Origin of the sequence: Pedobacter hiemivivus (assembly GCF_004331685.1) — a bacterium.
GTDB lineage: Bacteria > Bacteroidota > Bacteroidia > Sphingobacteriales > Sphingobacteriaceae > Pedobacter > Pedobacter hiemivivus.
In genome coordinates, this window is record NZ_SJSM01000007.1 from 57,672 (window position 1) to 115,342 (window position 57,671).

At 40.6% G+C, this 57,671-nt stretch carries 37 protein-coding genes and 5 tRNA genes (2 of these 42 cut by a window edge); 32 read left to right on the top strand and 10 right to left on the bottom strand.

Going from position 1 to position 57,671, the window contains the following annotated elements:
* The 4 genes from EZ444_RS13380 to EZ444_RS13395 form a co-directional block, all read right to left on the bottom strand.
* Positions 1–497, bottom strand: partial view of a helix-turn-helix transcriptional regulator gene (locus EZ444_RS13380; protein WP_131609618.1) — the 5' portion only. 292 nt of this gene lie to the left of the window's left edge; 497 of the gene's 789 nt are visible here — the first part of the coding sequence; the start codon lies at positions 495–497; its stop codon lies beyond the left edge, outside the window.
* Positions 498–594: 97 nt separating this feature from the next.
* Complete coding sequence (locus tag EZ444_RS13385; RefSeq protein WP_131609620.1) at positions 595–1,191, bottom strand: NAD(P)H-dependent oxidoreductase; 597 nt, start codon at positions 1,189–1,191, stop codon at positions 595–597.
* 64 nt (positions 1,192–1,255) lie between these two features.
* Positions 1,256–1,822 (bottom strand): Crp/Fnr family transcriptional regulator, encoded by a 567-nt coding sequence (locus EZ444_RS13390; protein ID WP_131609622.1) that lies wholly within the window; start codon positions 1,820–1,822, stop codon positions 1,256–1,258.
* Positions 1,819–2,532: a DUF92 domain-containing protein gene (locus EZ444_RS13395; RefSeq protein WP_131609624.1), complete on the bottom strand. Its 714-nt coding sequence runs from the start codon at positions 2,530–2,532 to the stop codon at positions 1,819–1,821. The genes EZ444_RS13390 and EZ444_RS13395 overlap by 4 nt, the downstream gene beginning before the upstream one ends.
* 597 nt (positions 2,533–3,129) lie before the next feature.
* Between EZ444_RS13395 and EZ444_RS13400 the strand changes: the two genes are divergently transcribed.
* The 19 genes from EZ444_RS13400 (at position 3,130) to EZ444_RS13490 (ending at position 39,898) form a co-directional block, all read left to right on the top strand.
* Positions 3,130–7,659 carry a beta strand repeat-containing protein gene (locus EZ444_RS13400; RefSeq protein WP_131609627.1) on the top strand — a complete coding sequence of 1,510 codons (4,530 nt, stop codon included), beginning with the start codon at positions 3,130–3,132 and terminating at the stop codon, positions 7,657–7,659.
* A 1-nt stretch (position 7,660) separates the two neighbouring features.
* Positions 7,661–11,383 (top strand): tail fiber domain-containing protein, encoded by a 3,723-nt coding sequence (locus tag EZ444_RS13405; protein WP_131609629.1) that lies wholly within the window; start codon positions 7,661–7,663, stop codon positions 11,381–11,383.
* Positions 11,384–11,424: 41 nt separating this feature from the next.
* The gene (locus EZ444_RS13410; protein WP_131609631.1) at positions 11,425–12,864 is read left to right on the top strand and encodes a TlpA family protein disulfide reductase; all 1,440 of its coding nucleotides are present in this window, start codon (positions 11,425–11,427) and stop codon (positions 12,862–12,864) included.
* A gap of 9 nt (positions 12,865–12,873) precedes the next feature.
* Positions 12,874–13,653 carry a gliding motility-associated C-terminal domain-containing protein gene (locus EZ444_RS13415; RefSeq protein ID WP_131609633.1) on the top strand — a complete coding sequence of 260 codons (780 nt, stop codon included), beginning with the start codon at positions 12,874–12,876 and terminating at the stop codon, positions 13,651–13,653.
* Between the two features lie 19 nt (positions 13,654–13,672).
* Positions 13,673–14,575: a PorP/SprF family type IX secretion system membrane protein gene (locus EZ444_RS13420; RefSeq protein WP_131609635.1), complete on the top strand. Its 903-nt coding sequence runs from the start codon at positions 13,673–13,675 to the stop codon at positions 14,573–14,575.
* Between the two features lie 2 nt (positions 14,576–14,577).
* Positions 14,578–26,361 (top strand): fibrobacter succinogenes major paralogous domain-containing protein, encoded by an 11,784-nt coding sequence (locus EZ444_RS13425; RefSeq protein WP_131609637.1) that lies wholly within the window; start codon positions 14,578–14,580, stop codon positions 26,359–26,361.
* Positions 26,362–26,392: 31 nt separating this feature from the next.
* A complete protein-coding gene (locus EZ444_RS13430; RefSeq protein WP_131609639.1) occupies positions 26,393–27,229 on the top strand; it encodes an alpha/beta hydrolase in 837 nt (278 codons plus the stop codon).
* A 96-nt stretch (positions 27,230–27,325) separates the two neighbouring features.
* Positions 27,326–29,566: a heavy metal translocating P-type ATPase gene (locus tag EZ444_RS13435; protein WP_131609641.1), complete on the top strand. Its 2,241-nt coding sequence runs from the start codon at positions 27,326–27,328 to the stop codon at positions 29,564–29,566.
* 114 nt (positions 29,567–29,680) lie between these two features.
* A complete protein-coding gene (locus EZ444_RS13440; protein ID WP_131609643.1) occupies positions 29,681–29,893 on the top strand; it encodes a heavy-metal-associated domain-containing protein in 213 nt (70 codons plus the stop codon).
* Positions 29,894–29,969: 76 nt separating this feature from the next.
* Positions 29,970–30,368 (top strand): HYC_CC_PP family protein, encoded by a 399-nt coding sequence (locus EZ444_RS13445; RefSeq protein WP_131609645.1) that lies wholly within the window; start codon positions 29,970–29,972, stop codon positions 30,366–30,368.
* 131 nt (positions 30,369–30,499) lie between these two features.
* Complete coding sequence (locus tag EZ444_RS13450; RefSeq protein WP_131609647.1) at positions 30,500–30,850, top strand: heavy-metal-associated domain-containing protein; 351 nt, start codon at positions 30,500–30,502, stop codon at positions 30,848–30,850.
* 31 nt (positions 30,851–30,881) lie between these two features.
* The gene (locus tag EZ444_RS27760) at positions 30,882–32,180 is read left to right on the top strand and encodes an efflux RND transporter permease subunit (protein ID WP_131609649.1); all 1,299 of its coding nucleotides are present in this window, start codon (positions 30,882–30,884) and stop codon (positions 32,178–32,180) included.
* Positions 32,177–34,114, top strand: a complete 1,938-nt coding sequence (locus EZ444_RS27765) for an efflux RND transporter permease subunit (RefSeq protein WP_131609651.1) — start codon at positions 32,177–32,179, stop codon at positions 34,112–34,114. The genes EZ444_RS27760 and EZ444_RS27765 overlap by 4 nt, the downstream gene beginning before the upstream one ends.
* Positions 34,101–35,354, top strand: coding sequence for a TolC family protein (locus tag EZ444_RS13465; RefSeq protein WP_131609653.1), 1,254 nt, complete (start codon positions 34,101–34,103; stop codon positions 35,352–35,354). The genes EZ444_RS27765 and EZ444_RS13465 overlap by 14 nt, the downstream gene beginning before the upstream one ends.
* A complete protein-coding gene (locus tag EZ444_RS13470) occupies positions 35,332–36,546 on the top strand; it encodes an efflux RND transporter periplasmic adaptor subunit (protein WP_131609655.1) in 1,215 nt (404 codons plus the stop codon). Before EZ444_RS13465 ends, EZ444_RS13470 begins: the two co-directional genes overlap by 23 nt.
* 23 nt (positions 36,547–36,569) lie before the next feature.
* Positions 36,570–37,787, top strand: coding sequence for an efflux RND transporter periplasmic adaptor subunit (locus EZ444_RS13475; protein WP_131609657.1), 1,218 nt, complete (start codon positions 36,570–36,572; stop codon positions 37,785–37,787).
* Positions 37,788–37,821: 34 nt separating this feature from the next.
* Entirely contained in the window at positions 37,822–38,385 is a 564-nt protein-coding gene (locus EZ444_RS13480) for a DUF3347 domain-containing protein (protein WP_131609659.1), read from the top strand.
* A gap of 64 nt (positions 38,386–38,449) precedes the next feature.
* Positions 38,450–38,881, top strand: coding sequence for a DUF2147 domain-containing protein (locus EZ444_RS13485; protein ID WP_131609661.1), 432 nt, complete (start codon positions 38,450–38,452; stop codon positions 38,879–38,881).
* Positions 38,882–39,898 carry a WD40/YVTN/BNR-like repeat-containing protein gene (locus EZ444_RS13490; protein ID WP_131609663.1) on the top strand — a complete coding sequence of 339 codons (1,017 nt, stop codon included), beginning with the start codon at positions 38,882–38,884 and terminating at the stop codon, positions 39,896–39,898.
* A 274-nt stretch (positions 39,899–40,172) separates the two neighbouring features.
* On the opposite strand, the gene EZ444_RS13495 is transcribed toward EZ444_RS13490, so the two are convergent.
* From EZ444_RS13495 to EZ444_RS13505, 3 genes are all read right to left on the bottom strand, one after another.
* The gene (locus EZ444_RS13495; protein ID WP_131609665.1) at positions 40,173–40,493 is read right to left on the bottom strand and encodes a hypothetical protein; all 321 of its coding nucleotides are present in this window, start codon (positions 40,491–40,493) and stop codon (positions 40,173–40,175) included.
* Between the two features lie 185 nt (positions 40,494–40,678).
* Complete coding sequence (locus EZ444_RS13500; RefSeq protein ID WP_131609667.1) at positions 40,679–40,948, bottom strand: hypothetical protein; 270 nt, start codon at positions 40,946–40,948, stop codon at positions 40,679–40,681.
* A gap of 179 nt (positions 40,949–41,127) precedes the next feature.
* Positions 41,128–42,000 (bottom strand): alpha/beta fold hydrolase, encoded by an 873-nt coding sequence (locus EZ444_RS13505; protein ID WP_131609668.1) that lies wholly within the window; start codon positions 41,998–42,000, stop codon positions 41,128–41,130.
* Positions 42,001–42,095: 95 nt separating this feature from the next.
* Here EZ444_RS13505 and EZ444_RS13510 point away from each other — a divergent pair, with 95 nt between their 5' ends.
* Positions 42,096–42,524, top strand: coding sequence for an ABC transporter permease (locus EZ444_RS13510; RefSeq protein WP_131609669.1), 429 nt, complete (start codon positions 42,096–42,098; stop codon positions 42,522–42,524).
* 1 nt (position 42,525) lies between these two features.
* On the opposite strand, the gene EZ444_RS13515 is transcribed toward EZ444_RS13510, so the two are convergent.
* Positions 42,526–42,918 (bottom strand): VOC family protein, encoded by a 393-nt coding sequence (locus tag EZ444_RS13515; RefSeq protein WP_131609670.1) that lies wholly within the window; start codon positions 42,916–42,918, stop codon positions 42,526–42,528.
* A gap of 60 nt (positions 42,919–42,978) precedes the next feature.
* Between EZ444_RS13515 and gloA2 the strand changes: the two genes are divergently transcribed.
* Positions 42,979–43,362 carry an SMU1112c/YaeR family gloxylase I-like metalloprotein gene (gene gloA2 / locus EZ444_RS13520; protein WP_131609671.1) on the top strand — a complete coding sequence of 128 codons (384 nt, stop codon included), beginning with the start codon at positions 42,979–42,981 and terminating at the stop codon, positions 43,360–43,362.
* Between the two features lie 84 nt (positions 43,363–43,446).
* On the opposite strand, the gene EZ444_RS13525 is transcribed toward gloA2, so the two are convergent.
* A tRNA-Cys gene (locus tag EZ444_RS13525) sits at positions 43,447–43,520 on the bottom strand.
* Positions 43,521–43,819: 299 nt separating this feature from the next.
* Here EZ444_RS13525 and EZ444_RS13530 point away from each other — a divergent pair.
* The 10 genes from EZ444_RS13530 to EZ444_RS13575 all read left to right on the top strand — a co-directional run bounded on the left by EZ444_RS13530 (position 43,820) and on the right by EZ444_RS13575 (position 54,561).
* A complete protein-coding gene (locus EZ444_RS13530; protein ID WP_225874728.1) occupies positions 43,820–44,338 on the top strand; it encodes a DinB family protein in 519 nt (172 codons plus the stop codon).
* A gap of 132 nt (positions 44,339–44,470) precedes the next feature.
* Positions 44,471–47,554 carry an AsmA family protein gene (locus EZ444_RS13535; RefSeq protein ID WP_165503610.1) on the top strand — a complete coding sequence of 1,028 codons (3,084 nt, stop codon included), beginning with the start codon at positions 44,471–44,473 and terminating at the stop codon, positions 47,552–47,554.
* A gap of 28 nt (positions 47,555–47,582) precedes the next feature.
* Complete coding sequence (locus EZ444_RS13540; RefSeq protein WP_131609797.1) at positions 47,583–48,074, top strand: regulatory protein RecX; 492 nt, start codon at positions 47,583–47,585, stop codon at positions 48,072–48,074.
* Positions 48,075–48,202: 128 nt separating this feature from the next.
* Positions 48,203–48,275: transfer RNA gene (locus EZ444_RS13545), tRNA-Gly, on the top strand.
* Between the two features lie 69 nt (positions 48,276–48,344).
* Positions 48,345–48,429, top strand: a tRNA-Leu gene (locus EZ444_RS13550).
* Between the two features lie 41 nt (positions 48,430–48,470).
* Positions 48,471–48,543: transfer RNA gene (locus EZ444_RS13555), tRNA-Gly, on the top strand.
* 64 nt (positions 48,544–48,607) lie between these two features.
* Positions 48,608–48,692: transfer RNA gene (locus EZ444_RS13560), tRNA-Leu, on the top strand.
* A 224-nt stretch (positions 48,693–48,916) separates the two neighbouring features.
* A complete protein-coding gene (locus EZ444_RS13565; RefSeq protein ID WP_131609674.1) occupies positions 48,917–49,765 on the top strand; it encodes a glycoside hydrolase family 16 protein in 849 nt (282 codons plus the stop codon).
* A gap of 74 nt (positions 49,766–49,839) precedes the next feature.
* On the top strand, positions 49,840–52,920 hold the full coding sequence (locus EZ444_RS13570; protein WP_131609676.1) for a SusC/RagA family TonB-linked outer membrane protein: 3,081 nt from the start codon (positions 49,840–49,842) through the stop codon (positions 52,918–52,920).
* A gap of 18 nt (positions 52,921–52,938) precedes the next feature.
* On the top strand, positions 52,939–54,561 hold the full coding sequence (locus EZ444_RS13575) for a RagB/SusD family nutrient uptake outer membrane protein (protein WP_131609678.1): 1,623 nt from the start codon (positions 52,939–52,941) through the stop codon (positions 54,559–54,561).
* Positions 54,562–54,708: 147 nt separating this feature from the next.
* Here the strand turns inward: EZ444_RS13575 and EZ444_RS13580 are convergent, their stop codons facing one another.
* Entirely contained in the window at positions 54,709–55,722 is a 1,014-nt protein-coding gene (locus EZ444_RS13580) for a LacI family DNA-binding transcriptional regulator (RefSeq protein ID WP_131609680.1), read from the bottom strand.
* 213 nt (positions 55,723–55,935) lie between these two features.
* On the opposite strand from EZ444_RS13580, the gene EZ444_RS13585 reads away from it, so the two are divergent.
* On the top strand, positions 55,936–57,671 hold the 5' portion of the coding sequence (locus EZ444_RS13585) for a glycoside hydrolase family 97 protein (protein WP_131609682.1). 127 nt of this gene lie beyond the right edge of the window; the window shows 1,736 of its 1,863 coding nt (coding positions 1–1,736); the start codon lies at positions 55,936–55,938; its stop codon lies beyond the right edge, outside the window.

The following is a 57,671-nucleotide window of genomic DNA, read 5'->3' on the forward strand; positions in this document are numbered from 1 at the left end:
GATACATTACCAGCGCTGTGGCTAATGTATTCGCTTAGCTTATTTATGAATTCTTCGGATGGTTTAACTGCAGTTTTCTGCTGAATAAGAAAATGCTCCAGACTGCTTATAGCATCTATAAGGCTTTTACTGGCGATATGTTCTTCTAATGTTCGTCCTTTTGAACCTATCAAATCTTCAAGTGCAATGGTTTTATCCTTCATCTCGCTCGCCGGGATATTAAAAAGTCGGGGTAGTGCAGCCGGATGAAGAACAACAATGAGCATTTTTACACTGCTTACCTGTAGATTTAGGTAGTTAGAAATTTGCCCGTATACAAAGCTGGAAGGTTGTGCCTGATCTCCTAATGAATTACTGATGTAAATAGGGTCGCCTAAGCGGAAAACTATTCCTGGATTACCATCGGAAAAGAAACGGTAAAAGAGGTGTTCACTACTTTCAATAATCAAGTAGTGTTTTACAATATTAGACAATATAGGACTGCAGGGTATTTGCACATCTTTCGTATTTTACATACAAACCTAGCCATTATTAAATCAAAAAGATGCGAGCTAGGTCATGACAGTGTTTAATTCGGCAATAATTCTGTGGAGATTATATTTGTTTTTGACCTAATTTACTAACCTTGTTTAGCCATGAAGCTCTTTTCGCGGGGTCTGATGTTTTGATGATGCCAATAGCGGTAACCTTCACTGGTTTTATTCCGCAAAATTCCAGCGTGCTTTTTTTCAGTTGATTGATGCTTGGGTTGCCATAAATCCATCGGTAATACCAAGCGGGCTGGTCAATGGTGGTAATGATTCTTGCTGTTTTTCCGGTTAGGAGTTTGTCCCACCACAAAGAATTGTCCTTGTATTTGTAAGCTAATCCAGGAAGAAATAACCGATCAATAAAACCTTTCATAATGGCCGGAAATCCACCCCACCAAACGGGATGTACCCATACCAGATGATCGGCCTGGTTGATTTTTTCCAGGCTGTACAACAGATCAGGTTCCAGTTCAATACGACTGGTATAACCATATTGTAAGTTGGGGTTAAAGTTTAGATCGGCAATATTTAGCTCTGTTACCAATGCTCCAGATTGAATGGCTGCTTCTTTGTAGGCTTTGGCTAAAGCATAATTGAAGCTGTCCTTGTTGGGATGCCCATTGATAATTAATATGTTTTTCTTGTTCACTAGGTTTTGCATCTTGTCCTGATTTGCTATCGGGACAAAGGTATAGCCTACTTATTGGGAGCGACAGGACATTTGTCTATAAATTTATCTCTTTTCTTAAGCGACTTAAGTGACGTGGGGTGATTCCCAGGTAAGAGGCAAGATACTGAAGGGGGATTTGCAGCACGTAGTTAGCCTGGTTTTCCAATAAATCGATATATCTTTTTTTTGCCTTTTCTTTTTGGAATAGGAAGAGTCTTTTTTCCAGCTCCAGGTATTGTTGTTCAGCGATAATCTTAAAAAATCGAACCCAGTTTGGGCTAGTTTCGAGTAATTTATCTACATCATGTTTTTGAATAACGAGTAACTCTGAATCCGCTACAGCTTGTATGTTTTCTACGGTAGGTAGTCCAGTGATGAATGCGGAATAGGCAGCCATTAATGTGTTGGGGAAGGAAATACAGTAGGTAATTTCTTCTCCGGATTCGGGCGAAAAAAAGGATCTGAGTATACCAGTATTAATAAAAGCCACTTCTGTGCTGAGTTTTCCTTCGTTGATAAAAAAGCTTCCCTTTTTCAGATGCCTTTTGATCAGAAGGCTTTCAAACTGATCAATCTCAGTAGGGCTTAATACATTAAATGAGGTTAGGAATGCTTTAATCATCGGTTATTATATATGACCATCGCCACCAATGCGGCAAAAAGTGTATTTAAAAAATTTACTGTGTTGTTTCCTATTTGATGTTTTCGTTCAAGAGTCGCACCTAAAATAGAATCCGTTAGGTTTCCAAGTGTACCGGCAAATACCACTATTAATGCCATTTTGTCTAAACCAGCATATATTAAGGCTATAATACATGCACCAACAGTACCGATCAACAAACCTTCAAGGCTAACTACTCCATCTAAACCATTTGCTTCCTTTTTAAGCGTTATGATATTATAGAAGCGGCGCCCATATACCATCCCCAGTTCCGAAGATAAGGTGTCGGCAAGGGCCGAAGCCAGGCTGGCAGCCATCATGATGAGGTATGTTTCAATATGCGAGGGATCAATGATCGCTAGAATTGCAGTTAATCCGGCCACACCACCGTTGGCAAATACCTGTCCTGCGGTTCTACCCATGTTAGCTAAATTGTCGACATGAAGTTTTGCTTTTATCGCCTTCTTATGAGCCGTTGCCCAAACACTAAGTAAGAAAAAGGTCAGCAACATGAGCACGCCTTTTACTTGCGCAGCTTGTAATACGAGCAGACCTATTCCAGTTGCAGAAAGGGCCGCGGGTATGGTTAGCTTTTTTGCTTTTACACTAATAAGCATTACTATCGCAAGTGATAAGAATAAATAGGGAAGGTAGCTTGTATAAATAGCCATTGAATGACAATATTGTATTTTTAATGGTTTAGGAACTAAATACAAATATAGTCAGATACCTATTGAATTGAACGGTGTAAAAACAGAGATTGAAAAATGTCATAACTCTTTCGCGCTCTTCGCTTTCACAATAGATTCTTAAAGTAGTATTTCATTTAATTTTGATCAATTATTTTTGGTTTAAATTACTGTATGTTAATTGATTATGGTAGTTAGTTACATTTGTTCACAATTATTTTACTTTCTATTCAAGAATATTCCATTATCGAATGGTAGCTTTGTAGCAAGTTTTATGATTTTTTGCGCAAAATGGCTTGCCTATGGGCCTAATAAAGCAAATGATCTACCCCCTTATTGTTTAAAATAATGTTTTCAAAAATGAAAGATCATCTACGACGCTACGCATATAGGCCAAATTCACCATCTGCAACAATATACAGGGTATTTCCAGGTTGAAATACGTCCGAACTGTTTCATTTTTAGTTTTTTATCTAGCTTTTTAGTTGGACGATTATTCGTTTGATTTTAAGGTAGATTCAAGATTTTTCAGTTTTTCATTATAAGAATAAAATTACCCCACCACATTAGAATAATTTCATGAATAAAACAGCTAAGCATTTTGCCATAATTATTGGATTGCTATTTGCATTTGGCGCAAAAGCTCAAGTAGGAATAGGTACAAGTACTCCAGATGCGAGTGCTCAACTAGAAATACTTTCTACATCTAAAGGTTTGCTTATCCCAAGAATGTCATTAGTACAACGTAATGATATCAACAGTCCTGCTAATGGTTTATTGATCTATCAAACAAATGACTCTCCTGGGTTTTATTTTTATAGCAATGGACAATGGCAAAAGCTAGCCAATAAAAGTGACATTACTTCAGGAGGCGGTGGCACAGGTGGAAATACGATATTAAGCGGTAATGGTGCACCTTCGGCCGGACTTGGAAATAATGGAGATTTTTATCTGGATCTAACAAAGACCACTTTATTCGGGCCAAAGGTATCAGGCAACTGGCCTTCATCTGGAACCGTATTAGTAGGACCAAAAGGAGATTCAGCTACAGCTGGAGATTTAAGTCTGAGTTTTGATGCAGCATATAATTTAGGTATTAAAGGTGGAAACTCGGTAAGCCTTAGTGATCTTAACCAGTCTTTGAGTCTTGCGGGAACAATATTATCTATTTCAGGACCAAGAAACAGTCATGTCGACCTTTCCGGATTACTTGGTGGCGGCGGTGGAACCGGTGGACTTACCAGCGTTCAACGTGATGCTACTTTAAAAGGTAACGGTACAATTTCAAGTCCATTAGGACTTTCAACTACAGGCGTAATTCCTGGAAGATATACTGCTGCAGATATTACTGTGGATGCAAACGGACGAATTACAGATGTAACAAATGGGACACCTGGTGGAGGTGGAACAGGTAACGGAACTGTAACTTCCTTAAGTGTTAAACCATTAAATGGATTTACAGGCACAGTTGCCAATCCAACAACCACGCCGGAAATTACATTAGGTACTCCACTTTTGGGCATTTTAAAAGGAGAGGCGGGGGCACTAAAAGTGGCTACAACAACAGGTACAGGTGATATTGTGCTATCTGATGGTCCTACGCTAAATAATCCTATCCTGACAGGTACAGCTCAGGGAAATATTTCCGGTACTGCAGCTAATGTTACCGGGATTGTTGCCGTTGCAAATGGTGGTACCGGAGCTAATAATGCTACAGATGCTAAAATAAATTTAGGTCTGGGTAGTGTTGATAACACAAGAGATGCTGATAAGCCAGTAAGTACAGCTACTCAAACGGCATTAGATGCTAAAGAAGATAAAGCGAATAAAAGTACCGATCTAGTTTTAGATGCAACTTCAAATGTAAAATATCCAACTGTAAATGCAGTTAAAACATATATTGATTCGAAGGCGGGTATTGTAGACGCAACAACCGCGATTAAAGGAAGAATCATGCTATCTGGGGATCTCGCTGGTACAGCGGATGCTCCAACTGTGAAGACAGTCGGCGGGGCAATTGCAAGTGCTATTAAAACGGGGGTAGACTTGGCTAATGCGGCGACTGCTCAAAACCTAACGGGCACGATTGTGAAGAGAGACGGGCTTGGCAACATAGAAGTGGGTACAGTAACCGGTAATTTAAACGGAAATGCGACTACAGCAACCACAGCCGGTTCTGTTAGTGGAACTGTGATGGTACCTAATGGTGGAACAGGAATTACTTCCTACACGCCTGGAAATTTCATTAATGCCTTAGATGCGACTACACTACAGGAAAGAACACCTTTACAAGTAAAAGAAGCTTTAGGCCTGGATCTGGTTGATAATACTTCTGATGCTGCAAAGCCTGTAAGTACGGCAACGCAGACTGCTTTAAATTTAAAAGAGGATAAGGTTAATAAAATCACAGATGGTACGTTCTCTGCAAATTCGGATACGAACTATCCCTCGGAAAAAGCGACAAAAACTTACGTAGATAAAAAAGTAAATGATGCTGTTATAGGAGCGGGTGGTGTACCTGATGCCACAACAACTATCATTGGTAAAATACAGCTTGCCGGAGATCTATCGGGTGTTGCTTCAGCTCCAACTGTACCTGGATTGGCTTTAAAAGAGCCGTTAATCACAAATCTGCAAGCTGTAAGAGGTGGTACAGGTATTACCAGTTATACAGCAGGAAACTATATTAGTGCAGCAACAAGTACTACTTTGCAGCAAAGGACACCAACCCAGGTAAAGGTAGATTTGGGCTTGGATAATGTAAGTAATGTTAGTGATTTGTTAAAACCAATCAGTACTGCAACGCAGACCGAGTTAAACAAGAAGATAGATCTTACTGAAAAAGCAGCAGTGAATGGAGTTGCGACATTAGATGGCTCGGGGAAGATTCCCGTAGCACAAATTCCAGCGCTGTCCTTCGCTTCTGTTAATGTTTTTAGTACCGAAGCAGCTATGTTGGCCTTAAGTGGTGCGCAGGTTGGTAGTACAGTTATCAGGACTGACATTAGTAAAAGTTTTGTTTTGGGTGCTACCCCGGCTTCTGTACTGGCTAACTGGAAAGAAATATTAACACCAACGGGTACGGGAGTACAAACGGTGAACGGAGTGGTTGGGCCTGATGTGGTTTTGACCAAGACAAATTTAGGTTTGCCGAATGTTGACAATACCAGTGATATGGGTAAACCTGTCAGCACGGCTACACAGACGGCTTTAAATCTGAAAGAGGATAAATTAAATAAAAGCTTAGACATCAGTACTGATGGTGCTTCAGATACCAAATACCCTTCTGTAAAAGCGGTTAAGACTTATGTCGATGCTGTATCTGCGGCAGGTTCACCTGACGCGACTACTACAGGAAAAGGTATTGTAAAATTGGCCGGAGATCTGGGCGGAACTGCTGCTTTACCTACGGTATTGTTGGTTGGCGGTTCTACCTCAACTGCAATTAATGCAGGGGTAATCCTTGCGAATAACGCTACTGCTATAAATACACCGAATACTATTGTAAAAAGAGATGGCTCAGGTAACTTTGCTGCCGGAACCATTACAGGTAACCTGATCGGAAATGCATCAACTGCAACTTCCTTAAGTGGAACAGTTGGTGTGGCGAATGGTGGTACAGGACTGAACTCTTTAACTCCCGGAAGTTATTTATATGCTGCAACAGCAACTTCAATTGGACAAAAAACAGCTGCAGAGCTAAAAACTGACCTGGCCCTTAATAATGTAAATAATACAAGTGACGCATTGAAGCCAATCAGTACGGCCACACAAACTGCATTGGATTTAAAGCAGAATATTTCGAATATCAGTAATAACATTGCTGGTGATGCGAGTTCTACAACAAAGTACCCTTCTGTAAAGGCTATGAAAGACTATGCTGATGGCATGGTGTCGGGAGGTGGCTCGCCTGCTACTACAACTACAAAAGGTATTGTAATGCTTGCCGGAGATTTAAGTAATACTGCTGATGTACCTATGGTAGCGACAGTAGGTGGTTCCGCGGCGGCTGCTATTAATACGGCAACGGTGGCAGCTAACCTTGCAACAAGCTCGCCAACAGCTAATACGATTGTTAAAAGAGATGCATCGGGTAATTTCTCAGCGATGGCTATTACTGCCGGAACTTTTAATGGTGCTTTAACCGGTAACGTAACAGGTACTGCTACTGGTCTTGCAGGTGTTTCTGCAAATGGAATTTTAGTCCGGACCTCAGCTACTGCGACTACATCACGTAGTATTGCTGGTACAGCAAATGAGATTACAGTAACGAATGGAGACGGTGTTACAGCTAACCCTACTTTATCATTGGCTAGTACAGGTGTAACCGCAGGAAGTTATACCTCAGCTAACGTAACGGTTGATGCGAAGGGAAGAATTACAGCCGTTGCTAATGGATCAGGCGGAGGCGGTGGTGCTGTGGCAAGTGATTTAGGATATACGTCTTCTGCGACTAACGGTGTGATCACTTCTAAAGCGGGGGCATTGATTGGAACTGCGGCTACTATTCCTGGAGCTACAACAAGTGTGGCGGGAGTAATGATTGCGACTGATAAGGCTAAGCTAGATCAATATCCGGTGGTTATTGCAGCTGACGCTACAAAGGTCTTAACTGCTAATGCTGATGGAACTGCTAAATGGGTTGCTCCCGCAGTCGGTGGTGGCGGCGCTGTTAGTAAAGCTTATAATCCATCTGGAAATTCTCGTGTGCTGGTAATTGCAACAGGCGACGGAATAACGGTTGCAATGAGTAACGGACCTGTTTTGGGAACAACGAAATTTACATTTACTATACCTGCGGGAGTGACTATTCTAAAAGCGAAGCTTAATTTAGATAATGCGCTTTTTGGCAAAACACCGTCAGACCCTGCTCCTGTTATATATTACGAGATACAAGATGAAAATATTGCTGATCCATCAGATTTCCTTCAATATCCTATGCCGAACTTTTTAATCATCAACAAGACAAATTCGCTGCCATATAGCTATGCTGCTACGGGCACGTCGGCAAATCCTGTGGCGATGGATGTGCTACCAAGTAATAAAATTATAAGTTGGAAGGTTACGCCTAATGCAGCTAAAACCTATACAATAGTGATAAATTTCTAAGATGGGAAAAAACGGGTATATTTTTGTCATTGTTCTGCTATGGTTAATTCCTTTTGTTGGTAAAGGGCAGTCCCTTAATGGGAGATTCTATATCACCGGGGCATCGGAGGTCGCATCAACTCCAAACTCAAATTATTCTATTGAGGGAGTTTTTACAGATCCTCGATATATTAATAGCGCTGCAGATATTTTACCAGGGGATATGATTGCAGATGTTCTTGGATTGACTTTTAGGATTGATAAAATCACTCATCTCAATGGGTCGTCGATTACAGTAGATGCTACCTACCTTAGAGGTGCACTAGACGTTTACGACACCTATCCAACTTCCTATAACACAGGAACTCTTTTTAGGCCTACACCTAATGGTTACCCGCAGTTAACGAATGATCAGGAATATGTAAATGAAGGGCTGAAGATTGCGGTTATTAACTCTGCTATTCAGGATATCGATAAAGACATCAGAGGTTTTAAATCCGGAACCGAAGCTGATCTTCCTGCTACGCCAAAGGCCGGCGATCTTTTTTATAATGTTACCGAGAAAAAACTATACGCCTACACAGCCGATGGCTGGGTACCTGTTGGTGGAGGAGTAATAGCAAGCGGTACAACTGCTGAATTCCCGAACCCTGCAAAGAGCGGAGAGATGTTCCTGAATAAAGATGACAATAAAACTTATATTTATAACGGCGCTTTATGGCTTGAGCTTTCGACGAATGGATCCACCCCAAGTGCCAATATTAATCCTGATCCGACTAAGGTAAGTGTTAAGGAAGGCGACCTTTTCTATAATATATCAGACCACAAATTATATGTTTATAATGGTACGGTCTGGATGCCGATCAACAATCTCTTGCGTAACGGTCAGATCTTCGTTGGTAATGCTTCCAATACACCTGTGTCTGTTGCTTTAACGGGAGATGCAACCATCACCAATATTGGTAAGCTGACCATTCAGCCGCTTGCTATTACTGATGAGAAACTAGATAAGACAAAAATTCCTTTGAGTGGCTTTGGCATTCCCCTAGACAATGTATCGATGGGAGATGCCACTACAAATTTTAAAATCATTAACCTTGCCAACCCCTCTACCAATTCAGATGCGGCAACAAAAGGTTATGTAGACGCATTGGTGTCTGCTCCGGGCTCTATGGTTTTAGCTAATAATAACTTTCTGGTTGGTAACAGTTCCAACAAGGCGATAGGGGTATTGAAGAGTCTCATTCCAATTAGTGGTTTCGATAAAGCTGGAGCTAACGTGTCAATGGGAGGGGGTACACCAGTGACCAATTTCAAGATCACCAATATGGCTGATCCTACTGCAGCACAGGACGCTGCAACTAAGGCTTATGTTGACGGCAGACAAGTTAATGCTGCAAATATTCTATTGCCAACAGGAAATTTCCTGGTAGGTGACATCGCAGGAAAAGCTGTGGCTACGCTAAAAAATACGGTATCATTAACCGGTTTCGCTGCACCTACGGCGGATATTGCTGCAGGTGGTTTTAAGATTACTGGTCTTGCAAATCCCGTGGATGCTCAAGATGCTGTTACCAAAGGTTATATCGATACCAAAACATTTGATCCCGCTAGAATTAACCTGGCTAAAGACCTTTTTATGATTGGTGATGTAAATGGGAAAGCCACGGGGATTGAAAAAAATACCATTCCATTGAGTGGTTTCAAAGATCCTGCTACTGACATTTCACTTGCAGGTTTTTTATTAACAAATATAGGTACGCCATTAGCGGAAACAGATGCTACGAATAAAAAGTATGTTGATGACCTTTTTAGTACACCTTCATCCATACTTGCTCTGCCTTCTGGAAACCTCTTTGTGGGGAACAGTACAGGGAAAGCAACTGCCACACCGAAAATTCAGGTGCCATTGAGCGGTTTTGGTAAAGCTACGGAGAATGTGAATATGGGGGATGCTGTAAATCAATTCAATATTAGTTTTTTAAAGGACCCGGTTTTTGAACAGGACGCAGCCACGAAGAATTATGTAGACAGCAAGCTATCTACGCCCGGAGTAATAACCTTATCAACAGATCATATTTTTGTCGGCGATGCCTCTAATAAAGCAAATGGTGTGCTTAAAAACACTGTGCCTGTAAGTGATTTCGGTGCTGCAATAGCAGATGTGGTAATGGGAGATGGAACAACTAATTTTAAAATTACAAGTCTTGCAGATCCTACTACCGATCAGGATGCTGCAACGAAAAAATATGTGGATTCAAAAACTTCAGAGACACCAACAGGCCCAACAGCACCAACTGGAGCAAAGGCAGGTGATACTTATTATAATACTGTAGAAGGTCGTTTGTATGTTTATAATGGTACTACTTGGGTACCTGTTGATAATAAACTTTCTGACGGTCACTTGTTTGTTGGAAGTCCAGCAGGTATAGCAGTGTCAACACCTAAAAATGTGGTTCCTTTAAGTGGCTTTGGTTCTGCCCAGGGAGATGTAGCAATGGGTAATTTTAAATTAATTAACCTTGCCGAGCCAACCCTAGATCAGGATGCTGCTACTAAAAAATATGTAGATGCAAAAACAGTGAAGATGCCTACGGGACCGACAGCCCCAGCTAATCCAGTTGTAGGTGATACTTATTATAATACTGCTGAAAACCGTTTATATGTGTACAACGGTACGGGATGGGTAGCGGTAGACAATAAGCTCGCAACAGGCGAACTTTATGTAGGTAATGCTGCAGGTATCGCAGAATCAACCACTAAAGATAAAGTGCTAATCAGTGGCTTTGGTATAGCAAAAGCAGATGTTGCTTTGGGTGATGGAACAGCCAATTTTAAGATTACAAATCTGGCAAATCCCGCTGCAGATCAGGATGCGGCTACTAAAAAATATGTAGACGATAAAACAGGTAAAACACCTATAGGGCCTACAGCACCAACTAATCCACTCGTAGGTGATACTTATTATAATACTGCTGAAAATCGCTTTTATGTATACAATGGTACAGGGTGGGTAGCCGTAGACAATAAGCTCGCAACAGGAGAGCTTTATGTAGGTAATGCTGCTGGTATTGCAGAATCAACCACTAAAGATAAAGTGCTCATCAGTGGATTTGGTGCAGCAAAAGCAGACCTTGTTTTGGGTGATGGAATAGCTGCAAATTTTAAAGTTACGAATATGGCAGATCCTATCGCAGATCAGGATGCCGCAACTAAGAAATACGTAGATGCTGGAATTACTAACGCAACAGCTGCAGGTAGAGATAACTTGGGTAACCATCTAGCTACGGAGAGTATTAAACTTTCGGCATTCTCGATCAGCAATGACGGTGGAACCGGCAAAGGCTTGACTTTCGATACTCAAGGAAATGCAATATTGGCTCAAGATTTAACCATAAACGGAAATTTATACACCCCATCGGATAGAAATTTGAAATCAAACATCGAAACCTTAACTACAGTTCTGCAAAAGATTAATCAGATCAGAGGTGTGAGTTTTGAATATAAAGATCAAACTAAATACGCAACAGGTGTAAAAATAGGAGTGATAGCTCAAGAGCTTCAAAAGGTGTACCCAGAGATGGTGACGAAAGGTAAAGATGGCTTTTTAAAAGTAGACTATACTCAACTAACGGGTATGCTGATCCAGGCGGTAAAGGAACAGCAAGAGGAGATTGATGGATTGAAGATCCGTATGGATAAACAACAAGAACAGATCAATAACATTCTTAAAAATATGCAATAACTATTGATAAAAAGAGACCACTATTTTGAAGCTATATAGAGATGATAGGTAAACGATTAAAGCATACACTTGTCCCCACAGTTTTTGTAGGGTTATTATGTTTAAATGCAAGTGGGCAGACTAAAGACATTAGCTTGAAAATACATTTGTCTGGTGTAGCGAAAAGCAAGATTTCTTTGCTTTCCCTTGCTGGTGCATCTATAAAAACAATTGTAGAAAATCCAGCTATAAATAATGGCGGAACCTCAGTGTTGAATATCCCTAAAGATCAATTACCGGGAGAGTTTGTTTTGCGTTTTGACTATCAGGAAAAAGAGAGTAGTAATCCTTACCCTGCTGAAAAACGCATTTTTGTAAACAATCAAAATCTGGAACTTTGGGCCCGTCCTAAAGCATTGAATCATCCCGATAGTACTTATTTCCAAAAAGGAGAAATAGAAAATACGGTGATCACAGCTTTTGCTGCGGACAATGGGAAAAGAAGAGAACAGCTAGGATTGTTACAGAATTTTCTGATGAATTATGACCGTCCGGAATCGAAGTTTTTTGCATTGGGAACGGAAGAATATGAAGGAAGACGTTTGACTTACAATAAATGGATTGAAGCACAAACCTTGCAACACAAGAATACTTTTGTGAGCAATAGTTTTGTATTTCAACATATCGCGCCAATCCTTTGGAAAGGAACAGAAAAAGACAGAGTGAACAGTGTGATCGAACATTATTTAGATGGCATGGACTTTAAAAATCCAATGATCATCAAAACAACCGAGATCAAAGAGTGGATGAATAAGTATGTAAATATTTATGGCGCCATGTCAACCACTATTGAACTCCGAGATTCTCTGTTTACCCTTGCCGGAAAACGCGCCATAGAGAAAGCCCGTTTGGGTCATCCTTTAGTTTACGGATGGATGGTAGATTATTTCTACAATGGATTTGAAAGTTTTAACATGACTGCAGGCATAAAAATGTTGGAACCTTACCTGAACGATCCACTTTGCTTAACGAGCCGTAGAAAAGCAATCGAGCAGAGATTGAAAGGTCTGGAAACCTTAGTTGTAGGTTCCGTAACGCCTGATTTTGACTGGAAACTGGCTTCAGGTAATACGGTTAAGTTTCATCAATTTAAAACTGAAGCCAAATATAAACTGGTATTGTTTTGGTCGGCCGATTGTCAGCACTGTAAAGAGTTGGTAGAAAAATTACATCCCTGGTACCAGGACGCTTCAAAAAGAGAAATGATGGATGTCTTCGCCATCAGTTTAGATGAAACAGAAACGGAGATTCCAGCATGGGAAAAAGCCAAAGTAGGCTTGCCTGCATTTAAACATAAGCGAGGAGAACAAGGAATAAGAAGTCCTGAAGCTGCGGCATACTTTGTCTTGTCAACACCAACAATGGTATTGGTAGATGCGAAGAGCAATAAAATTGTGGCTTTACCTGAGACTGTTGCTCAGTTGGAAGCAGAAATGAAATAATCAGTATTGATGAAAAATATATTATTAGGAAAAATGAAAAGACTTATCGCATCTATTGCCATTGGATTTTTGCTGTTTATCTGTCCTGATGTAAAGGCTCAGCTGAAGGTAGGATCAGAAGGAATCTTTGTCCAACCAGGAACTGTATTCTATACCGAGGGCTTAACACTGGTTCCAGCTACGGAATGGGGAATGAACAACCTGATGATTACTAAACAAATGCAAACGGTGATCTGGCCAAAGTTCAATAGCATCCAACGAATATACAGGTTTAGCAGACCAGCAACTTTTGATGGGGAGCTTGCCCTGAATTATGAGGATGTTGAACTCAATGGAAACGAAGGCAAAAGCTTGGTGTTGGCTTATTCAAAAGCACCAAGTAACAACTATAAAGATTTTACGCTGGTTAAGGAAAGTGTGGCTAATCCGACCGAGCGATACGTTGGTCAGCTGTTTGGGGATAAGATTACTTTTTCTGATTTAACGGCAGTAACCATGGAATCAGGCAAAGAAGCTTATTCAGATTTGATTGCTAACAACATGATTACGCCAAATGGTGATGGTGTAAATGATACCTGGATTGTTAAAAACATCCATCTATATCCTAACAACGAGTTGAAGATTTACGACCGCGAAGGAAGGCTAGTTTTCAATATGATAGGTTATGACAACACCTGGGGAGGTACGTTTAATGGAAGTGCGCTACCCGAAGATAGTTATTACTATGTCCTGTATTTCGATTCAGGAAAAGCAAAAAGATCAGGATTTATCTCTGTAGTAAGGGAATAATAAAATGAAAGAATTGAGCATGAAAAATAGAGTTAATAAGGCGTTATTTGCTGCATTGGGAGTTTTAGCTGGATTGGTAATCGCATTCCCTGCATCGGCACAAATCAGACCCTTAGGTACCCAGTATTATGAAAATCAATACATCAGTAATCCTGCATTTGCAGGGATGGAAAAGGGATTAAATGTGAACCTTAGTTACCGCAATCAATGGCGGAGCATCGAAGGTTCGCCAGTTACGATGGCTGTGAGTGGAGATTATCAGCGCGATAAAGTAGGGATGGGCCTAATCATATATAATGACAAAGCCGGACTGATTGGGCGTACCCGCATCATGGCGAGTTATGCTTATCACTTGCCATTAAATGGAGACAACAAAAACTTGCACTTTGGTCTTTCTCTCGGTGCGATGAAAGAAAGTCTGGACAATAACAAGATTATTGCTGAACCCGATGATATTTTGGCGCAACGTTTTAACGAACGCAAGCCTTATATTGATGGAGATTTTGGTATTGCATATACCAATGAGCGGTTCACAATACAAGGAGCATTGCCTAACCTGTCTAAATTTTTGCAGAAGGATCCGCTGGTTACGATAGATGGACATACTTATTTTGCTGCCATGTCTTACAAAATCGGATCTGCTTTGGATATCGTGTCTATAGAACCTAAAATCAGTTTCAGAGGAGCTAAAGACATTGAAAGCATTTGGGATGTGGGTACAAACCTGAAGCTTGAAAACAACATTCTTAATTTCATGGGAATGTTCCGTAGCGACAAAAGTTCTGTTTTTGGTGTAGGCGTAAATTACGATAAGTACTTTATACAATGCTTTTATACCAGTCAATTGGCTGGAGATCGTATGCGTACTGGTGGAGATTTTGAGGTCAATTTAAAAATTAATCTGTTTAAGGAGCCGAAGTAAAATTGAAAAAATTTCATGGTATCCTATTACTATTTTTACTGTTTACAAGTAATTTAGTCCATGCACAGCATCCATTCAGCGTTATAAATGATATCCCTCATCTTGCATTGAGGGATCCTGCGACAATTACGGCCCCAGAAATGGGGATGATTGTTTACAGTACAGTCGAGGAGCAGCCATTAATTTATACGGGTACAGACTGGGAAACCTTATGTACCACCAAGATTTGGAACGTAACAGCTGAAGATCACTTTACGGTTAAAGGCGGTATTTCTTATTTGCCGGTTTTAGCAGCTGATCCAGCTAACAATAATAAAGCGGGTACCATTTATTATTCGTCGGCTAATCATTCGACCATGATTAATAATGGGACCAGCTGGATTAAAATACGGGATTTAGGGGGCAGTACTTTTACAGAGAGTAAAAGCTTTGCTGCCGGTGTTGATGTGAAAACATTCAAGCTACCTGTCTTGCAAAACAATCCCTCAACCCCTGGTTTAAAAAAGGGCGCATTTTATATCAATGCCTTATCTCGAAGCATCCGTTATTACGATGGAGTAGTCTGGCGAGATTTAAAGTGCATTGACCTGCCAACCATCACCACACTACCTGTCACCGATATTACCAGTATGACTGCTTTAAGTGGCGGTGATATTACTGATGATGGTGGCAGCCCGGTAACAGCCCGTGGGATAAGGTGGAGTGTTAATGGTGACCCCATTGACGACCCTTCTGCTACTATGACCAATGATGGTTCTGGGGTAGGTGTGTTTCCAAGTTCTTTGGTAGGACTGCTTAGCAATACCACTTATTATGTGAGAGCTTATGCAGTGAACAGTCAGGGAACCGTATATGGTAACCTGATACAATTTACTACCGCCCCGCCAGTGCTACCGGTACTCAGCTTTGCGACGGTAAGCATTACAAACATCACTGAAAAATCAGCCCAAGGGACTTTGAATATCCTCAACAATGGAGGTGCCCTGGTCACTGACCGTGGATTTGCATGGAGCACAGACCGGATCAATTGGACGTATGGTTCATCTACCGCGATAGACAGATCAGATGTAGGCATATTTATCAGTAACCTGGTTGACTTATTGCCTGGGACAACTTATTATGCGAAGGGTTATGCCACCAACAGTGTGGGTACAATCTATACCAGTGAAACTAGCTTTGTAACCAGTTCTGCGCCATTTATTGTAACAATAAAACCAACAAGGATTACAGGGATTGATGCCTTTAGCGGGGGACACATTAGTAACAATGGAGGTTCTACGGTAACCCTTCGTGGAATTTGCTGGAGTACTGAGGAATTACCAACAATAGCCTTGATTACCAAAACAGAGGAACCAATAGTTGGTGATGGAGTAGGTAGTTTTAGCAGCATGCTTTCAGGATTGACTCCTGGAGTAAAATATTATGTACGTGCTTATGCAGTAAATGATGCTGGATTAGCCTATGGTAAGCAGGAAACATTTAGTACACCAAATTATGCTACGGTAGCTACTTTGTCTGCCTCTTCATTCTTTAACAATACGGCTACTGGGGGTGGACAGGTGCTTGCCGATGGTGGAGCAGAGGTGACTTCCCGCGGCGTATGCTGGAGTTTAGTTGAAAACCCTACCATTGATCGTTCGCATACCCTCAATGGCACTGGTCTTGGTATTTTTAGTAGTAAGCTAACCGATTTATTGCCAAATAAGACCTATCACATGAGGGCCTATGCCACTAATGTTGTAGGTACGGTTTATGGAGCGGATAAAACGTTTGTCATTATTCCTGAAATCCCTAGTGTGGAAACGCTGGCGCCAATAGCCATTACAAACATCTCGGCAACAGCCGGAGGAAATATAACCAGCAATGGGGGGGCAGATATTACTTTTAGGGGCGTAAAATGGAGTGTAAAAGGTGATCCTGTTGATGATGCTGCTGCGGTCACAACTACTGATGGTGCGGATATTGGTACTTACCAGAGTTTACTCACATCCTTAATGGGAAATACGACCTATTATGTTCGTGCTTATGCTACAAATAGAAATGGTACTGCCTATGGTGAGCTGCTGGAGTTTACAACTTTAGCGCCTCAAATACCTGTATTGGCTGGGGCAGCACTTACCCTCAGCAATATGACCTTCACGGAAATAACGGGAAGTATTCATATACTTAACAACGGTGGCGCAAGCGTAGTTTCTAGAGGTGTGATGTATAGTACGGATAGAATTAACTACCAAACTCATGAATCTCTTACTCAAAACCCGACCGATTTAGGTGTTTTTGTGAGCAACATTACGGGCTTATTACCAGGAACAGTGTATTACGCTAAAGGCTTTGCTAATAATAGCGCGGGGACTGCATATACCAAAGAGGTTAGTTTTACCACTCCTTTATACCTAAGTTTAACAACGACTCCGGTTAGCATGGTGACCAACAATTCTGCAGAGAGTGGAGGCCGAATTATAGGAACAATTACTTCTGGGGTAACGTTTACTGGGATTTGTTGGGGTACGTCACCTAACCCAACTATAGGGGATGACTATATCAGTGGGGCTGTCTCAGATACCTTCGTCAGCAAAATTGGCGGATTGATGGGCAGTACCAAATACTATGTGCGCGCTTATGCGGGTAACAATTCAACAATTGTTTATGGTAATGAGGAAAGCTTTGTTACTGCGACTTCGGGCTTAGCTACGGTTACCACTGTAGAAATAGTGAATGCTACCGCTACAACTGGATTGATTAAGGGAAATGTTTCCGATAATGGAGGGAGCTTATTAACAACAAGAGGAATATGCTGGAATACTACAGGTGATCCAACTACTGCGGATCAATACGCAGCAGACGGCAATGACTTGGGCGACTTCCTTGTTGGTATTAATGGTTTGGCTCCATTAACTAAATATTATGTTCGTGCCTATGCCGTAAATGGTGTGGGAACTGCTTATGGTGATGAATTGACTTTTACTACGGCGGCGATTCCAACTCCAGCCACAGTAACTAGTTTACCTGCATCTGGAATTACTGGTTTTTCTGCAAATAGTGGTGGCGATATTACCAGCGATGGTGGATCGACGGTAACTCAAAGTGGAATATGCTGGAGTACTTCGGCACTGCCAACTACCGCAGACCAACATGCAAATGGTAGTGTTGCCATTGGTCATTTTACACATGCACTTACCGGATTAAAAGCGAATACCATCTATTACATCAGGGCTTATGCGATAAATGAAGTAGGAATAGCTTATGGTCAGATAGAACAGTTTACGACTGCTCCAGCGGTTTTGGCGACTTTGACTACTAAAGCTGCCCAAAGTGGAGCGCAAGGAGTTACTGGTGACAGTGGTGGTACGATCATCAATAATGGCGGCGCATTGATTACAGAACAGGGCTTGGTTTGGAGTACAACTGCTGGTTTCAATCCTGATACGGTTTCTACAAATCGGATTAGCGCATCAGGAGCTGATAGTTTTAACACAACAATCACTGGTTTAAAACCAGGAACAACTTACTACATAAGAGCCTTTGCAACCAATAGTGTGGGTACTGCTTATGCGGCCAATGAAGTGCAATTTAAAACCTTCGCCTTGCCGTTAGTGACTACCAGCTCAATTGAACCTGCGACGATAACAAGTATGGCTGCAATGGCAGGTGGAAATATTTCTGATAATGGTGGAACAGCAGTTTCTGTCAGTGGCGTATGCTGGAGTACCAGCAGAAACCCAGTTTTAACTGATGGTCATGCTTCAGGTACTGTTGGTATGGGGAGTTTTACCAACAAAATCGACAAATTACTGGCCAGCACGACTTACTATGTACGTGCTTATGCAACCAATAGTGTAGGTACAGCTTATGGAGAAGAGCTTAGTTTCACTACGCTTCCTGCAATCCTTGCCAGTATAACTACTACGGCAGCAATAACCACTTCAGCAACAGCTGCCAGCAGTGGTGGCCGTATCGAAAACAATGGCGGTGCTATTGTGACCACTCGTGGACTATACTGGAGTACACAACCTAATTTTAATCCGGATACAGTAACTGTTCATAAAACGGTAGAGCATGGTGCTTTTATGGGCAGCTTTACTGCTCAGCTTAGCGGATTAAAGGAGTATACAGTTTATTATGTACTTGCGTATGCGACCAACAGTGTAGGAACGGCTTATGGTAACCTGGTTAGCTTTGTAACCCCTCAGCTGGCTACACTAACAACCTTATATACCACAGCTATTGGAAGTACTTCGGCCATTAGTGGGGGAGATATTTCTGATGAAGGGGGCTCGGCTGTATATGCACGTGGTGTAGTGTGGAGTGGTCATGCTGATTTCAATCCGGATACCGTTGTGGTTAACCGAACTAGCAATGGAAGTAGAGATGGGGTATTTACTAGTCCACTTAAAAAATTGAAACCTAATACCACTTATTATGTGAGGGCTTACGCCACAAATATTGCTGGAACCAGTTATGGGAATTTATTGAGTTTTATCACTAACCCTCCGGTATTGGCTAGCTTAACGACTAAGGATGCGATTGGAATTACCGGATCAACAGCACAAACTGGAGGTATCATAACAGATAATGGCGGTGTAGAAGTTACTACCCGTGGATTGGTTTGGAGCACTTCTCCAGGATTCAGACCAGATACCGTAGTTAACAATAAAACTACGCATGCTGGTGTTGGTATTGGAAGCTTTAACAGTACGATTACTAATTTGTTGCCAGGAGTGACTTACTATATAAGAGCGTATACCATCAATAGCGTAGGTATTGCTTATGGAAATGAATTGAGCTTTACTACACTTACTGTTCCAACATTGACCACAAATGATGTTTCAGCTTCTTCACTGGGTATAACGGCTATCGGTGGTGGTACCATTATTAGTGACGGTGCTGCAGCGATAACCGATCAGGGCGTAGTATGGAGCACAAGTACAAATCCCTTATTAGGTTCGGCTATGCAAACCAGCAATGATCCTGTTACTGGAAATACTTTTAGAAGTATCCTGAAAAGCCTGGAACCTGTTACCGTTTATTATGTGAAGGCTTATGCGATAAACAGCCTGGGAACAGGATATGGGAATGAGCTGACTTTTACAACGCCTCCGGTGTTGCCCACACTTACTACATCATATATTACCGCTAATTCTAACTCAAGCGCCATCACAGGTGGAGAGATCAGCAAAGATGGTGGAGCAGCCATCACCGCACGTGGGGTGATTTGGAGTACGGACCGTAATTTTAATCCGGCTACCGTAACTGTTTCTAAAACACAGAACGGAACGGGAATGGGAATATTTACGAGTGAAGTCACCAATTTGGCCTTGAGTACAGCTTACTATGTTCGAGCTTATGCGACTAACAGTGTAGGTACAGCATATGGAAATCAGGTTACAGTAACCTTGTTCGCTACGGCTCCGAGGATCAAAACTACTGAAGTTACCGATCTGGGTGGATTTAGTGCCAATGCTGGTGGAGAGATGACCAGTGATGGCGGTTCGGACATTACCCTTAAGGGATTGTGTTGGAGCACCCTTTCCAATCCAACTATAAACGACAGCAAAAGTTCAAATGGCTCTGGGATGGATGCTTTTACGGCTACTATGACCAATTTGACACCGAACACCTTGTATTATGTACGTGCTTATGCGGTTAATAAGATCGGTGTGGCGTACGGTATCGAGCGTACCTTCATTACCAATGCTTTCCCTACATTAACGATCACAACACCGGTAACGAATATCCGTGCTACCATAGCGACTAGTGGTGGGGAGATTACAAATGATGGTAGATCACCAATCCTGGCAAGAGGGGTAACCTGGAATACGACAGGCAACCCAACCATTGCTTTGGCTGCCAAAACGGTAGACAACACGACTACAGGAATAGGTAGTTTTGTGGCGCAGTTAACGGGCTTAACAGAAAACACAACTTATTACGTACGTGCTTATGCAACCAATGCGGTAGGCACAACTTATGGTAGCCAGGTATTGTTTACCTCAGTAGAGGTGACACTTCCATTGCTTTCTACCCATACGCCATCTTTAATCGGCAGCAGGTTTGCGACCAGTGGTGGTGAAGTTACTTATGATGGAGGTATGCCAGTTACCCAACGCGGTATATGTTGGAGCACGCGCCCGGAACCTACTATTGACTCATTAACTAAAATTAATCACGCTACAGGTGGGGAAGGGACTTTTGGTATTCCTTTCACTGGTCTGGCGCCGGGTACAAAATATTACCTGCGTGCTTATGCGACTAACATCAAAGGCACTGCTTATGGACAGGAAGAAGTTTTCAGTACACCAGCAGAACTTCCAGTGCTTAGCCAAGTTAGAATTTCCGAAATCACCAAAGTTTCTGTAAAGGCGACTGCTGCGGTTAGTTTTGATGGTGGATCTACCGTAACAACCAGAGGCCTGGTTTGGAATATGACAGGAAATCCAACACTTGAAAATGGGACACTAATACCTATTGGAGCAGGGAATGGATCTTTTTATGATACCATAACGGGACTGAATGAAGAGTTTACTTATTACGTTCGTGCTTATGCGACTAACGAAGTAGGAACAGGATATAGTCCTATAGAAACCAGCTTTAGCACTAAAATTTGTCCGCCAACATTTATCGTCACACATATAGAAGGTTATAATGGGGCGCCGGTAACTAAAGTGGTGACCTATAACACCGTAAGGACTATTCTTTCGGGAGAACCGAGGTGCTGGATTACTCAAAATCTAGGTGCAGATCATGAGGCTACTGCTGTAACTGATGCTACCGAGGCATCAGCGGGTTGGTACTGGCAGTTTAATAAATTGCAAGCTTATAAAATGGATGGAACGTCACGTCAACCAAATACTGCATTTGCCCGGACGATTAGTGAGAATAGCGACTGGGTACCTGATAATGATCCTTGTTTGCAAATGCTTGGTGGGGGCTGGAGATTGCCTACGGGTACAGAATTAACAAATGTGAGCGGTGCTCCACAAAACTGGACAAACTATAACGCGGCGTATAATTCTGTATTAAAATTACATAATGCCGGACTCTTTAGCTATACCGGGGAGTTTATTCGTCGTGGAACGGAAGGTTATTATTGGTCAAGCACACAAACAGACGCGACTCAAGCATCGGCGATGTATTTCACTGCTGGAGCTAGCGCAGTAATTCCTTTTGAGAAATCTTATGGTTGGTCTGTACGTTGTATAGGTGATCAGCTTGTAAAAATGGCCCCTTTTGTAAGTGATGTTGTGGTTCCTGCTGCTACAATGACACTTAACAGTGCCGAAGCTCAAGCTACAGTTACACATGATGGTGGTACAGCAGTTACCGCGAAAGGATTGGTATGGAATACAACAGGTAACCCAACAATGGCTGATCATGTGATCCCATTTGGATCTGGTATAGGCGCAATTGCAGGTACTTTAACAGGATTAGAAGAAGGACCTACTTATTATGTTCGTGCTTTTGCGACAAATGAGATAGGAACAACCTATAGTAGTGTAGAGAATAGTTTTAAAATCTGTCCGCCTACATTTACTGTAAGTCACACACTGGGCTTTAATGGAGCTCCGGTTACTAAAACGGTAACCTATAAATCTGTAAGTACCAATATTTCGGGAGCGGCAAGATGCTGGATTACGCAGAATCTAGGTGCAGATCAGCAAGGTACTTCAGCTTATGATGCTACAGAAACTTCCGCAGGTTGGTTCTGGCAGTTTAATAGATTGCAAGGCTATAAAGCAGAAGGAGCTACGACCATACCTGCTACCGGATGGAATACGAGTATTAATGAAAATAAAGATTGGGAAGCTGACAATGATCCTTGTGTACGGTTGTTAGGTGGGGGCTGGAGATTGCCTACTACAACAGAATGGACCAATGCAAGAGACATTCCGCAGAATTGGACAAATATGAATATGGCGTATAATTCCGTGTTAAAAATACATGCCGCCGGGATATTGGATGCCAGGACTGGTGCACTTATTCGTCGCGGAACAGAAGCTTATTTCTGGTCGGGCACACAGGGTAGTGTTAACCTTGGAGGGAATTTATACTTTACCGCTGGGGTTGGCTCAATGGCTGCTTTCGATAAAACTTATGGTTCTTCGATACGCTGTTTAAGAGATCAGGTTGTTAAAAGTCTCCCATCTGTAAGTACTGTAACGGTTCCTGCTGCTACACTGAAAAGTGATCGTGCTGAGGTTCTGTCGACAGTTACACGTGATGGTGGTAGTCCGGTTACAGCGAAAGGTTTGGTATGGAATACTACAGGTAATCCAACATTGGCTGATCAGGTGATCCAATCTGGATCTGGTATTGGCGCAATTACGGGTACACTAATGGGACTGAGTGAAGACCTTACTTATTATGTTCGTGCTTATGCGACGAATGAAATAGGAACAGGATATAGTCCTATAGAAACCAGCTTTACTACTAAACTTTGTCCGCCAACATTTATCATATCGCATATTGCTGGTGTTAACGGTTCGCCAGTTACAAAAATGGTTAGCTATAAAACGGCAATTACGAGTCTTTCGGGAGCGCCAAAATGCTGGATCACTCAGAATCTAGGTGCAGATCATCAGGCAACTTTTGCGAATGACGATACCGAAGCCTCGGCAGGATGGTTCTGGCAGTTTAATAAATTGCAAGGCTATAAAGCCGAAGGAACTATCATTACAGGTACAGGATGGATAGGAGCTATTAATGAAAATAGCGATTGGGCCCCTGCTAATGATCCATGTGCGCAGATGCTTGGCGGGGGATGGAGATTACCTACTGCCACAGAGTGGACCAATACCTTAGGTGCTCCGCAAAATTGGGCAAATGTGATGAATGCCTATAATTCAGCATTAAAAATACATGGAGCAGGTTTCTTAAGCTATCAAGGCCCGCTTTATCGTCGTGGGACGGATATTATGCTTTGGTCAAGCAAACAAGCAAACCTTACCCAAGGAACGATGTCTTTTTTCACGAATACGAGTAGTGGGGTAGGTGCTTATGAAAAAGCCTATGGCGCTTCTGTACGTTGTATCAGTGATCAGCTTAAAATAGCACCTGTGATAAGTGATGTTATCGTTCCTGCTGCTACATTAAAGGGAGGCAATGCCGAGGCTCAAGCCACGATTACCTATGATGGTAGTGTGGACATTACAGCGAAAGGATTGGTATGGAATACTACCGGTAATCCAACACTGGCTGATAATGTGGTCCCATTAGGATCTGGTATAGGTGCAATTGTAGGTGCTTTGACAGGACTTAATGAAGAGCATACCTATTATGTAAAGGCTTTTGCTACAAATAGTGTAGGCACGGGATATAGTGCTAATGAAGCCAGTTTTAAAGTTTGTCCGGAGGCTTTTACTGTTAATCACCTACAAGGTTTTAGTGGTGCTCCAGTTACAAAAACGGTAACTTATAATTCCATAAATAGCAGTGTTTCGGGTGCAGCAAGATGCTGGGTTACCCAAAATCTTGGTGCGGACCGTCAAGCAACGTCAGCTAATGATGCGACCGAAGCCTCTGCAGGATGGTACTGGCAGTTTAATAGATTGCAAGGTTATAAAATGGATGTTACCCGTACACCAGGTGCAACATGGATCGGGGCTATTAATGAAAATAGTGATTGGGTTCCTGCCAACGACCCTTGTGTTCAGATGTTAAGCGGAGGATGGAGATTACCTACTGGTACAGAATTGACTAATGCGAGGGCTGCTCCACAAAACTGGACCAACGTTAATGCTGGATATAATTCAGTACTGAAATTACATGCTGCTGGTTTCTTTAGCTATACCAGTGCCTTTGCTCGTCGTGGAACGGAAGGTTATTATTGGTCAAGCTCACAGACAAGTACTGGTATGGCAACGATGTTGTATTTCACTGGTTCGGCTAGCGCGGCAATTCCTCTTGAGAAGACCTACGGCTGGTCTGTACGTTGTTTAAGAGATCAGATTATTAAAACAGCACCTGTGGTAGGCGATGTTGTAGTGCCTGCTATTACTATAAAAGATGGCAATGCCGAAGGTCAAGCTGCAGTTCTAAATGCTGGAGGCGCTCCGGTCACAGTAAAAGGATTGGTATGGAATACTACAGGCAATCCAACATTGGCAGATCAGGTGATTTCATCAGGATCTGGTATTGGGGCAATTATAGGCACTTTGACGGGGCTGAGTGAAGAACTTACTTATTACGTAAGGGCTTTTGCTACAAATAGCGCAGGTACAGGCTACAGTGCAACGGCAACCAGAGTTAGCACTAAGGTTTGTCCGCCAACATTTACTGTATCACATATTGCAGGTGTTAATGGGGCCGCGGCTACTAAAACGGTAACCTATAAAACTGCAATTACCAGTGTTTCGGGAGCACCAAAATGCTGGATCACTCAAAACCTTGGTGCAGATCGGCAGGCAACTTCTGCTACTGATGCTACCGAAGCCTCAGCAGGCTGGTACTATCAGTTCAATAAACTTCAAGGCTATAAAGTGGATGATGCACTAACGCGAACACCAACAGCATGGAATGGAAGTGTTAATGAGAATAGCGACTGGGCTCCTGCCAACGATCCTTGTATTCAGTTATTGGGTGGAGGATGGAGGTTACCCACGGCTACAGAATTGACGAACACGCTCGGCGCTCCACAAAACTGGGCAGGTATTAATGATGCCTATAATTCCGGGCTAAAATTACATGCTGCAGGTTTAGTTAGTTACGATGGTACTTTTCATTATCGTGGACAGTATGGTTTTTTCTGGTCAAATAAAAAAACAAGTAATACGCTCGCTTCGGTTTTGTGTTTCAGTACGTTTACGTCAATGTACTCCTACGAGAAAGGTTATGCCTGGGCTGTACGTTGTTTAAGTGATGAGATTAAAACAACTCCATACGTTAGTGCTGTTGTTGTGCCTGCTGCTACAATGACACTTAACAGTGCCGAAGCTCAAGCTACAGTTACACATGATGGTGGTGTTTCGGTTACTGCGAAAGGATTGGTATGGAATACCACCGGTAACCCGACATTGGCAGACAACGTTATTCCATCTGGGGTGGGTATAGGTGCAATTGCAGTTACTTTAACTGGACTAAGTGAAGAATTTATTTATTATGTAAAAGCCTTCGCTACAAATAGCGAAGGGACCAGTTACAGTGCTGTCGCTAACTTTAGTACTAAAGTCTGTCCACCAACATTTACAGTAGTACACGTTGCAGGAGTTAATGGTGCACCGGTTTCTAAAACGGTAACCTATAAAACTGTAGTTAGCAGTATTTCTGGAGCGCCAAAATGCTGGATTACTCAAAATCTTGGGGCCGATCAGCAGGCTATTTCAGCCACAGATGCTACTGAGGCCTCAGCAGGTTGGTATTGGCAGTTTAATAAATTGCAGGGGTATAAAGCGGATGCAGCAGGTACACGTGCACCAGCTACAGTATGGATAGGGAGTATTAATGAGAATAGTGACTGGGCGCCTGTCAATGACCCTTGTACTCAGATGCTAGGGGGAGGATGGAGATTGCCTACTGGTACAGAATTGACAAAGGTATGGACTACGCCAAAAAGTTGGACAGGTAGCGCGGATGGATATAATTCAGTACTGAAAATACATGGTGCCGGTTATTTAAGCAATACAGGTGCCCTTTTTCGTCGTGGATCGGAAGGTTATTTATATTCCAGCTCACAGGTAAATAATACTTCAGCGACGATGTTGTATTTCACAGGTACTGCTAGTGAAGTAATTCCCTTTAGTAAAGTTTATGCCTGGTCTGCACGTTGTATAAATGATAAGACTGCTAATTAATATTGATTTTTTAAGATAAAGGTGACAAACAATGAAAACTAAAATACTGATTTTCTTATGCTCCATCTTCACTTTGAGTGCTATTGCGCAAGTTAAAAACAAACCAAAAGAATTTGTTTTAGGGTATGTCGATAGTCTTCATTCTGAAATCTTAAAAGAAGACCGGATCATTAATATTTACCTACCTGAAGGTTATGATAAAGACACAAAGTATCCGGTCATCTATTTGCTGGACGGCTCGGCAGATGAAGATTTTATCCATGTGGTTGGGATTGTGCAGTACAATACCTTTTCCTGGATAAACAGGATACCAAAATCTATAGTCATTGGCATAGCTAATAAAAATCGTAAACGTGATTTTACTTCTCCTGCTACGCAAGCCAGTGATCGTAAATTTATACCAAACAATGGAGGTTCTGCTAATTTTATCGCTTTTCTGGAAAAGGAGCTACAGCCTTATGTAGAGAAAAAGTACAAAACGGATGGTTTTAAAACAATTATCGGACAGTCCTTGGGCGGCTTATTGGCAACCGAGATTTTATTTAAAAAGCCAAGACTTTTTAACAATTATATCATCATGAGTCCTAGTCTTTGGTGGAATGATGGCGCTTTGTTAAAGGCGAAGCCGGAAGTACTGGAAAAGAATTATAATAACCCTACTAATATTTATATTGGTGTAGGAAAAGAAGGCTCATTTGACGGCAAGCGTATCATGGAAGATGATGCCAAATTGTTATATGAGAAAATCAAACTAGGTCAGTCTAGAAATGTAAAAGTACATTTCGATTATTTACCGGAAGAGGATCATGCTACGGTTACCCACCAGGCTATCTTTAACGCTTTTCGCATTTTATATCCCAAGAAATAGTTCTTTACAAAATTCTATAAACTTATCTCTGAATCCTGTAAATTAATCAGACCGTTGTCAACTTACCTTTGTATTGTTAATTAAACAAAGCAAGTTATGAACAACAATATAGAAACAATTTCGATGCCGGTGCTGGGTATGACCTGTGCAGCCTGTGCCGTGAGCGTTGAATCTATAATAGGCGCCCAATCAGGAGTTGATAAAGCAGAGGTCAACTATGCTACTCAATCTGTAAAGGTAATTTACCATCCCGATGCAGTACAACCTGAAGCTTTACAGAAAGCAGTTCAATCTATTGGCTATGACTTGATCGTTGAACAGGAAGGCGCTAAAGAATTGCAGGAAGAAGCACAGAGAAATAATTATGAGGCTTTAAAAAAGCGGATGATCTATTCGTCAATATTAACTATCCCAGTAGTCATTATTGGAATGTTCTTTATGGATATGCCTAATGGTAATTACTACATGATGGCTTTAACCACTCCGATATTGTTCTTTTTTGGCAAGAGCTTTTTTATCAATGCGTGGAAACAAGCCAAATTTGGAAAAGCCAATATGGATACGCTGGTAGCTTTAAGTACGGGTATCGCTTATCTTTTTAGTGTTTTCAATACCTTTAATCCAGAGTTTTGGCACAGTAGAGGATTACATCCACATGTATATTTTGAAGCAGCTGCGGTAGTTATTGTTTTCATCATGCTGGGTAAATTGTTGGAAGAAAAAGCTAAATCTAATACTTCTTCAGCGATCAAAAAACTGGTAGGCTTACAGCCAAAAACAGTAATGCTGATTACTGAGCATGGTGAAAAAGAAATTCCTGTTGCTGATGTAAGGCTCAATGATCAATTGTTGGTACGCTCCGGTGAGAAGATTCCGGTAGATGGTGAGGTGTATGAAGGAAGCTCATTTGTAGATGAAAGTATGATTACTGGTGAACCTGTAGCTGTAGCTAAACAAGCGGGCGATAAGGTTTTTGCCGGAACGATTAACCAAAAAGGAAGCTTTAAATTTAAAGCAGAAAAGGTAGGTGGGGAGACCATGCTTGCCCAGATCATTAAGCTGGTGCAGGATGCGCAGGGCTCTAAAGCTCCAGTGCAGAAATTGGTAGATAAAATTGCCGGCATATTTGTACCCATAGTTATTTTAATTGCCATTATCAGTTTAGGAGTATGGCTGCTGTTTGGTGGAGAACATGCATTTACTCAAGGGATGCTTGCCATGGTTACTGTACTGGTGATTGCCTGCCCTTGTGCGTTGGGTTTGGCAACGCCTACAGCAATCATGGTAGGTATTGGCAAAGGTGCAGAAAATGGTATTTTAATTAAAGATGCAGAAGCACTGGAATTGGGTTATAAAGTAAATGCAGTGATTTTAGATAAAACAGGCACAATTACAGAAGGGAAACCGGAAGTGACTCACGTGGAGTGGGCTACTGAACTGCCGAAAGATAAACTGCAATTGCAGGAAATATTAGTTGCTTTGGAACAAGCTTCAGAGCATCCATTGGCAGAAGCCATCGTGCGTAACTTGAAAAAAGGAGGCGTAAAAGGTGCTACGGTGACTGGTTTTGAAAGTCTGACCGGTAAAGGAGTAATGGCCGAGTTTGAAGGCGAAAAGTATTGGGCAGGAAGTCATAAGATCCTTACGGAGTTAAATGTACAGGTCTCTGAAGCTTTACAAAATAGGGTGGTAGAACTTCAGCAATTGGCGCAAACGGTGATTTACTTTACCAATGCAACGCAAGTATTGGCAATTGTATCTATAGCAGATCAGATTAAAGCGGGTTCAGCCAAAGCAGTTGCCGCATTAAGAAATGCGGGTATTGAGGTATATATGCTTACCGGAGATAATCAGCAGACTGCGGCTTCGGTAGCTAAACAGGCTGGGATCGATCATTTTCAGGCAGAGGTATTGCCTTCTGATAAATCAGACTTTGTGAAGCAATTGCAGGCACAAGGAAAAGTGGTAGCGATGATTGGCGATGGGATTAATGACAGTCAGGCCCTAGCACAAGCTGATGTTTCGATTGCCATGGGCAAAGGGTCGGATATTGCCATTGATGTAGCAAAAATTACACTGGTATCTTCTGATTTACAACAAGTGCCAAAAGCATTGCGTTTATCAAAGCTTACGGTTAAAACCATTCGTCAGAATTTGTTCTGGGCCTTTATTTATAACCTGATAGGGATTCCAATTGCTGCAGGGTTATTGTATCCGTTTAACGGGTTCTTGTTGAATCCAATGATTGCAGGAGCTGCAATGGCATTAAGTTCTGTATCAGTAGTGAGTAACAGTTTGCGTTTGAAATTCGCAAAGCTAGGCTCCACGTCATCCTGAATTTATTTCAGGACCCCTCACCTGCAAAGCCGCCTTTCTCTTGCGAGGTCCTGAGATAAACTCAGGATGACGATCGAACTAAAGAAAAAATAACATTAACAAATAAATAATATCATGGAAACACTAAAATTCAAAACAAATATCAAATGTTCAGGTTGCATCGCAACGGTAACTCCTTTTCTAAACGATTTACCACAAATCTCTAAATGGGAAGTAGATACTAACAATCCAGAAAAGATACTTACGGTAGAAGCTAATGATCAACTAGATGCAGAAACAGTGGTAAATACGCTTCAAAAAGCTGGCTATATCGCTACAGAATTGTAATAATCTCAACACGCTATAAAAAAAGAACGGAATTATATAAAAATATCTCCGTTCTTTTTTCAATCTTTGAATCATAATGAAAAGGACATTACTTACCATACTTGCCATTTTTTACCTAGGGATTTCCAGTGGGGCAACTATGCACTTTCATTATTGCATGGGAGAGTTGGTAAGTTGGAGTCTGGAAAAGGAATCTAAAGACGCATGTGATTTCTGCGGAATGCCAAAATCCGTTTCTAAAAAGAAATCATGCTGCAAGGATGTTCAACAAGAGGTTAAATCTGAGAAGTCTCATAAAGCCAGTCAAACGGCTTATAAATTTGAGCAACTTTCTCAAGCCATCATACAGCCTGAATTATACGTTAATTATCAGGCACCTATACCGGTAAGAATTACCAGGGAAGCATTGAGCAATGCACCCCCTGATGGACAGCATGTGCCTGTCTACCTAAAAAACTGTACTTACAGAATATAATACCCTCTTTCTTTTAATTTGTTGCATCTCTGTGCAACATGAAGCTGCCGTTACGCTGATTTTGTCAGTATCCTAAGGCGTATAGCTTCCAATCCAATTTATTTAACAATTTTCTTTAAAAACGAATTAAGATGAAATCATTAAGAATTCTTTCGGTAGTCGCATTGACTTTCCTTGGTAGTGCTGTATTTGCACAATCTAAAACAGAAAAAATCAAAGTATTAGGTAATTGCGGAATGTGCAAGAAGACGATCGAAACTTCACTTAAAGTTCCTGGAGTAACTTCAGCAAATTGGGATAAAGTAACTAAGGTATTGACCGTGAGTTACGATTCTACTAAAATCACCAATGATCAGGTACAGCAAAAAGTTGCCGCATCAGGTTACGATACTGAAAAGGTAAAAGCTACAGAAGCTGCTTATGGTAAATTACCTGACTGCTGCCAGTACGACCGTTCAGGTAAAGCAAGTAAAGCGCACTAATAAAATAATAAAAGAAAGAGGGTTATTATAAATGGTACATAAAATTATAGAATGGTCGATGCGCAATAGGTTTATTGTGCTGATACTTTCTGCCGGTTTATTTGTATGGGGCGTATTTTCCGTACAAAAGAATCCGATAGATGCAATTCCTGATCTTTCAGAAAACCAGGTGATTGTATTTACAGAATGGATGGGTAGATCACCACAATTAATAGAGGATCAGGTTACCTATCCATTGGTCACTAACCTGCAGGGGATTCCTAAAATCAAGTATGTAAGGGGCTCATCCATGTTCGGTATGAGTTTCATTTACGTAATCTTTGAAGATGATGTAGATGTATACTGGGCGCGTGAGCGGGTAATGGAACGGATTAGTACCATATCCAAAACCTTACCCGAAGGAGTAGCTCCACAACTAGGGCCTGATGGAACGGGTGTCGGCCACGTACTTTGGTATACGCTCGATGCCCCGAATATGGATCTGGGCGAGCAACGTGCCATACAAGATTGGTATGTGAAGTTTGCCTTGCAAAATGTGCCGGGTGTAAGTGAGATTGCTTCTTTTGGTGGTTTCCAAAAACAATACCAGATCAACATAGATCCCAATAAATTGCTGTATTATAAGCTCAGCGTGCCACAGGTAATTGCTGCGGTTAGGAGCAACAACAACGAATCGGGCGGACGAAAGTTCGAAATGAGTGATATGGGTTATATCATTAAGACTTCTGGTTACCTTAAATCATTAGAAGAGATTTCCAATATTCCTGTTAAAAATCAGAATGGTACGCCGATAAAGATATCAGACCTGGCGACGGTGCAAATGACCGGAGAAACCCGCTTGGGGATATTTGATCAGGATGGTGAAGGCGAACGTGCCGGTGGTATTGTAGTGATGCGTTACGGCGAGAATGCTGCCGAGGTGATAGATCGGGTAAAAGCCAAAATGGTGGAGGTATCGAAAGGACTGCCTAAAGGGGTGAAGTTTGATATTGTGTACGACAGGGGCGAGTTGATTAAAGAATCGATAGACTCCATAAAAAACACGCTGATTGAAGAGATGATCGTGGTATCACTCATTGTATTTGTCTTCCTGTTTCATTGGCGCAGTGCACTGAGCATCATTATACAAATACCGATTACCATTGCGGCCAGTTTTATTCTGCTCAATGCTTTTGGTATCTCGTCTAACATTATGTCGCTAACCGGTATTGCACTGGCTATCGGGGTAATTGTGGATAATGGGATTATCATGAGTGAAAATGCTTATAAACACCTGTCAGAGCGATACGAATTGTGGGAAAAGGATCAAAATAAAACGACAACATCATGATCAAGTGGTTTAAAAATATATTTAAAAAATCTCCGGATTGGATTAGTGAAGAAGATCGCCTTGCGGTGATCACCAAATCCAGTAAGCAGGTTTCAAGAGGGGTGTTCTTCGCAACAGTCATCATCATTACTTCGTTTTTACCGGTATTTATGTTAACCGGACAAGAGGGTAAATTGTTCCACCCGCTAGCCTACACCAAGACATTCATCATGATTGTAGATGCTTTGTTGGTCATTACGCTGGCTCCGGTATTGATCTCTTTCTTTATGAAAGGGAAGTTTAAACCGGACAATGCGAACCCAGTAAATAGGGTGTTGGAAAAGGTTTATGAGCCGGTGATCAGAACGGTATTGAAATGGAGAAAAACAACGATTGCGATTAATGTAATTGCCTTGTTGATTACCATTCCATTACTTAAAAATTTGGGTACAGAGTTTATACCACCACTGGATGAGCAAAGTATTTTGTTTATGCCAGTAACGCTTCCCGATGTATCTAATGCAGAAGCAAAACGGATTTTACAGGTGCAGGACAAGATTATTAAGTCGGTACCTGAAGTAGATAAGGTTTTAGGAAAAGCGGGTAGGGCCAATACGGCGACTGATAACTCGCCGATCAGTATGATCGAGACAATCATTACCCTAAAGCCGAAAAGCGAATGGCGTAAAGGCATCACCAAAAAGGACATTGTAAATGAACTGGATGCTAAATTACAGATTCCGGGTGTGGTAAATGGTTGGACACAACCGATCATCAACCGGATCAATATGTTGGCTACCGGAATCCGTACCGATGTGGGGATAAAGGTATTTGGCCAGAATCTGGATACCATTGCTGCGGTATCTGAAAAGGTTAAAGCAGCACTAGAAGGTACACCAGGGGTAAGCGACTTATTTGTGGAGCCGATTACTGGTGGAAAATACCTTTCTATTGATGTGAAAAGAGCAGAATTGGCACGTTATGGCTTAAATGTAGATGATGTAAATCAGGTGGTAGAAAGCGCCCTGGGGGGAGCTACCATTGGGAACACCATTGAGGGTAGACAACGTTTTTCTATCAGTGTACGTTTGGCTCAGGAATATCGCAATAGTGTAGAACGCATTCAACGTATTCCTATCCAGTCGGCCACCTTTGGCGAAGTGCCTTTATCGGCAGTAGCTGATGTGAAATTTGAAGATGGTCCGCCAATGATCAGTTCTGACAATGCTATTTTGCGTGGTGCAGTGATGTTTAATGTGCGCGACAGGGATTTAGGTAGCACCGTGAAGGATGCGATGGAGAAGTTGAATAAAGAAAAGGGCGTACTTCCTGAAGGTTACTTCCTGGAATGGAGCGGTCAGTACGAAAATCTGATCCGTGGTAAACAAACGCTGATGTGGATTGCGCCAGTAGTTTTAGTGATCATTTTCTTCTCTTTATATTTCGCTTTCCACTCTGTTAGAGAGGCGTTTTTAAGTCTGATTACAGTTCCTTTTGCTTTAATCGGTGGTGCTTACATGATTTATTTCTGGGGTGTAAACCTCTCCGTTGGTGTAGCCGTAGGCTTTATTGCCCTGTTTGGGATTGCCGTAGAGACGGGTATTGTGATGGTGATTTATCTAAATGATGCCATGCAGCAGTTGATTAAGCTGAAAGGAAATTCGAGTGAGACCATCACAAAAGAGGATTTGAGAGAATATGTAGTTCATGGTGCAGCGAAAAGATTAAGACCAAAATTGATGACCGTTTGTGTGTCGCTATTTGGATTGGTACCCATATTATGGGCCTCGGGAGTAGGGGTGGATGTAATGCAGCCGATTATACTGCCAATGATTGGTGGTGTGCTGACTTCGTCTACACACATTCTGTTGGTTACCCCATTGATCTTTTTAATGTCGAAAGAATATGAATTGAGGAAATATGGAAAATTGGAGGTGCACGATGTACAACATTAAGAGAATATTAGCTGTACTGCTGTTGTTGCCATTTGCAGCTTCGGCACAGCAAAAAAGTCCGGTGCTTACACTGGATACCGTTTTGCAAAGAATAGATAAAAATAACATTTTGCTACAATCGTATGGTTTAAAGGCGGAGAGTTATAAGCATACCGCTAAAGCGGCGACGGCTTGGATGGCGCCAATGGTAGGGGTAGGTACTTTTATGACTCCCTATCCTGGTCAGATGGTTATGGATGAAAGTGATAAAGGATCTATAATGGTGCAACTGGAACAAGATATCCCTAATCCGGTGAAGCTAAACGCGAATAAGCGATTTATCGAATCGAAAGGTAAGGTTGAAAACGAAACGCGTGGTGTGACTTTAAACGAATATAAAGCACAGGCGAAGCGCTTGTATTTTGGCTGGTTGGTTGCACAGCAAAAGATCGGCATACTGGAGAAAAACCAGAAGATCATGGAGACCATGAAAAAGATTGAAGAGATCAGGTATCCTTACAACCAGTCGAAATTGGGTAGTGTTTACAAAACGGCTGCCAAGCTGGAAGAGAACCGCAACATGATCACCATGCAGGAGGGGGATATTGCCAGAGCGCGTGCCTGGTTAAGCAGTTTGATGAATATGAAGGGAAATTCAGCCTTTGCTATTGATACGACTTATAGACCCACTTTTGTGCCAGCTCCTTCTATTGATACAGCAAGTTTGGCCATGGCTAGAAACGACATCAAGAAAATGGATTATAGTATCCAATCTATGCAGCTGAATATTGAGGCCATGAAAAAACAAAGCAGACCGGATTTTAAATTGAGGTTTGATCACATGTCGCCCTTAACTAAAATGATGCCTAAAGCTTATAGCATTATGGGAATGGTCAGTATCCCAATCGCGCCATGGTCTTCGAAAATGTATAAATCGGAAGTGAAAGGCATGCAGTACGAAGTGGAGGCTATGGGCAAAGAGAAAGCGGCTATGTTGCAGGAAACGCAGGGTATGTTGTACGGTATGCAGTTCGAAATTCAGTCTATGCAAAAACGGATTGATGCGATGGAAGATAAAATTATTCCTAGTCTGCAAAAAACACTGGATGTTAACTTTTTAAGCTACAGGGAGAATAAGATGGAGCTGCCAGAAGTTATTGACTCCTGGGAAGCATTGACCATGATGCAGAGTAATGTATTGGACGAGAAATTGAAACTTTATTTAATGATTGCCGATTATGAGAAAGAACTATATCGTTAAGGCTGCGGCGCTGATGATCGGTGTACTGGTGATGAGTGCTTGTACTGGGCGTAAAAAAGATCAGAACACTGCGCACGAAGATCCGGGAGTGGTGAAGATTGACAGTAACCTTTCTCATTTGCTAAAACCTTCAAATGAGCAGGTGGTGTCTACATTACCAGTAATTAAGGCCGATTACGGTACTAAAATATTTACGGAAGAGGCACAGGGGGTTATCAATTATGATACCCGTAATCAAAATAGTGTAGCTAGTCGGGTAAGCGGAAGGATAGAGCGTTTGTTTATCAAATACAATTATCAGCCGGTTAAAAAGGGACAGTTAATTATGGAAGTTTATTCTCCGGATTTAGCTGCTGCGCAACAGGAATTACTTTTTTTGAAGAGATCAGAGACTGATCTTACTTTATTGGACAGAGCAAAACAGCGTTTAATGCTATTGGGGATGAGTGCATCTGGTATTAATCAAGTGTTAAAAACAGGGAAGGTAAATTATCGGATTCCTGTATATAGCAATGCGGACGGGTACATCCTAGAAAAATCTGCCGCTGCTACACCTAGTGCTGCTCCTTCGGCTGCTGCACCTGCTGCTGGTGGAGATGGTATGAGCGGGATGGGGGCGTCATCTGGAGCTTCAGCCGCGCTTGCAGCTGCTGCAGCTCCGGTAAATATACCGGTGATGTTGCGCGAAGGTCAATATGTGAGTGCTGGTCAGTCGCTTTTTACCATTTATAATGCTGATAAGCTGGTTGCTGAATTTTCATTTAAGCCATCTTTGGCATCATTGGTTAAGCAAGGTGATAAGTTTTCGTTTTACAAAACGGCTGATAAAAGTACTATCCAGACTGCCACGATTGGCATGATTCAGCCTATTTTTAAGGATGGGGAAAACTTTACCATCGCCAGAATATATCTTAACAAACCTAATTTTAGAGTAGGTGAGCTACTTACCGCTAGAATCCCGGTGTTGCTTGCTGCGTCATGGTGGTTGCCCGAATCTGCTGTATTATCCTTAGGGAATAAGACGGTAGTTTTTAAAAAGGAAGGTAATGTGGTGCTTCCGAAGTCGGTAAAGGCTGGAATAACCATAGCCGGAATGGTGCAAATTAAAGAGGATATCAGCAATTGGGAGATCAGCCAAAATGCAGCTTACCTGGTAGATAGTGAAAGCTTCATCAAAGCGCAATTAAAATGATTGTAAACGGTTAGATTAAAGAAATGGAACGGAAATTATTTATAAAAAGAATGGCTTTAATGGCCATACTTCCATCAGTATTTATTGCTGCCTGCAGTAACGAGAAAAAGCCGGAAGCTGGAGCCGTTAAAGCTAAACAGCAGACTTTTACCTGTCCGATGCACCCACAAATCATTAAACATGAGATGGGTACTTGTCCCATTTGCGGGATGGATTTGGTGCCTTTCGAAAAGAATAGCGACGATAAAGCCCTTAAAGTAGACACGAAACGTCAGGCGTTGGCAAATATAACCACCATTATGATTGGCGAAAATATCTTGTCGGGGGGTAAGGAGCTTAATGGAAGGTTGACCGTTAATCCGGAACAAAGCAGCTATATCTCTAGCCGTATTGCAGGTAGGATTGAGCAATTGTATGTTCGTGAGACTGGCGTAAAGGTGAACAAGGGACAACCTTTGTATAAGTTATATTCTGAGCAATTGGCGACTTTGCAACAGGAGTATCTGATGGCAGTAGCTCAGGAAAAACAGTTTCAAGGGGATAAAATAGAACGCCAGATTGTAGCTTCTGCGAAGCAAAAGTTATTGCTGTACGGACAATCTGAAAGTCAGGTGCAACAATTGGTAAAGACGCAGAAGAAAGATCCTTATGTTGTGTTTTATGCAGCTGAAAGTGGTGTGGTAGCCGAATTATCGGTGACACAAGGACAATATGTAACGGAGGGTAACCCCATATTAAGGTTGGAAGGTTATGGACAACTATGGGTTGAAGCGGATGTTTATTCAAGCGAAGCGGCTAAAATTAAGCAGGGTCAGAAGGTAAGGGTTGTTGTGGCAGGTTGGGAAGATCAACCGCAGGAAATGACCATTAGCTTTATTACCCCTTCTTTGCAGTCGGGTACCCAGCTTACACAAATTAGGGGTAGTATTCCTAATCCTGGAAATCAATGGCAACCCGGTCTGCAAGCTAACGTTTTTCTTCCTTTAGGAAATAAAAGCAAGATGCTGACACTACCTGTAGATGCCGTGATTAGAGACGGAAAAGGAATGCATGTATGGATTAAAACTGGAAAAGACAGCTTTGAACCACGATTGGTGAAAACTGGAACAGAAAACGATAATCAGGTAGAAATTTCGGAAGGCTTGACAAATGGAGATCAGGTAGTGGTAACCGGAGCATACCTTTTGTATAGCGAATACATTCTTAAAAAAGGGAAAAACCCTGTTGAAGGGCTTAAATAGAAATCTTAAATATTAATCATAAAAAAACAGAAAGATGAGAACAGTAACCAATTTCGTAATTACTATAGCTGCTGTAACGCTATTTGCTGCATGTGGAAATACACAAAAATCTGCTGAATCAGATCCTCATGCTGGACACAATCATGCGCCGGGCGAAGGTCATGGTGTAGCAGTTGAAAAAACGGTAGCTAGAGTGAGCTTAAAAGACGATAAATTGAATGCGGTATATCAACATTATACTCATTTGACTGTTGCGCTTGTAAATGGTGATATGGCTGAGGCAAAAGTTGCAGCGAATGCTATTGAATTGGGCTCAAAAGAATTGAGTAATGGTAGTGGGTTGACTGCATTGGCGGCTAAAATAGGTGCTGCTGCAGATATTGAGGTGCAAAGAACGGTATTTTCGGATCTAAGCAATGATTTTATAGCCAAGGTAAAAAACTCTGGTTTAACTTCAGGTGAGCTCTATGTGGAGTATTGCCCAATGGCTTTAAATGACAAAGGTGCATCTTGGTTAAGTAATCAAAAAGACATCAAAAATCCTTATTTCGGAGATAGTATGTTAACCTGCGGTGAGGTAAAAGAAACGATCAAATAATTTTTTTTGATTAATATGCTTCATAGGTATATTTAGTATCTTTAATTAAATACTAATTATACCTATGAAGCATTTAACATTTATATTGCTCTTTACAGCAATTTCCTTAATGGGCTTTGCCCAGGCCAAAGATGCCGTTGTCGGAACATGGACTAACTCATTAGGTGAGGCACATATCGATATTACCAAAAAGGGTGATAAGTACTTCGGTAAGATTGTCTGGCTAAAAGACCCTAAAACTGAAAAGGGGGAGACTAAAACAGACGTGAAAAATCCGGAAGAGAATTTAAGATCTAAACCTATTATAGGTTTGGAGATTTTAAAGAACTTCAGCTTCGATGATGGAAAATGGACCGGTGGGGCCATTTATGATCCCAAATCTGGTAAGACCTATAAGTGTAACATGGCCCTGAAGGGTAATAATGAGTTACATATGAGAGGTTATATTGGCTTCTCTTTGATTGGTAGAACGGAAGTTTGGAAAAGATTTAAATAAATGAAATATCTAATTTACTGGCTTGCTTTTTTACCATTTATCAGTTTTGCACAAACTTATAAATTGATACCCTTAACAACGGGCACGAATACGAGCATAAGAGGAATGTCTGTCGTTTCGGGAGAGGTGGCATGGGTAAGTGGAAGCAATGGGCATATCGGTAAAACTATTGATGGGGGTAAAACCTGGCAATGGACACAACCTATGGGCTATGAAAAATTAGATTTCAGAGATATTGAGGCTTTTGATGAACAGAAAGCAATCGTTGTAAATGCGGGTTCGCCAGCCTATGTTTTGTTGACCATCGATGGTGGTAAAACATGGACGGAACGTTATAAAAACCTGGATTCGGCCATATTTTTAGATGGAATGGATTTCTGGGATGCAAAAAATGGGATCATCTTTGGTGATCCCATTTTGCATAAAATGCAATTGTTGCGGACAAAGGATGGTGGACAGAGCTGGAATGATATTTCGGCTAATCTGACATTGGATATGACTGTAGGTGAAGCTGGGTTTGCTGCGAGTGGAACAACAATTAAGACTTTGCCAGCTGGTAGAACCTGGGTTGCTACTGGTGGTGCGGTGGCTAATATTTATTTTTCTGATAACTATGCTTATACCTGGAAACGGTTTCCTTGTCCGATTGTCCAGGGGGAATCTAGCACCGGAACTTTCTCTATGGCATTTTATAACAAAAACAAAGGTGTAGTTGTTGGTGGGAATTATCTGAAAGATAAGGATAACTCCAATAATGTTTTACTGACCAGCGATGCTGGGAGGACCTGGAAAAAGCCGATTACACCTGTTAGTGGTTACCGCTCCGGTGTAGCTTATCTAAATGCTAAAGTTTTACTGGCAACAGGCAGTTCTGGGACTGATATTTCGCAGGATGGCGGGTTGAAATGGTACAATATTTCTGATCTGGGCTTTAATGTGGTGCAAAAATCTAAAAAAGGCAATTTGGTATTGCTAGCCGGCAATAAAGGCTTTATCTATAAAGTCGTTTCTCAGTAGTTTAAATCAACTTTTATTGTGATTATGGTAACCCAGATTTTATCTGGGCTAGGATAGCGTTTGCTCAATCGGCCGCTAATACCCGGGTATTAACCAGTAGTTAAACGGACACTACTCGGCCCAACCCGCGTAGTGTCCGGGTAACGTCCGGGTAATGTCCGAGTAATGTCCGGGTAAATAGGGGTAGCAGCAAGGTGGCTGTTCGATGTTGGACTGTTACTATTTGTTACTTTAATTAATCTTTTTGTTGATTTATTTCTTATTTGTTGGTTTTTTATTGTCTATTAACGATACCTGTTGCAGGCGTATTTTGTTGTTTTTTGGCTTCTATTTCTTTACGTATATTTCTTACAAATGATATGGACACATTGGCAATGTTTGCCGTCTGCTTATTGGTTAAACCTAATTGTGAAATTAGATTTTCGACAACTTCGTGGCTCTTTTTTTCTAGCCCCTCATGTACCCCTTCTTCATGACTAATCATTTTTATAGCTTCTATAATACCCATAGTGACTTTTCCTCCTGTTAATTTTCTAAGTTCTTGTTGAAATTTATTATTTAATTGTTGGTTTTGAATTGGAATAAGTTTATCCATGAAATACAGAAACTTGCAAATGGGCTTTCCATATTAAGCAGTTCATCTTCGCTATGATCAGAGATTTGATAGGTTTTGTATTTAAAAGTTAACTCTGTTCCTAGTAGATTGGTTTTATGCTCATTGAGTTGTAGCTGATCTTTTAAACCAGTAATAATGCCAAAGACGCAATTGGCATTTCATATTTATCGGATAAACGATAATTGTACTGCCTCGCGACTGCCGCCTTTTCTGCTTAATTGTGGGTGGATTTCATGTAGCCCCTTATTTAGGCTTTCAAAGCCTCTCGCCATATCAAATCTTTCATCTGCATCTTCATAAAAAAAGCGAAGCGCATCTGCAAAGTGATCTTCTATCGCACTCTTTAATAAGATGTCATTCTTTTTCCTGTGTTTTAAATCTGCCTTCTTTTTCCCTTTAAGAGCAGGTATTGCCTCATTGGTTTCTTCTTGCATACTATAAATTAGTAAGGCAAAGATCTATAGGTTTATTTAATATAAAAAATAAAATTACAGCAATTAAAAGTGCTTAATATTCTTTATTGTTAATTATATGTTTAATGTATTAATTATATTCGAAGTAGAGTGCCCGATTTAATAATAAACATATGTAAGAGATACAAAAATTGATGAAATTAAAGTTGGATCTCGAAAGCTGAATTTACTGCCTCAACTACATCTTCAATAACTACAGTTGATTTCAATATCTTTTCGTGACCAACATCTTCATAATTGTGCGCTTTGACAGATGGATGGTTATCTAAGAACGCTTTCAGATATAGGTAAGGAGAGATCTGATCGTTTGAATCGTACATTAAACGATGATTTAACTGCAGTCCAGCGTCATGCCAATTACCAAGTGAAAAGTAAGATGCCGGAACATTGAACATTTTTGTTAAACTCTCAAAAAATGCTATTTTACTGGTCTGAGCAATATTTACAGCATCCATGCTAGCGTCAAAATTCTCTTTTAATTTTATAAGTGGTGTAAGACTAATTAGCAGGGTTGGCGATATTTGCATTTCTCGCAATGCAATAACATTAGCCATAGCACCCAGTGAGTGCCCAACCAGTACATCTGGTTTACCATATTGTTGAACAACTGCTTTGACCGCTTGCACATATAATGGTAAACTTGATAGGTCTCCTTCGGAACTACCATTACCTGGAGCATCAAAAGCAATGATCTCAAGGTTATCTATTTTATTTAAGGCTGTAATAAATTCACTAAAATCGGCGGCTTTCGATCCCCATCCATGGGTAAGCAACAATTTACGGGTTCCCTTTCCCCATCTAAAAGTATGGAATGTTAGTTCTTCCTGTCCAAAGTATTCATTATTGACTTTCAGGCTAATTTTTTCGGCACTTTGAAGCAATTGTTCCTGTCCAAGTCGTAACGGCATTTTAGGTGAATAGAAGAGGTACTGCCAAAGTAAGTCGTCTGGTTTACCTAATGCATCCGTAGAAATAGATTGAAGTTGAGTGATGATTTGTTTAAGCTTTTTCATTAGGAAGAAAATTAGTATGCCGTTTCAAAGTTACCGATTACTGTGTATGCTGTTTGTCAACTTATTTCAAAAAGTAATTTAGCCATAGGATATGGATGTTGGCAGTAAAGAATGTCGTATTTACGTTGGGACTATTGGTGGCCCGATTAATTTATGGTATTGTTCCTGTGGGTAATTTGCTGGTTTTGTACTGCTTTGCATCTATTTTTCTGCTGGCTATTTTGGGGTTTGGCTTGCTGATCTCTACTTTTTGCGATACCCAGCAGCAAGCCATGTTTGTGATGTTTTTCTTTATGATGATTTTTATTTTGATGGGTGGTTTGTTTACGGCTATCGATAGTATGCCTGATTGGGCAAAGTTCATCACAAAGTTTAATCCTGTCAGCTACCTAATCGAAGTAATGCGCATGGTTATCCTTAAAGGAAGTGGCTTTAAAGATATACTGCCCCAGATGGGGATCATGGCGATATTCGCATTAGTGTTCAATACCTGGGCAGTATTGAATTATAAAAAAAGGAGTTGACCTAGGTCATGGAAAACAATCCGAAATGATTGCCTTCTGTATCTACGCATATGGAGATAAACCCAAATTCACCAATAGAGAATTTGGACTTGTCGACCTGTCCGCCTGCATCAGCTATACGGCTTTCTTCAACACTACAATCTTCACATGGAAAATAGACCATGGTGTTGACACATGCGCCATCCCCATCCTTTGTCCCGGCCATTTCAATTAAAGCACCCGACACGCCTTGGTTTTCAGGGGCAGAGAAAAATGACATTTTCATTCCCCCAGATTCCGCACTAGGATCCGCCATATCTCTAAATTGTGTTCCCAAAACAGTACTGTAGAATTTCTTAGCTCTTTCCATGTCTCTAACATAGATTTCAAACCAGCAGATTACATTTTGATTCATGTTTTTAATATTTAGATTATAGTATTATAAATTTACGTGGAATAATCTGAATTTTGTGAAATGATAAATAAGGTTCACCACATTGCTATTATTTGTAGCGACTATGAAGTTTCGAAAGCTTTTTATACTGAAATCTTAGGCTTCACTGTGATTAGGGAAGTCTACCGAGCGGAAAGGCAATCCTATAAACTGGATTTGGCGGTGAATGGGGTTTATGCAATAGAGCTTTTTTCTTTTCCTGAACCGGTAAAGCGGCCATCGCGACCGGAAGCGGCAGGTTTAAGACATCTGGCTTTTGAAGTGGACGACCTGGAGGAGGTAATTGCCAGGATGAAAAATAAAGGAGTAGAAGCGGAGCCTATTCGCATTGATGAGTTTACTGATAAGCGCTTTACTTTTATTGCTGATCCGGATCAACTTCCGATAGAATTTTATGAAAAATAAAAAAGCCAGGTCATCCAACCTGGCTCTTTAAACAAAACTTAGATCTAACCAAACATCTAAATGCAGTCAATATAGAAATTGTACTGGACGTCAAGGGCGGATTCGAACCGCCGTCAAAGGTTTTGCAGACCCTTACCTAACCACTCGGCCACATGACTATATGTTCATCGTTTATGCGATTACTGATGCAAATATATATAAAGTCTATAAATTTACTAGACTTTATTTTGGTAAATTGAATAATATGTTTTAAGTCGCTGTAAATCAGTTTGATTATTTTTATTTTTGGCTTGGTTTAAGTCGATTAGGCTGAGGTTAAGACCTTTTATGTCGTGATTCCCCCTTTTAATTGTCGTGTTGTACCTGTAAAGGTCTTATAGACAATACTTAATTTTATGAATACAAATTGGTTAAACATTCGACTTGGATTAATGTTAACCATTAAAATTATAAAATTATGGAAACTAAAGCAGCGAGTCTTATGGAGACTAAAACAGCAAGTACAAGAACTGAAGGATTGCTTACCTTATTTGATATGCAAACCACCTTTTTTAGTCGGGCAATTGATGGGGTTACTGAAGCCGACATGCATAACCGTTTAAATACCAAAGCAAATCACATGGCTTGGCTTACTGGGGCGCTAGTACAGCAGCGATATTGGATGACTACAGAAACACATCCTGGGCTTAAACAAAAGGGAGAAGAGCTGTTTAAAGATCATAAAGGGATTATGGATGAGGCTACTTATCCTACTAATTCGGAATATATTAATGACTGGGAAAAGTTTACGCCAATTGCACGAGAAGCGCTGGTAAACATTTCGGATGCAAAGCTAGATAGCGAGTTCGATATGGAAGGGATGAAGATGACTTATTATGAGATGATTTCTTTTACGATATATAGGGAGGCTAGTATTATTGGCCAGCTTGCTTTATGGCGCAGGTTGTTGGGTTATCCGGCGTTGAAGTATGATTAATGAAATTGCAGAGGCCATATGCTACTTAAGTTGACTATTGTAAATGTGTTATAGTTAATTTAAGCAGCAGTGGTTTAGTTAAATAAAAAATTATCTTTGCATTTGCTGCAAGGATTTAAATTTTTTATAAAATTGAAGAGAGTTTTAAAAATTACAGGAATAGCTTTCGCTACGCTATTCCTACTGTTGTTCATTGGTCCATATTTGTTCCCGGAGACCATTTCTAAAGAAATACAAAAAGCTATTAATAAAAATATAAAGGGTGAGGTGAAGTTTGAAAGTACTAACCTTTCTTTTTTTAAGCATTTTCCGTCTTTAACGCTTAGCCTAAATGAGTTTATGCTTAAAGGAGCTGCTCCTTTTGAACAGGATACCTTGCTATACAGTAAAGAGCTATCGTTTGGCGTTAACCTGAGTACTATATTTTCGTCGCAGATCAAGATAGATAAAGTATTTTTAAATGAGTCTGTCATTAATATTAAGGTGGATGAAAAGGGAAATGCGAATTACAATGTTTATGAAAGTAGCGATACAACAACGACTGCAAAGCAGGATACTGCCGGCACAGCTATAAAAATTGAAAGCATATTTATCAGTAAAAGTAAGCTGATTTATCAGGATCAATCCGTACCGATGCTCATCAGTGCCAGTGGATTGAACTATTCTGGAAAGGGCGATTTGAGCAAAGCTATTTTTGATCTGACTAGTAATGCCCAAATTGAGGCATTGGATGTTTATTACAATAATGAACCTTATTTGTTGAATAAAAAGATAAATGCCAGGTTGGTAACCAAGATCAATACTAATTCCTTGGACTTGATGTTCAATGAAAATGATTTGAAGATCAATTCTCTGCCTATTCATTTTGTGGGCAAGTTCTCTTTCATAGAGGGAGGGTATGATATTAATTTTAGGACAAAGGCTAAAGAAACCGATCTGCATAATATTTTTTCGGCTATGCCACCAGCTATTGCTGAGCGTATGGAGCGGACAAATATGAAGGGCTATGCCGAGATAAAGGCTTCTTTAATCGGAAAGTACCTGGCAGGTCAGAAGATTATGCCTACACTATCATTCAATTTAAAGATACGTGAGGGGGAGATTTCTAATCCAAAGGCGCCGGAACCGATTAGCAAGTTGTATTTAAATCTTCAAACCAAGGTCCCATCTTTAAATCCAGATAGTTTATATATCAATATGGATAGTCTTTATTTTAATATAGGTAAGGATTATGTTGGTGCTACATTGAATTTGAGAGGATTAGTTACGCCGGAAGTATATATACAAAGTCGCGCAAACATAGATTTAGAGAAGTGGGCGAAGATTTTTGAGATGGATCAGCTAAGGGGGCGGTTTGCAATGGATTTTCATGCGGAAGGAACTTATACTAAAAAAGTAGTGCGTACTGGACTTAGGAAAGTAGATACGGTAATTGCGACTATCCCTAAATTTAAATTGGTGAGTTCGTTAAAAGACGGCTATTTCAAACATGCTGCGGTGACGTCACCCATAGATAAGATCAGCTTTAACATCAATGGTACAAATCCAGATGGGGATTATAAACACACTGAACTTGAATTGACAAATCTGAATATCCAGGCTTTATCTAACTACATCAGAGGCTTTGCCAAGCTAAAGACTTCTGGTAAAACGCCAATCGATGTAGCGTTAAATGGTTTGCTGAATTTTGCTGAGATCAAAGAGTTTTATCCATTGAAAGATTTGGAACTGAGTGGAAAGCTAAACCTAAACGTGAAGAGCAAGGGTGGGTATAACAAGGCAAAAAAACAATTTCCTGTTACTGAAGCTGCTATTTTGTTAAATAATGGACGAATTAAAACAGCACATTTTGATCAGGCGCTAGAGCAGATTTCTGTGGATGGAGTGTTGACAAATAGAGATGGTAGTTTAAGGAGTACGATTTTGAACATTAAACCCGTGTCTTTCCAAATGGGTGGACAGCCCTTTGAGTTGAAGGCTGCTGTACAGAATCTGGAAAATGTTAAGTATAAAATTACCTCAAAGGGTAGCATTGATATTGGTAAAATGTATCGTTTGTTTGCTGTAAAAGGGTATGATATAAAAGGATCTATATTTACTGATGTGTCTTTTAGCGGCTTGCAAAGTGATGCTATGGCTGGTCGATATAGTAAGTTAAACAATAGGGGAAAAGTGATTGTTAAGGAAATGACCTTTAATTCTGACCTTTTTCCGAAGTCTTTCCTGGTCAACAAAGGTGTGTTTTCATTTAAGCAGGACAAGATGAAGTTTGAACACTTTAAAGGAAGCTATGGTAAGTCTGATTTCAGTATGGAAGGTTTTCTGGGTAATGTGGTTAACTACGTACTTACAGATAAATCGAAGCTGACGGGTAACTTTAATCTGAAAAGTGGAAAGCTATTTGTCGACGAGTTGATGGCTTTTAATGAAGGAGGCGGTACGGGCGCTAAAGGAAGTAAAACTGCAGCTACAGGTGTGGTTATCATTCCTGATAATTTAAATGTATCGGTAAGTGCCAATGCGGGTTCCGTATATTATAACGGATTGGATATAAAAAATGCGAAAGGTAATCTGGTACTAAACAATGGTACATTGAACTTAAATCAGGCTGCATTTAATTTAGTTGGTGCTGCGGTAACTATGGATGCTAAGTATAGAAGTTTAACGCCTTTATCTGCAACTTTTGATTATCGTGTACTTGCAAAGGAATTTGATATTGCAAAGGCTTATAAAGAAATTAAATTGTTTAGAGATTTAGCGACTTCGGCTTCGAAGGTTAAAGGGGTTGTTGGACTGGATTATCAATTGTCTGGTAAGTTAGATGGAAATATGATGCCAGTTTATCCAACTTTAAAGGGACAAGGCGTACTTTCTGTTAAGAAGGTAAGTTTGATGGGCTTTAAATTTATGAATGCCGTGAGTAAGGCTACTAAAAGAGATAGCTTAAGTAATCAGGATGTATCTGAGGTGCAGATCAAAAGTACTATTGCGAATAATATCATTAATATCGAAAGATTTAAAATGCGTGTTGCGGGTTTTAGACCTCGTTTTGAAGGTCAGGTGAGTTTTGATGGACGTTTAAATATGAGCGGTAGACTAGGATTGCCGCCATTTGGATTGTTTGGTATTCCATTGAGCATCACCGGAACACAGGATAAGCCTAAGATTGCATTGAAACGTAATAAAGAAGGTAAACTGGAAGAGACTGCAGAGTAGTAAAGGTTTTAAGGTTCTGAAAAGCATGATGGACGACGGGCAAGAAAAAAAACAGATTAAACTGGATAAGAAGACAGCCCTGGCAAAGGCTGAGCATTATTGTGCTTATCAGGAGCGTGCACAGCAGGAGATTCGCGATAAGTTATATGAGTGGGGTTTATGGTCGGATGACGTTGAAGAGTTGATCTCGGAGCTTATACAGACTAATTTTTTGAACGAAGAGCGCTTCACTGAAGCGTATGTTTCTGGCAAGTTCAAGATAAAGCGTTGGGGGAAGATTAAAATAAAGCAGGGCTTAAAACTAAAAAGGATACCAGATAAAATGATTTCTCGGGCGCTGAACACAATTGATTACGATGATTATTTGAATACAATTTTAGTTACTGCGCAGAAAAAAGCTCCTTTGATTAAAGAAAATGATGCTTTTAAACGGAAGTATAAACTGATTAGCTACCTCATGAGCAAAGGATTTGAAAAAGATTTGATAATTGATGTATTGAAGGCCAGTGAGTTAGTTTAGAAGGTGTTTTTTTTATTAAAAATAACTTGGAGGTAAAATAAAAGTCTTTATATTTGCAATCCCAAACGGAAACAAGATAAGTAATTATCTAGCTCTAAAAGGGAAGACGTCGGATGATGTCAATCAATGCGAAAGTAGCTCAGTTGGTAGAGCACGACCTTGCCAAGGTCGGGGTCGCGAGTTCGAATCTCGTCTTTCGCTCTAAATATTTTCAATACCAGGAAGATATTTATAAAATTAATCCTATCGATGTAAGTTGATAACGATTATGCTCAGATGGTGGAACTGGTAGACACGCAGGACTTAAAATCCTGTGACCTTAAAAGTCGTGCGGGTTCGATTCCCGCTCTGAGTACAAAAGACTGCATTTAATCGATGTAGCAAAACGATACCAATGCGAAAGTAGCTCAGTTGGTAGAGCACGACCTTGCCAAGGTCGGGGTCGCGAGTTCGAATCTCGTCTTTCGCTCTAAAGCCTTCTTCAAAGAGGGCTTTTATTTTAAAAGATATTTCCCCACGGATATTGGGAAAATGCTCAGATGGTGGAACTGGTAGACACGCAGGACTTAAAATCCTGTGACCTTAAAAGTCGTGCGGGTTCGATTCCCGCTCTGAGTACTCAACGGGAAGTTCGTTCTAAAAGACGGACTTCCCGTTTTTATTTCTATTCCCTCCAAAACATTTTCTTCCAATAAGTTTACTCTTTTATTCTAAAATCAAAAATACTGCGTTTCTTGGGAATGTTCCCATTAATTGGGAACATTCCCAAGATTTATTTAATGAGCCAGCTGAGGTTGTGACGAATTAAAATGGGCAAATTTAGATAACCAAATTATAAACTGATGAAAGAATATTTACTATTACCTTTAAGGGAAATGCGTCCCTTTTATACAATAGTATGTCTGCTTGTTTTTCAAATTCAAGTTAATGCACAGGCGCCAGTTGGTTATAAGCTTAGCTGGTCAGACGAATTCAATGCGACATCCCTTGATACTACAATGTGGAAATATCGTGTCGGCGTTAGTGGCACAAGCTATCAGAGATCGGAAAATGTAACATTGGAAGATGGAAAGGTAATGATCAATTTGAAAAAAGAAACGTATAAAAATCAATCTTATACCGGCGGCGGCATCATCACAAAAAGACCAAAAAAATACGGCTATTATGAAACCAGGGTTAAATTGGATGGTGGATATGGTTGGCATGAAGCCTTCTGGACATCCTGGATGAGTGGCTTTGACGACAAAAATCCGGCTTATAAAAATATGGATAGGCTGGAGATTGATTGCTTCGAGCATTATGCGGAATATGCGAATAATTATTTTACTTATGGAGCAATACAATGGTGGCCCATTAAAAAAAATGCCAACAGGGATTTTGTTACCGTAAATTATGATCTAACCGCTGGTTATCAGGTTTTTGGTTTTGAGTATACCCCGGATTACCTCAATTATTATTTTAATGGGAAATTACTCAAAACTGTAGATGTCCGAAAACTTGCGAAACACGACTTATACCTATGGTTAAGCTGCATAGCGAAAAAACCGGATGCTACAGCGTCAGGTGCAGTATTTTTTGATTATTTAAGGTGTTATGAAATGTCCGACGCAGCTTATAAATTAAGAAAGAAAAAGTTCATTGATCAACTTGACTCGCTAAAATTACCGGTCAAATCCTTGGAAGGGATGTAAGATAAGTACCAAACATATACTGCAATTAGGCCATTTTTTAACTGGGAGTGGTATTAAACCAAATACAAATCAATATGAGAAAACTACTATTAACAATTTTTATTTCATTTATCAGCATCAGTATATATGCGCAACTGAAAACAATTTCAGGGAAAGTGCTTGATGACCAGAGTATGCCTTTACCAGGAGTGATAGTGAAGGCGAACGGTAATACTAATGTAACGGCTATGACCAACAAGGATGGGAATTATAGTTTGCAGATACCTGAAGTTGTAAAAACATTAACGTTTTCTTACCTCTCTTATGCCAGCCAGACCATTAGTGTAACCGGCAAAAGTGTTATTAATGTAACTTTAAAGGAAAGTGTCACTCAGCTGGAGGAAGTTATTGCTGTTGGTTATGGGACCCAAACTAAAGCCAATTTAACAGGTGCAGTAAGTTCTGTTTCTGTAAAGGAAGTAGAGGGGAGGGCATTGACATCTGCGGATCAGATTTTGCAGGGAAAGATTTCCGGTGTAACCATTGTTCAAAATTCAGGAAGGCCAGGCGATGACAATTCCGAAATCAGAATCAGGGGTGTTTCTTCAATTGATAACAACAACGATCCATTGGTGATCATTAATGGTGTTCAGGGAAATATCAATGATGTTAACCCTAATGATATTGAGTCGGTTTCTGTGTTAAAAGATGCGGCTTCTGCGGCCATTTATGGTTCAAGAGCTTCGGCAGGTGTAATCATTATCGAAACCAAAAAGGGGGTTATAGGTAAAGGATTGCAGGTGGAATATAATGTGACTGGTTCTATGGTAAATGCAACGCGGCTGCCCAATACGGTAGATTCTTACACTTACGCTTCTTTATTGAATGAAGCAAGAGCAAATGTCGCGCTGGCCCCGATTTATAATGCCAGCCAGCTGGAACTTTTTAAGAATCAGACTGATCCCAACTTTCCAAATACCAACTGGTACGATGTATATTATAAAAAGGCCTATATGCAAAACCATTACCTGAGCTTAAGAGGAGGGGAGAAAAATTATAAATTCTCCAATTCCGTTGGATACAAAGATCAGGATGGAATATTGACCGGTACATCATCAAAAAGGCTATCCTACAACAGTAATCTAAATGGCAGCTTTGTTAAAAATAAAGTACGGATCAATTTGGGCCTGGTAGGTTATTCTGAAAAAGGAAAGGAATTGATTTCACCAACAAGTACGGCTTTGGCGGAAATTTCAGGCTCTCTACCAACAGCATTCATTCAATCTATAGACACACTTACTGGTGATCCCAATTTATATAGTTATCCGGGAAGATTTTTAGGTGCGATGAATTTAGGCGGAGGAATAGAAAATAAACTGAACAGCCTTAATTCAAGGGCAAGTGTAGAGATCGAGCCTGTTAAAGGGCTGATCGGAAAGATTTTGTTGGGTAATAATAAATTAAAAACAGACTATGTCAATTTTACACCAAGGTTTTATACTTCTGGTACCTATGAAGAAACGGCTATTAACCTGAGGGAATCGAGTCTTGAAAAAAGGAATTCTCAAAGCGACCTGAATACATTTTTAGCTACTTTAGAATATGCGCTAAAAAAGAATAAACACGATTTTAAGTTCCTGGCAGCGCATGAACGGCTAGAGATGATTTATAGTTATGATGCCGGAAGTGTTAAAAACCTTTCTTCAAACCAGCCAATATTCAATTATGGTGATCCAACCTCTCCATTTTTAAGCAGTGCAGCAAATGAAACGGCTACAGCTTCTTTTTTCGGTCGTGTCAATTACTCCTATGCCGGGAAATATTTGTTGGAACTGAATATGAGAAGGGATGGTTCTTCCCGTTTTGCTGATGGTAGGAAATGGGGCAATTTCCCATCAATTTCCGGGGGATGGAGAATAAGCGAAGAACAATTTTTTAAAGGGCTTAAGAAAGATGTTTACTTGAAACTAAGGGGCTCATGGGGTAGGTTAGGCAATCAAAACATCTTTACACAGTATGCGTTTGCTGATCAAATGAGCGGTTCAGAATATTATGCATTCGGAAATGCCATTGTACCGGGTAGAGGAACCATAATTCTTGCGAATAAAGATACTAGATGGGAAACTACTGAGCAATTTGACGCGGGACTCGATATGATATTGTGGAACAGATGGAACATTACTTTTGATTATTTCAATAAGAAAACATATGACATTCTTGCCCGTGTAACTATTCCTCCTTCATTAGGTGTTTCGGTACTCCCTTACCAAAATATTGGGAACATGGTAAATAAAGGGGTAGAGATGAGTATTGGTTATAATGCCCCGATAAAGGCGGATAAAATTAACTACGGCTTTACCGTAAATGCCAGTTACATTACCAATAAACTAACGTCGCTTGGTGGTCTGTCTTATGTAGATCATAGCACTACCAACAGGAGTGTTGTTGGAGAACCGTTCTCTTCATTTTATGGGTATAAGGTGGATGGAATTTATCAGGTCTCTGATTTTACCTGGCAAAACAATAGCGATCCTGCTGTGCCACATGCAAGCCGGACGTACCTCTTAAAATCGGGAATGCCTAACGTGTCTGGCGTAATGACCAGCCCCGCACCCGGAGATATAAAAATAAGTGATGTTAAAAACGACGGTGTGATCAATGCAGACGACAAAACGCTTATAGGTAATCCCATTCCTAAATTTCAATATTCATTTACTGCAAACGTATCTTATAAAAACTTTGGTTTAAATGTAATTGGACAGGGTACAGGTCGTACGGATGCCTATATGAATGGTAACCTGATTGCTCCATATTTTAACACTACAGGACCATTGCTGACAAGTATGGTTACTGACCGCTGGACATTTGATAATCCTTCTGATAAGTATCAAAGGATATATGTAGACAAGGGGCGTGATGCACTAATCACAAGCTACAACATTTACAATGCTTCTTATTTCAGACTAAAAAGTGTGCAATTATCATACACCTTAAAAAGCTCGTTTACCAAGAAATTTGATGTGAGCAGGTGCAGGATATTTTTCAATGCGGAAAACCTGTTCCTGATTTCGGACTTCCCGGAAGGCTTTGATCCGGAAAGACGTTCTACAAATGTTACTGCAGCTTTTCATCCACAGGTGGCCACTTATTCTTTAGGTGTTAACCTTAATTTTTAAACCATAATTGTAAAAGATATGAGAACCATAAAATATATACTTTTAAGTTGCATGGCTTGTTTGTTTTTAAGCTGTACCAAGGAGTTTCTGGACCGCAAGCCTATTGATTTTCTCGCACCTGATAATTTTAAGACAGAAAATGACATCAAGGAAGCGGTGAACGGAATTTACAGAGCATACGTCTCCGATAAAAATGAACCGATCTATACAGACTTTATTGTTGATAATGGCTATTTCCCTGACTACAGGGACATGTGGAACAGGACTTACAACAATGAAACCAGCTACATTGTAAATAAATGGTCGAGAGATTATAAGGTGATTTTAAGAGCTAACACGGTTTTGGCTTACATAGACAATGTGAAGTTACCCGAAGCTACTTATAAACAATATAAAGGAGAAGCAACGTTTTTACGTGCGCTGGCCTATTCCGATCTGTCCTTCTTTTTCGGAGGTGTACCGATGCGCCTGAAACCGGAGGGGCTTGAAGATGCTAATAAACCCTTAAGCTCAAACGCAGATATTGTTGAGCTGGTGCTTAAAGATCTGGAAGATGCAGCTGCACTGCTGCCTGTTTCTTATGCTGCTTCTGAAAAAGGAAGAGCGACAAAGGGAGCCGCACTAGCGATCAAAGCGCGTGTATTGCTTTACAATAAAAGATATGAAGAAGCGGCGGCTTACTGCGTTAAGGTTAAAGCTTTGAATTATTATAAGATCATGCCGGATTATAAAACGATGTTCCTGCCTGAAGGGGAAGCGGGTAACCTGGAAACTATTTTTGATATGCAGTTCCAGACTAATGCGTTGCCGCAAGGTTTATCTAACTCCTGGTACGATAGGTTCTATCTCTTCTCCGGTTATCAGGTTTCTCATGATCTGTACGAACAATACTACTCTACCAATGGACTATCGATTACAAATTCTGCTAACACGCTTTACAACCCGGCAGTAAGAACATCGGACCTGGTTGCTCCATCTACTTACGTCCTGAATGGTGGGTACGACAATAGGTTTCAGAATCGCGATCCAAGAATGCATTTTTCAATAGTGGTTCCTTACACAATTGATTCCTATAATGCGACCACAAAAGCTCCAGGCGTATTTTATCCTACAGATAAAAAAGCGGCGAATCTTACCAGTTTCAGGGTAAGGAAATATGTGGAATATACTAATTACAATGTTTCAGGTATTTCGGGAGTGAACCCAATTATCATCAGATATGCTGACGTACTACTGATGGAAGCTGAAGCTTTAGTTGAAAAAGGTGGCTATGATCAGACCTATGTCTATTCTTTAATTAACCAAGTTAGACAGCGTACCAGTGTGATGATGCCAAAAGTTGAGACCGCAGAAGGAACAGCGCTTTCTCCTGAAGCTTTAAGGAATGTCATCAGGCATGAAAGAAGAGTAGAGTTTGCATTTGAAGGTTTAAGGATCTTTGACATTATGCGTTGGGGAATAGGGACCGATACTTACAAAGATCTCAAGGGGTTTAACCCGGCAAAATTAACCCGGTTTGCATCTACTGGCATCGTTTATGAGATCACAACAGCATTGGCGCGTACGCCCTTTGATGCTTCAAAAGGATATCTATGGCCGATACCAAAAACGGAGTTAGATGCGAACAAGGGAATAAATTAATCAGTATAAAAAAGAGCTTCAAAAGATTAATCTTTTGAAGCTCTTTTTCTGCTCGTCGTCATCCTGAATTTATTTCAGGACCCCTCTTGAGCAGGTTTTGAATGGCAGGTGCGAGGTCCTGAAATAAATTCAGGATGACGAATACCCTTAGCTTGAATTTCTGATGATTAACTCTGTCTTCAGTACCTTCGTTACCGCCTTCCAGTCACTTACATCTCTGTTGATCTGTTCTATTAATAACTGTGCGGCAGTACTGCCAATCTCCGATATAGGTTGGGCGACAGTCGTTAATGAGGGGGCAATTAAATCGGAAGCATAATCATTACTAAAGCCAATGATCGCAATGTCTTCCGGAATTCTCAACCCTTTTTTCTTTATGATCTGAATGGCCTCTATCGCCGTTGGATCGTTTACTGCAAAAATTGCATCAGGAGGATTTTCTAAACTTAAAAGATGATTGATATAAATCTTAACTTTTGATACTTCTAGATTATAAGAGATGATCAGTTCTTCATCAATCACCATATTGTTTTTTCTTAAGGCCGATTTGTAGCCCTCCAGTCTATTTGCGCTTATCTTTAATGAAGCCGGACCGGCCAGATGGGCGATTCTCTTCCTTCCACTCTTAATCAGGTAATCTACTGCGTTAAAGGCCCCTTCAAAATCATCAACAATTACTTTCGGGACTTTCATCTCATCGCATACACGGTTAAAAAAGACAATGGGAATGCCTTTTCTTTCAAATACTTTTAAATGATCATAATTCCTTGTTTCTCTGGTGATGGAAATGAGTATGCCATCAACCTGATTGGCAAGCATCACTTTTGTGTTCGCGACTTCGGTTTCATAAGTTTCATTGGATTGGCTGAAGACTGTATTGTAACCGGCCTGTGTGGCAACCTCCTGCGCGGCGATAACGATCTGAGGGAAATAAGAGCTTGAAAATTCAGGAACGATAATACCTATCGTATTGGTTTTTTTGCTGATGAGACCAATGGCCAGCATGTTTTTCTGATAATCCAGTTTTTCCGCAAGTTCTAACACTGCCTCTCTGGTTTTGATACTAACATTTGCATGCCCTGTTAAAACTCTTGACACCGTTGACTTTGATAGGTTTAGTTCCTTTGCAATGTCGATAATGGTAACCTGGTGTTTTTTCATAACTAGCTATCGTTTTGATAGGGTAAATTGGTTTATTTTTAAATATAATATATAATTGTTGTAACGGGAAATTGGATTGGGAATGTTCCCTAATATTGGGAACGCTCCCAGATGTTTTACTCTTTTGAAACTTCGTGCCTTGTTCAGCCGAATACTATATTTGAGATAACCAATTATAAATTATACCCGTAAAACGGATTTAAAACTTCAGTATTGAAAAGAGCAGCCCTATTTCTTAAAATTTTTCTGATTATTGTTACCACAAATACATTTGCCTTAACAAGGGGGATAAACCTGCCTATGCGCAGTCCATCAGGTAATATCTCTGCTGAGCTCTTTCCTAAAGATGGCCGCTTGTTTTATAGCATAAAAGCGGATGGCAAGCCGGTAATCGATCAATCAGAAATGGGAATCGTAGTTGACGGGGTAGCTTACGGAAGTAAGATCACAAGTTTAAACGGATTAAAAAAAGGCACCATTTATTCTAAAAGTGGTGATAAACGCAAAGGGTATAATTTTTATAGCTTTTCTGTATTTGAAGCGTCACGCAGTTATACAATTGAATTCCGCCTTTCGAATGAAGGTGCTGCCTTCAGATATATTTTTACTGGAACAGCTGATCAGCGGGTGATGAAAGAGCTGACTTGTTTTAGATTTCCTGAATCTCGTGTATGGTTTTTTGAAAGAAAGAACAGCTGGAAATTGAAGAGTTATGCGGGACTTTGGATCCAGACTCCTATAGATAGTTTGCCTATAATCTCAAATCAAGGTCCTGTGCAAGGTAAGCCTTTGTTGTTTGAGCTACCAGGGAAAAAGTACGCAATGCTTACAGAAGCTGCTTTATATAATTACAGCGGAATGCGCTTTAAAGCTTTAGGAAATAGGACTTTGCAAACTGATTTTACAGAAACTGGAGGATTCAGCGTTTCAGGGGATATCACCACACCATGGCGGGTTTTACTATACGCAAGCAATTTGAATGATCTGGTTAACAATACGATGATCAATGATCTGAATCCGGAGCCTGATCCTCATTTATATGCGGATACAAAATATATCAAACCCGGCAGGTCTGTATGGAGCTGGATAACCAGAACCGCTAACTATATGGAGCCGAGAGAAGAAATGAAATTTATAACCGCTGCCTCCGAATTGAATTTTGAATATACTTTATTAGATGAAGGTTGGGAAACTAAATGGGCCGACAAATGGACGCAATTGAGAGATATCTGCACATTTGCGGGGACAAAGAAGGTTGGCGTATGGGTATGGAAAAATTCTAAAGGACTTAGAGATTCTTCTACGAGAGAGCGGTTTTTAGATAGCGTTAAAAACACAGGCGCTGTTGGGATCAAGACCGATTTTATGGACAGCGAAGCTAAAGAGTTGGTTGATTTTGAAATTGGGTTTTTAAAAGCTTGTGCCAAGAGAAAGTTAATGGTCAACTTTCACGGATGTCATCCGCCGACAGGGGAAAGTAAAACTTATCCTAATGAAATGACCAGGGAAGGGATCAGGGGGATGGAACTTAATATCATGAATGAGCCAATTCCGGCATGGCATAATGCAGCTCTTCCTTTTACAAGGCTTGTTCTTGGCCATGGTGATTATACGCCCGGCCTGTTTTACAATAAAGCCAATACCACAAATACACACCAGCTCGCCTTATTTTATCTGTTCAACTCGCCTTTTCAATGTCTGGCGGAGAATCCGATAAAGTTACTGGCCGATGATAAATTCAAACCTATTATACCCCTGCTAAAAACATTGCCGGTAACCTGGGATGAAACCATCGTATTACCTGGTAGTTCAATAGCTGAGGTTGCCGCATTTGCTAAAAGAAAAGGCGATAAATGGTATGTCGTGGCAATTAACGGGACAACAGAGAAAAAAGAGATTAACTTAAAGCCATATTTCTTGACAAAATCTAAAAAGTATAAGGAAACTAT

Coding starts and splice junctions, on each gene's coding strand:
- EZ444_RS13385 (WP_131609620.1), bottom strand. CDS start 1,191: ATGCAAAACCTAGTGAACAAGAAAAACATATTAATTATCAATGGGCAT.
- EZ444_RS13390 (WP_131609622.1), bottom strand. CDS start 1,822: ATGATTAAAGCATTCCTAACCTCATTTAATGTATTAAGCCCTACTGAG.
- EZ444_RS13395 (WP_131609624.1), bottom strand. CDS start 2,532: ATGGCTATTTATACAAGCTACCTTCCCTATTTATTCTTATCACTTGCG.
- EZ444_RS13400 (WP_131609627.1), top strand. CDS start 3,130: ATGAATAAAACAGCTAAGCATTTTGCCATAATTATTGGATTGCTATTT.
- EZ444_RS13405 (WP_131609629.1), top strand. CDS start 7,661: ATGGGAAAAAACGGGTATATTTTTGTCATTGTTCTGCTATGGTTAATT.
- EZ444_RS13410 (WP_131609631.1), top strand. CDS start 11,425: ATGATAGGTAAACGATTAAAGCATACACTTGTCCCCACAGTTTTTGTA.
- EZ444_RS13415 (WP_131609633.1), top strand. CDS start 12,874: ATGAAAAATATATTATTAGGAAAAATGAAAAGACTTATCGCATCTATT.
- EZ444_RS13420 (WP_131609635.1), top strand. CDS start 13,673: ATGAAAAATAGAGTTAATAAGGCGTTATTTGCTGCATTGGGAGTTTTA.
- EZ444_RS13430 (WP_131609639.1), top strand. CDS start 26,393: ATGAAAACTAAAATACTGATTTTCTTATGCTCCATCTTCACTTTGAGT.
- EZ444_RS13435 (WP_131609641.1), top strand. CDS start 27,326: ATGAACAACAATATAGAAACAATTTCGATGCCGGTGCTGGGTATGACC.
- EZ444_RS13440 (WP_131609643.1), top strand. CDS start 29,681: ATGGAAACACTAAAATTCAAAACAAATATCAAATGTTCAGGTTGCATC.
- EZ444_RS13445 (WP_131609645.1), top strand. CDS start 29,970: ATGAAAAGGACATTACTTACCATACTTGCCATTTTTTACCTAGGGATT.
- EZ444_RS13450 (WP_131609647.1), top strand. CDS start 30,500: ATGAAATCATTAAGAATTCTTTCGGTAGTCGCATTGACTTTCCTTGGT.
- EZ444_RS27760 (WP_131609649.1), top strand. CDS start 30,882: ATGGTACATAAAATTATAGAATGGTCGATGCGCAATAGGTTTATTGTG.
- EZ444_RS27765 (WP_131609651.1), top strand. CDS start 32,177: ATGATCAAGTGGTTTAAAAATATATTTAAAAAATCTCCGGATTGGATT.
- EZ444_RS13465 (WP_131609653.1), top strand. CDS start 34,101: ATGTACAACATTAAGAGAATATTAGCTGTACTGCTGTTGTTGCCATTT.
- EZ444_RS13470 (WP_131609655.1), top strand. CDS start 35,332: ATGAGAAAGAACTATATCGTTAAGGCTGCGGCGCTGATGATCGGTGTA.
- EZ444_RS13475 (WP_131609657.1), top strand. CDS start 36,570: ATGGAACGGAAATTATTTATAAAAAGAATGGCTTTAATGGCCATACTT.
- EZ444_RS13480 (WP_131609659.1), top strand. CDS start 37,822: ATGAGAACAGTAACCAATTTCGTAATTACTATAGCTGCTGTAACGCTA.
- EZ444_RS13485 (WP_131609661.1), top strand. CDS start 38,450: ATGAAGCATTTAACATTTATATTGCTCTTTACAGCAATTTCCTTAATG.
- EZ444_RS13490 (WP_131609663.1), top strand. CDS start 38,882: ATGAAATATCTAATTTACTGGCTTGCTTTTTTACCATTTATCAGTTTT.
- EZ444_RS13495 (WP_131609665.1), bottom strand. CDS start 40,493: ATGGATAAACTTATTCCAATTCAAAACCAACAATTAAATAATAAATTT.
- EZ444_RS13500 (WP_131609667.1), bottom strand. CDS start 40,948: ATGCAAGAAGAAACCAATGAGGCAATACCTGCTCTTAAAGGGAAAAAG.
- EZ444_RS13505 (WP_131609668.1), bottom strand. CDS start 42,000: ATGAAAAAGCTTAAACAAATCATCACTCAACTTCAATCTATTTCTACG.
- EZ444_RS13510 (WP_131609669.1), top strand. CDS start 42,096: ATGTTGGCAGTAAAGAATGTCGTATTTACGTTGGGACTATTGGTGGCC.
- EZ444_RS13515 (WP_131609670.1), bottom strand. CDS start 42,918: ATGAATCAAAATGTAATCTGCTGGTTTGAAATCTATGTTAGAGACATG.
- gloA2 (WP_131609671.1), top strand. CDS start 42,979: ATGATAAATAAGGTTCACCACATTGCTATTATTTGTAGCGACTATGAA.
- EZ444_RS13530 (WP_225874728.1), top strand. CDS start 43,820: ATGGAAACTAAAGCAGCGAGTCTTATGGAGACTAAAACAGCAAGTACA.
- EZ444_RS13540 (WP_131609797.1), top strand. CDS start 47,583: ATGGACGACGGGCAAGAAAAAAAACAGATTAAACTGGATAAGAAGACA.
- EZ444_RS13565 (WP_131609674.1), top strand. CDS start 48,917: ATGAAAGAATATTTACTATTACCTTTAAGGGAAATGCGTCCCTTTTAT.
- EZ444_RS13570 (WP_131609676.1), top strand. CDS start 49,840: ATGAGAAAACTACTATTAACAATTTTTATTTCATTTATCAGCATCAGT.
- EZ444_RS13575 (WP_131609678.1), top strand. CDS start 52,939: ATGAGAACCATAAAATATATACTTTTAAGTTGCATGGCTTGTTTGTTT.
- EZ444_RS13580 (WP_131609680.1), bottom strand. CDS start 55,722: ATGAAAAAACACCAGGTTACCATTATCGACATTGCAAAGGAACTAAAC.